The 57,455-nt window shown below is 69.4% G+C and carries 49 protein-coding genes (1 of these 49 running past the window's edge); 28 read left to right on the top strand and 21 right to left on the bottom strand.

What is annotated here, in order from left to right:
- The 9 genes from TFC3_RS19365 to TFC3_RS19325 all read left to right on the top strand — a co-directional run.
- A protein-coding gene (locus TFC3_RS19365; RefSeq protein WP_067501799.1) for a hypothetical protein crosses the window boundary here: on the top strand, nt 1-2,018 show its 3' portion. Its footprint begins 118 nt before the window's first position; only the last 2,018 of its 2,136 coding nucleotides appear in the window; its start codon lies off the left edge, out of view; the stop codon is at nt 2,016-2,018.
- 30 nt (nt 2,019-2,048) lie between these two features.
- Nucleotides 2,049-3,575: a GT4 family glycosyltransferase PelF gene (gene pelF, locus TFC3_RS19360; protein WP_067501796.1), complete on the top strand. Its 1,527-nt coding sequence runs from the start codon at nt 2,049-2,051 to the stop codon at nt 3,573-3,575.
- Nucleotides 3,572-5,263, top strand: coding sequence for a hypothetical protein (locus TFC3_RS19355; RefSeq protein ID WP_067501792.1), 1,692 nt, complete (start codon nt 3,572-3,574; stop codon nt 5,261-5,263). Before pelF ends, TFC3_RS19355 begins: the two co-directional genes overlap by 4 nt.
- A gap of 27 nt (nt 5,264-5,290) precedes the next feature.
- Nucleotides 5,291-6,019 carry a sugar phosphate nucleotidyltransferase gene (locus TFC3_RS19350; protein WP_067501789.1) on the top strand — a complete coding sequence of 243 codons (729 nt, stop codon included), beginning with the start codon at nt 5,291-5,293 and terminating at the stop codon, nt 6,017-6,019.
- The gene (locus tag TFC3_RS19345) at nt 6,016-6,891 is read left to right on the top strand and encodes an NAD(P)-dependent oxidoreductase (RefSeq protein WP_067501786.1); all 876 of its coding nucleotides are present in this window, start codon (nt 6,016-6,018) and stop codon (nt 6,889-6,891) included. The genes TFC3_RS19350 and TFC3_RS19345 overlap by 4 nt, the downstream gene beginning before the upstream one ends.
- A gap of 107 nt (nt 6,892-6,998) precedes the next feature.
- Entirely contained in the window at nt 6,999-7,805 is an 807-nt protein-coding gene (locus TFC3_RS19340; protein ID WP_067507079.1) for an endo alpha-1,4 polygalactosaminidase, read from the top strand.
- A gap of 32 nt (nt 7,806-7,837) precedes the next feature.
- Nucleotides 7,838-9,151, top strand: a complete 1,314-nt coding sequence (locus tag TFC3_RS19335) for a nucleotide sugar dehydrogenase (protein WP_236718205.1) — start codon at nt 7,838-7,840, stop codon at nt 9,149-9,151.
- Nucleotides 9,148-10,104, top strand: coding sequence for an NAD(P)-dependent oxidoreductase (locus tag TFC3_RS19330; protein ID WP_067501777.1), 957 nt, complete (start codon nt 9,148-9,150; stop codon nt 10,102-10,104). Before TFC3_RS19335 ends, TFC3_RS19330 begins: the two co-directional genes overlap by 4 nt.
- Nucleotides 10,101-10,793 (top strand): endo alpha-1,4 polygalactosaminidase, encoded by a 693-nt coding sequence (locus TFC3_RS19325; RefSeq protein ID WP_067501774.1) that lies wholly within the window; start codon nt 10,101-10,103, stop codon nt 10,791-10,793. The genes TFC3_RS19330 and TFC3_RS19325 overlap by 4 nt, the downstream gene beginning before the upstream one ends.
- Here the strand turns inward: TFC3_RS19325 and TFC3_RS19320 are convergent.
- Entirely contained in the window at nt 10,790-11,473 is a 684-nt protein-coding gene (locus TFC3_RS19320) for a Clp protease N-terminal domain-containing protein (protein WP_067501771.1), read from the bottom strand. The genes TFC3_RS19325 and TFC3_RS19320 overlap by 4 nt on opposite strands.
- Nucleotides 11,474-11,622: 149 nt before the next feature.
- On the opposite strand from TFC3_RS19320, the gene TFC3_RS19315 reads away from it, so the two are divergent.
- The gene (locus tag TFC3_RS19315) at nt 11,623-12,750 is read left to right on the top strand and encodes a hypothetical protein (protein WP_153040300.1); all 1,128 of its coding nucleotides are present in this window, start codon (nt 11,623-11,625) and stop codon (nt 12,748-12,750) included.
- An 81-nt stretch (nt 12,751-12,831) separates the two neighbouring features.
- Nucleotides 12,832-14,382 carry an HNH endonuclease signature motif containing protein gene (locus tag TFC3_RS19310; protein WP_067501767.1) on the top strand — a complete coding sequence of 517 codons (1,551 nt, stop codon included), beginning with the start codon at nt 12,832-12,834 and terminating at the stop codon, nt 14,380-14,382.
- Between the two features lie 222 nt (nt 14,383-14,604).
- Here the strand turns inward: TFC3_RS19310 and TFC3_RS19305 are convergent, their stop codons facing one another.
- Nucleotides 14,605-14,967: a hypothetical protein gene (locus tag TFC3_RS19305; protein ID WP_067501764.1), complete on the bottom strand. Its 363-nt coding sequence runs from the start codon at nt 14,965-14,967 to the stop codon at nt 14,605-14,607.
- A 304-nt stretch (nt 14,968-15,271) separates the two neighbouring features.
- Between TFC3_RS19305 and TFC3_RS19300 the strand changes: the two genes are divergently transcribed.
- Both TFC3_RS19300 and TFC3_RS19295 read left to right on the top strand, forming a co-directional pair.
- The gene (locus TFC3_RS19300; protein ID WP_067501760.1) at nt 15,272-15,568 is read left to right on the top strand and encodes a hypothetical protein; all 297 of its coding nucleotides are present in this window, start codon (nt 15,272-15,274) and stop codon (nt 15,566-15,568) included.
- A gap of 104 nt (nt 15,569-15,672) precedes the next feature.
- The gene (locus TFC3_RS19295; protein ID WP_067501756.1) at nt 15,673-16,020 is read left to right on the top strand and encodes a hypothetical protein; all 348 of its coding nucleotides are present in this window, start codon (nt 15,673-15,675) and stop codon (nt 16,018-16,020) included.
- Nucleotides 16,021-17,534: 1,514 nt separating this feature from the next.
- Here TFC3_RS19295 and TFC3_RS19290 read toward each other — a convergent pair.
- The 6 genes from TFC3_RS19290 to TFC3_RS19270 form a co-directional block, all read right to left on the bottom strand.
- Nucleotides 17,535-18,170 (bottom strand): arginase family protein, encoded by a 636-nt coding sequence (locus tag TFC3_RS19290; RefSeq protein WP_067501752.1) that lies wholly within the window; start codon nt 18,168-18,170, stop codon nt 17,535-17,537.
- 164 nt (nt 18,171-18,334) lie between these two features.
- On the bottom strand, nt 18,335-18,817 hold the full coding sequence (locus tag TFC3_RS19285) for a GNAT family N-acetyltransferase (RefSeq protein WP_067501748.1): 483 nt from the start codon (nt 18,815-18,817) through the stop codon (nt 18,335-18,337).
- Nucleotides 18,750-20,372, bottom strand: coding sequence for a fibronectin type III domain-containing protein (locus tag TFC3_RS19280; RefSeq protein WP_067501745.1), 1,623 nt, complete (start codon nt 20,370-20,372; stop codon nt 18,750-18,752). The genes TFC3_RS19285 and TFC3_RS19280 overlap by 68 nt, the downstream gene beginning before the upstream one ends.
- A gap of 193 nt (nt 20,373-20,565) precedes the next feature.
- A complete protein-coding gene (locus tag TFC3_RS40030; protein ID WP_255363776.1) occupies nt 20,566-20,688 on the bottom strand; it encodes a hypothetical protein in 123 nt (40 codons plus the stop codon).
- Complete coding sequence (locus TFC3_RS19275) at nt 20,685-22,076, bottom strand: OFA family MFS transporter (RefSeq protein WP_067501741.1); 1,392 nt, start codon at nt 22,074-22,076, stop codon at nt 20,685-20,687. The genes TFC3_RS40030 and TFC3_RS19275 overlap by 4 nt, the downstream gene beginning before the upstream one ends.
- A gap of 165 nt (nt 22,077-22,241) precedes the next feature.
- Entirely contained in the window at nt 22,242-24,731 is a 2,490-nt protein-coding gene (locus TFC3_RS19270) for a LamG-like jellyroll fold domain-containing protein (protein ID WP_082772163.1), read from the bottom strand.
- A gap of 267 nt (nt 24,732-24,998) precedes the next feature.
- On the opposite strand from TFC3_RS19270, the gene TFC3_RS19265 reads away from it, so the two are divergent.
- A complete protein-coding gene (locus tag TFC3_RS19265) occupies nt 24,999-25,667 on the top strand; it encodes a copper homeostasis protein CutC (RefSeq protein ID WP_236718204.1) in 669 nt (222 codons plus the stop codon).
- Here TFC3_RS19265 and TFC3_RS19260 read toward each other — a convergent pair.
- Both TFC3_RS19260 and TFC3_RS19255 read right to left on the bottom strand, forming a co-directional pair.
- Complete coding sequence (locus TFC3_RS19260) at nt 25,659-27,029, bottom strand: UDP-glucose/GDP-mannose dehydrogenase family protein (protein ID WP_067501735.1); 1,371 nt, start codon at nt 27,027-27,029, stop codon at nt 25,659-25,661. The two genes, TFC3_RS19265 and TFC3_RS19260, sit on opposite strands and share 9 nt — an antisense overlap.
- Before the next feature lie 369 nt (nt 27,030-27,398).
- Nucleotides 27,399-27,935: a 2'-5' RNA ligase family protein gene (locus TFC3_RS19255; protein ID WP_369819632.1), complete on the bottom strand. Its 537-nt coding sequence runs from the start codon at nt 27,933-27,935 to the stop codon at nt 27,399-27,401.
- Nucleotides 27,936-28,220: 285 nt separating this feature from the next.
- On the opposite strand from TFC3_RS19255, the gene TFC3_RS19250 reads away from it, so the two are divergent.
- Complete coding sequence (locus TFC3_RS19250) at nt 28,221-31,415, top strand: glycoside hydrolase family 2 (protein ID WP_067501732.1); 3,195 nt, start codon at nt 28,221-28,223, stop codon at nt 31,413-31,415.
- Between the two features lie 280 nt (nt 31,416-31,695).
- On the opposite strand, the gene TFC3_RS19245 is transcribed toward TFC3_RS19250, so the two are convergent.
- Nucleotides 31,696-32,442, bottom strand: a complete 747-nt coding sequence (locus TFC3_RS19245; RefSeq protein WP_255363775.1) for a triacylglycerol lipase — start codon at nt 32,440-32,442, stop codon at nt 31,696-31,698.
- A gap of 41 nt (nt 32,443-32,483) precedes the next feature.
- Between TFC3_RS19245 and TFC3_RS19240 the strand changes: the two genes are divergently transcribed.
- A complete protein-coding gene (locus TFC3_RS19240; protein WP_153040299.1) occupies nt 32,484-34,307 on the top strand; it encodes a helix-turn-helix transcriptional regulator in 1,824 nt (607 codons plus the stop codon).
- On the opposite strand, the gene TFC3_RS19235 is transcribed toward TFC3_RS19240, so the two are convergent.
- Nucleotides 34,304-35,413, bottom strand: coding sequence for a glycerophosphodiester phosphodiesterase (locus tag TFC3_RS19235; RefSeq protein WP_067507072.1), 1,110 nt, complete (start codon nt 35,411-35,413; stop codon nt 34,304-34,306). The two genes, TFC3_RS19240 and TFC3_RS19235, sit on opposite strands and share 4 nt — an antisense overlap.
- Nucleotides 35,414-35,582: 169 nt before the next feature.
- On the opposite strand from TFC3_RS19235, the gene TFC3_RS19230 reads away from it, so the two are divergent.
- Nucleotides 35,583-36,158, top strand: coding sequence for a hypothetical protein (locus tag TFC3_RS19230; protein WP_067501726.1), 576 nt, complete (start codon nt 35,583-35,585; stop codon nt 36,156-36,158).
- A gap of 3 nt (nt 36,159-36,161) precedes the next feature.
- Here the strand turns inward: TFC3_RS19230 and TFC3_RS19225 are convergent, their stop codons facing one another.
- Nucleotides 36,162-38,315, bottom strand: coding sequence for a chromosome condensation regulator RCC1 (locus TFC3_RS19225; protein ID WP_161952635.1), 2,154 nt, complete (start codon nt 38,313-38,315; stop codon nt 36,162-36,164).
- Nucleotides 38,316-38,423: 108 nt separating this feature from the next.
- On the opposite strand from TFC3_RS19225, the gene TFC3_RS19220 reads away from it, so the two are divergent.
- Genes TFC3_RS19220 through TFC3_RS19205 form a run of 4 tightly spaced genes read left to right on the top strand, consistent with a single transcriptional unit; the run spans nt 38,424 to nt 42,164 of the window.
- Nucleotides 38,424-39,071, top strand: coding sequence for a hypothetical protein (locus TFC3_RS19220; protein ID WP_067501720.1), 648 nt, complete (start codon nt 38,424-38,426; stop codon nt 39,069-39,071).
- The gene (locus TFC3_RS19215; protein WP_067501717.1) at nt 39,068-39,574 is read left to right on the top strand and encodes a signal peptidase I; all 507 of its coding nucleotides are present in this window, start codon (nt 39,068-39,070) and stop codon (nt 39,572-39,574) included. The genes TFC3_RS19220 and TFC3_RS19215 overlap by 4 nt, the downstream gene beginning before the upstream one ends.
- Nucleotides 39,571-40,578: a hypothetical protein gene (locus tag TFC3_RS38125; protein ID WP_067501714.1), complete on the top strand. Its 1,008-nt coding sequence runs from the start codon at nt 39,571-39,573 to the stop codon at nt 40,576-40,578. The genes TFC3_RS19215 and TFC3_RS38125 overlap by 4 nt, the downstream gene beginning before the upstream one ends.
- Nucleotides 40,575-42,164: a diguanylate cyclase gene (locus tag TFC3_RS19205; protein ID WP_067501711.1), complete on the top strand. Its 1,590-nt coding sequence runs from the start codon at nt 40,575-40,577 to the stop codon at nt 42,162-42,164. Before TFC3_RS38125 ends, TFC3_RS19205 begins: the two co-directional genes overlap by 4 nt.
- Here TFC3_RS19205 and TFC3_RS19200 read toward each other — a convergent pair.
- Nucleotides 42,121-43,299, bottom strand: coding sequence for an ankyrin repeat domain-containing protein (locus TFC3_RS19200; protein ID WP_067501708.1), 1,179 nt, complete (start codon nt 43,297-43,299; stop codon nt 42,121-42,123). The two genes, TFC3_RS19205 and TFC3_RS19200, sit on opposite strands and share 44 nt — an antisense overlap.
- A gap of 269 nt (nt 43,300-43,568) precedes the next feature.
- Between TFC3_RS19200 and TFC3_RS39445 the strand changes: the two genes are divergently transcribed.
- Nucleotides 43,569-43,748, top strand: a complete 180-nt coding sequence (locus TFC3_RS39445) for an amidase family protein (RefSeq protein ID WP_067501705.1) — start codon at nt 43,569-43,571, stop codon at nt 43,746-43,748.
- A 69-nt stretch (nt 43,749-43,817) separates the two neighbouring features.
- Here TFC3_RS39445 and TFC3_RS19190 read toward each other — a convergent pair whose 3' ends face one another.
- Complete coding sequence (locus tag TFC3_RS19190) at nt 43,818-46,775, bottom strand: glycine--tRNA ligase (RefSeq protein ID WP_067501702.1); 2,958 nt, start codon at nt 46,773-46,775, stop codon at nt 43,818-43,820.
- On the opposite strand from TFC3_RS19190, the gene TFC3_RS19185 reads away from it, so the two are divergent.
- Complete coding sequence (locus TFC3_RS19185; RefSeq protein ID WP_236718203.1) at nt 46,774-47,961, top strand: acyl-CoA dehydrogenase family protein; 1,188 nt, start codon at nt 46,774-46,776, stop codon at nt 47,959-47,961. The genes TFC3_RS19190 and TFC3_RS19185 overlap by 2 nt on opposite strands.
- Nucleotides 47,962-47,965: 4 nt before the next feature.
- On the opposite strand, the gene TFC3_RS19180 is transcribed toward TFC3_RS19185, so the two are convergent.
- Both TFC3_RS19180 and TFC3_RS38120 read right to left on the bottom strand, forming a co-directional pair.
- Nucleotides 47,966-48,181, bottom strand: coding sequence for a hypothetical protein (locus tag TFC3_RS19180; RefSeq protein WP_201787183.1), 216 nt, complete (start codon nt 48,179-48,181; stop codon nt 47,966-47,968).
- Nucleotides 48,178-48,321, bottom strand: a complete 144-nt coding sequence (locus TFC3_RS38120; protein WP_161952634.1) for a hypothetical protein — start codon at nt 48,319-48,321, stop codon at nt 48,178-48,180. The genes TFC3_RS19180 and TFC3_RS38120 overlap by 4 nt, the downstream gene beginning before the upstream one ends.
- Before the next feature lie 517 nt (nt 48,322-48,838).
- Between TFC3_RS38120 and TFC3_RS19175 the strand changes: the two genes are divergently transcribed.
- Nucleotides 48,839-49,084, top strand: coding sequence for a hypothetical protein (locus TFC3_RS19175; protein WP_067501699.1), 246 nt, complete (start codon nt 48,839-48,841; stop codon nt 49,082-49,084).
- 35 nt (nt 49,085-49,119) lie between these two features.
- Here TFC3_RS19175 and glpK (TFC3_RS19170) read toward each other — a convergent pair whose 3' ends face one another.
- Both glpK (TFC3_RS19170) and TFC3_RS19165 read right to left on the bottom strand, forming a co-directional pair.
- Nucleotides 49,120-50,628, bottom strand: a complete 1,509-nt coding sequence (gene glpK, locus TFC3_RS19170; RefSeq protein ID WP_236718202.1) for a glycerol kinase GlpK — start codon at nt 50,626-50,628, stop codon at nt 49,120-49,122.
- The gene (locus tag TFC3_RS19165) at nt 50,625-51,377 is read right to left on the bottom strand and encodes an IclR family transcriptional regulator (RefSeq protein ID WP_067501696.1); all 753 of its coding nucleotides are present in this window, start codon (nt 51,375-51,377) and stop codon (nt 50,625-50,627) included. Before TFC3_RS19165 ends, glpK (TFC3_RS19170) begins: the two co-directional genes overlap by 4 nt.
- A gap of 105 nt (nt 51,378-51,482) precedes the next feature.
- Here TFC3_RS19165 and TFC3_RS19160 point away from each other — a divergent pair, with 105 nt between their 5' ends.
- The 3 genes from TFC3_RS19160 to TFC3_RS19150 are packed head-to-tail and all read left to right on the top strand — an operon-like array spanning nt 51,483 to nt 55,534.
- Nucleotides 51,483-52,325, top strand: coding sequence for an MIP/aquaporin family protein (locus TFC3_RS19160; protein ID WP_067501693.1), 843 nt, complete (start codon nt 51,483-51,485; stop codon nt 52,323-52,325).
- Complete coding sequence (gene glpK, locus TFC3_RS19155) at nt 52,318-53,835, top strand: glycerol kinase GlpK (protein WP_067501690.1); 1,518 nt, start codon at nt 52,318-52,320, stop codon at nt 53,833-53,835. Before TFC3_RS19160 ends, glpK (TFC3_RS19155) begins: the two co-directional genes overlap by 8 nt.
- On the top strand, nt 53,828-55,534 hold the full coding sequence (locus tag TFC3_RS19150) for a glycerol-3-phosphate dehydrogenase/oxidase (RefSeq protein ID WP_067501687.1): 1,707 nt from the start codon (nt 53,828-53,830) through the stop codon (nt 55,532-55,534). The genes glpK (TFC3_RS19155) and TFC3_RS19150 overlap by 8 nt, the downstream gene beginning before the upstream one ends.
- Nucleotides 55,535-55,543: 9 nt before the next feature.
- Here the strand turns inward: TFC3_RS19150 and TFC3_RS19145 are convergent, their stop codons facing one another.
- Nucleotides 55,544-56,299: a PDZ domain-containing protein gene (locus tag TFC3_RS19145; protein ID WP_067501684.1), complete on the bottom strand. Its 756-nt coding sequence runs from the start codon at nt 56,297-56,299 to the stop codon at nt 55,544-55,546.
- A gap of 5 nt (nt 56,300-56,304) precedes the next feature.
- On the bottom strand, nt 56,305-56,826 hold the full coding sequence (locus TFC3_RS19140; protein WP_067501682.1) for a TetR/AcrR family transcriptional regulator: 522 nt from the start codon (nt 56,824-56,826) through the stop codon (nt 56,305-56,307).
- Nucleotides 56,827-56,914: 88 nt separating this feature from the next.
- On the opposite strand from TFC3_RS19140, the gene TFC3_RS19135 reads away from it, so the two are divergent.
- Complete coding sequence (locus TFC3_RS19135; RefSeq protein ID WP_067501679.1) at nt 56,915-57,310, top strand: nuclear transport factor 2 family protein; 396 nt, start codon at nt 56,915-56,917, stop codon at nt 57,308-57,310.
- Nucleotides 57,311-57,455 lie beyond the last annotated feature (145 nt).

The raw sequence follows: 57,455 nt of genomic DNA, 5'->3' as shown, positions 1-57,455 counted from the left end.
CCCCCGCGCCGCAGGTGCCCGGCTACGGCCAGGTCGCACCGCCCAAGGTGACGCCGCCCGCCGCGCTGCCCAAGCGCACCGGCAAGGTGGCTCTGACTGCGCCCAGGACAGCCACGCCGAAAGCGCCCGCGAAGGCCGCGGCGGCCGGTCTCAACGACCAGGTCGGCCTGCGCGCGCTGGTCATCGCCACCGATACCAGCGACTTCGGCGTGCCCACGTACAAGACCACGCTCGACCGGCTCGGTGCCTCCTACGACGTGCTCTACAGCGCCGACACCGCGCTGACCACGAACACGCTGGTACGCGGCGACGGTGTCGGCAAGTACAACGCGATCCTGCTGACCAACAGCATGCTCGTCTACTCCTCCGGCGGCGCGTTCCTCAACGGCCTCGACAGCGGCGAGTGGAACATCCTCTGGGCGTACGAGCGCAACTTCGGCGTCCGCCAAGCCGCGCTCTACACCAGCTACGGCACCTGGCCCGAGGACTACTGCCTGACCTCCAACAGCGAGACCTCCGTCGGCGACACCCCGCTGAACGTGAACTTCACCGCGGCCGGAGCCGGCGTCTTCGACTACCTCAAGGCCGGCGCCACCATCCCGGTGGTGCAGTCCTACGTCTACAAGACCGCCATCAAGCCCGGCTGCAACGCCCAGTCCACGCTCACCGACGGCACCAACGTGCTCGGGGTTCGTACCACCAGCACCGACGGCCGGGAGCGGCTGGCCCTGACCTTCACCCTCAACCAGTACCTGTTGCAGTCCGATCTGCTCGTCTACGGCGTCGTGCGGTGGGCCACCAAGGGCATGTTCCTCGGCGAGCAGCGCCACTTCCTCAACGTCGACATCGACGACTGGTTCAACACCTCCGACCACTACTACGCCGACGGCCACGTTGAGTACGACCCCGGCTTCCAGGTCTCCGCGCACGACATGGTGAACCTGGACAACCACCAGACCGCGCTGCGCACCACGCACCCGCAGGCGAGTTCGTTCACCTACAACCTCGCGTTCAACGGCGCCGACATCGACCCGTTCGCCGGCAACCAGTGCAGCCCGAACGGCGACGCCACCCAGCTGACCGCGACGAGCAAGTGCCTGGCCACGCACTTCCGGTGGATCAACCACACGCTCAACCACTACGAGCTCAACTCGACCACGTACGCCACCACCTACGCCGAGATCAACGACAACCGGGCCGCTGCGAACTCCGCCGGTCTCAGCGTGCCCAACGATGTGCTGAAGACCCCGGAATACTCGGGTCTGGGCGTGTACACCGATGACCCCGACGACGACACGGGTGTGCCGGTCGATCACGGGTTGCAGGGCTCGAACCCGAACCTGCTGCAGGCCGCCAAGAACCTGGGTGTGAAGTACCTGCACGGCAACATGTCCTTCGCCAGCCACGTGCCGGCGAACTTCAACACCAGCATCGTGCACCCGCTGGAGCCGAGCCTGCAGGTGGTCCCGGACTGGCCGACAAACATCGCGTACCACACCACCACGCCGGATGAGGAAACCGCTTTCTACAACTCCTTCTACGGCCCGGACGGCAAGTTCCCGTACTGGCCGACCAACCGTACGTACGCCCAGATCCTGGACTACGAGGCGGGTATCGGCCTGCAGCACGTGGCGGCCGGCTCGGTCAACACGCACACGTTCCACATCGCCAACGTGCGTGACTACAACGCCGGTAAGAGCCTGGTCGGCGACTGGGTGGAGAACGTCGTCACCAAGTACGACTCGCTGTACGCCACGCCGCTGGTCAACCTCGACTGGTCGGCGCTGGGGGCCTACACCTCGCTGCGCAACGCGCACTTCGCGCAGCGCGCCGCCGGGGCCGATCCGGTCTACGACCGCTCGACCGGCACCGTCACGGTGACCTCGCCGCTGACCGGCACCATCCAGCTCAGCGGGGTGCAGAGCGCGGCGGCCACGGCGTACGGCAGCGACGTCTCGGGTCCGGTGGCCCTGACAGCGAACACGGCAGTGACTCTCTCCGCGGCTCCGCGGCTCTGAGTCACCGTGGACGGGGGAGGCGGGTTTCACGTGCGGATCGCACTGGTGTCGGAGGGGACGTACCCCTACGCGATGGGCGGGGTGAGCATTTGGTGCGAACAGCTCATCCGCGGCATCCCGGATTACCGCTGGGAAGTCGTCGCGCTCACCGTGGACGGCAAGGAGAAACCCGTCTTCGCCCCGCCCGCCAACCTGGACCAGGTGCACTCCATCCCGCTGTGGGGGGCGCGCCCGGGACGCCTCGGCGCGGGGGACCGGCCGGGCGCAGCGTTCACCGAGTCGTACGAGGTGTTCCTGCGCGCGCTGGTCACCCCGCTCGAGACCACCGCCTCGGACCAGGGTGCGGTCAGCCGCAGCCTGTTCCTGCTCGCCCTGCGCGGGCTGTACGAGTACGCCGCCGACGGTGGTGACCTGAGCGCCGCGCTGGTCTCCAATCAGGCACTGGGCATGATGCTCGACGCGTGGCGGGACCTGCGCGTCGAGCAGACCGCCCCGGCGCCGACCGTGGCCGATGCCATCCAGGCGGCCTGGCTGATCGAGCACATGCTGCGCCCGCTGAGCGCCCCGGTGGTCGAGGCCGACATCGTGCACTCCTCCATGAACGGGCTGTCAACGCTGGTCGGGATGGCCGCCAAGTGGCGCAACGGCACCCCGCTGGTGATGAGCGAGCACGGCATCTACCTGCGCGAACGCTACATCTCCTACCTGCATGACGACGCGTCGCACGCGGTGCGGGTGCTGGCGCTGAGCTTCTTCCGCTCGCTGGCCGGCGCGGCTTACCTGATCACCGACGTGCTGGCCCCGCACTCGGCGTACAACCGGCGCTGGCAGTTGCACAACGGCGCCGACCCGGAACGCATGTGGACCATGTACAACGGCGTCGAGCCGGCCGAGTTCCCGCAGGCATCCTCGGAGCCCGAGGTGCCGACGATCTCGTTCATGGGCCGCATCGACCCGCTGAAGGACCTGCACACGCTGATCCGGGCTTTCGCTCTGGTGCGCAAGCAGATCCCGGCGGCCCGCTTGCGCATCTTCGGGGGTACGCCCGCAGTCAACCGGATCTACCACGAATCCTGCGAGCGGTTGATCAAGGAACTCGGGCTCGACGGCGCGGCCGTGCTGGAGGGCCGCATCGGCAACGCTGTCGACGCCTACCACGCCGGCAGCATCGTGGCGCTCACCAGCATCTCCGAAGGCTTTCCGTACACGGTCGTGGAGGCGATGGCGTGCGGGCGCCCGACGGTGTGCACCAACGTCGGCGGGGTGGCGGAGGCGGTCGGCGAGACCGGCATCGTGGTGGCCCCGCGCGACCACGCCGCGGTGGCCGAGGCGTGCATCAAGCTGTTGAGGGACAACGACTTGCGGTTCAACCTGGGGTACGCCGCCCGCCAGCGCGTGCTTGAGCACTTCACGCTCAAGCAGTCGCTGGAGATGTACCGCAACGTGTACGAGGGCCTGGCCACGCCGCTGGATGCGCCCGAGGCGCCGCGGCACCTGCGCGAGCCCGCCCAGGGCCGCGTGCCCGCGCCCAGCACCCTGTTCCGGGGGCCCCGATGACCGAGGTCACCGACCCCAACGAAACCCAGCGCATCGACCTCGCCGACCCCGATGAGACCCGCCGCATCAACGTCGGCGAGCAGACCGTGCGCCTGGAGCCCGGCACCCTCGATGTGGGGGGCCGGACCATCCGGATCGAGGTCGGCGAGCGCACCGAGCGGCTGCCCATCCCGAAGCAGGGACGCCGTCGCGCCCCGGCCGGTCCCGCGCGCCCGGACGGCACGGCACCACCGCCACCGCCACCTGCACCCGCGGACGGCCCGCAGACCCACACCGTGGTGCTGCCCAGGGTTTCCACCGACCCGCTCGACGAGCTGGTCGACCGGATCCGCCCGTCACTGACCCGCGCGGTCGATGCTCTGCAGGTGGCCGCCGCGCTGGAGGCCGACGGGTTCACCGACCGCATCGCCCGCGTCGAGTACGGCTTCGCCGACGTGTTCGCGCTCGCCGTCGAGGTGTACAAGCGGATGGGCCCGCCCGCCGAGGCGCTGGCCGAACCGCAGGAACCCGTGCGCGACTGGCGCTACAGCCTGCGAGTTCTGGCGCACGGACCGCTGTACGCATTGCCTGCGGCCGTGTTCCCGGCGGTGCTCGGGGTGCTCGGGCAGCGCAACGTGGTGCTGGCGCTGACGTTTGCCAGCGCGGTCGGCTGGATGTACGCGGGCACCGTGTCCTTCGGCGCGTACAAGCTGCTCGGGGCGTACCGGCCGCGGGCGTCGGCGCGCTTGCTGTTGTGGTCGACGCTGGCTGCGCCCCTGGCCGGTGCCCTGGCCGGGCTGATCGTGGTGCTCACGTTCGGCGGCGGCTGGGGGCTGGTCGTGCTCGCCGTCGGCCAGCTCGGCTATCAACTGGCCGGCACGGTCCTGGTCTTCTACCGCCGCGAGGGACTGCAGGTTGCGACGATGCTGCCGGCCGTCATCGGCGGGGCTGCCTACCTCTGGTACGGCACCGCGGCGCGCCCGGTCGCGATCGGCACCGCGATCGGCGGGGTCGCCGCCGCCTGCACCGCGGCCCTGCTGCTCACCCGCAACCGCGGTGCGAAAACCGAACTGCCCGGCCGGCCCGTGCTGCGCGCGCAACGACGTGGCCTGACCGGCGTCACCCTGTACGGCGCCTGCTCGGCGGCCCTGCTGCTGCACGCCGAAGCCCCGTACCTGTTGAACCGCCTCGACGTGGCCATCTCGGCCGCGCCTCTGATCGCGGCGATGGGCTTCGTGGAATGGCGGGCCGAGGGTTTCCGCGCCGCCGCCGTTGCCTTGACCCGGCGCAGCCACCGGCCCGAAGAGTTCCAGCGCTCCATCCGCTGGCTGATCGGCCGGGAAACGCTGTTCTGCCTCGGTTTCCCGGCGCTGCTCGGGATCATCCTGGTGGCCGTGCTGCACACAGGCGGCTGGCTCACCGCCCCGGGCGCGGTGATGATCGGAGCGCACGTCGCGCTGGCCGCCGCCTACTACTCGGCGTTCCTGCTCGCCGGCTTCGAACGCTTCGCCTGGCTGTGCTGGTCGATGCTGGCCGCGCTGGCCATCCATGTCGGAGCCGGTGCCGCTCTCGGCGCCGCACCGCTACTGGGCCAGACGGGGGCACCGCTGACCGACACGGCGCTCTACCTCGGCAGCGTTGTCGCGCTGCAGGGCCTGTTTCTGCTCGGCCTGGCTCCCATCGTGGGCCAGGTCCGCCACTACCGGTAGATCACGACTCGGGGAGGAAGATCTGCTATGCACGCGGTGATCCTGGCCGGCGGCAAGGGGGTGCGGCTGCGGCCGTACACCACCACGCTCCCGAAGCCGCTCATGCCCATCGGCGACAAGCACGCCATCCTGGAAATCGTTCTGGAGCAGCTGGCGAGCAGCGGCTTCATGTCGGTCACCCTGGCGATCAACCATCTCGGCCCGCTGATCAAGGCGTTCGTCGGCGACGGCAGCCGCTGGGGCCTCGAGGTCGACTACATCGAGGAGGACCGGCCGCTGTCCACGGTCGGGCCGCTGTTCGCGCTCAAGGAGTCGCTGCCGGACCAGTTCCTGGTGATGAACGGCGACATCCTGACCGACCTGGACTACGCCGAGCTGCTGCAGCACCACCAGATGGCCGGCAACGGGCTCACCGTGGCCATCGCCGAGCGCACCCACCGCGTGGAGTTCGGGGTGCTCGACATCGAGAAGTCGCAGATCGTGGGCTTCCGGGAGAAGCCCAGTCTGCACTACCAGGTCAGCATGGGCGTGTACGGGATGTCGCGGCGCACGCTCAATCCGTACCCCCCGGGCCTGGCCTTCGGTTTCGACCAGCTCGTGCTCGACCTGCTGGCGCGCGGCGACAACCCCGGCTCGTTCCCGTTCGACGGCTTCTGGCTCGACATCGGCCGCCCCGAGGACTACGACGAGGCCAACCGCACCTTCGAAACGATCCGGCCCAAGATCCTGCGCGAGCGCCTGGAGGAGCCGGTATGAAAATTCTGCTTTTCGGGTCGTCGGGGTTCATTGGGTCGCATGTGAAGGCGGCGCTGGCTCCGGAGGGGGAACTTGTCTGTCCCGGGCGGGACCGGTTCGACCTCATCGCCGGGGACACGGCTGGGCTGACCGCGTTGCTGCGGGCCGAGGCGCCGGATGCGGTGGTGTGCTGCGTAGGGGCGCTCGGCGGGTCGTACGAGGACCTGGTGCGGGCCAACACGGCGGTGGCGGCCAAGTTGGTGGAGGCCGTCGAAGCCGCGGTGCCGGGGGCGCGGTTGGTGCGGCTCGGGTCGGCGGGGGAGTACGGCGTCGTCGAGCAGGGCCGGGCCGTGGCCGAGGGCGACCGCACCGAACCCGTTGGCGCGTACGGGATCAGCCACCTCGCCGGCACCCGGCTGTTCGCGCTGGCCGGGGCCACCGGGCGCGCCGACGCTGTCTCGTTGCGCGTGTTCAACCCGATCGGTGCGGGGCAACCGGGCGAGAACGTGCTGGGCCGGGCCGCGGATCGGATACGGGCGGCCCAGTTGTCGGGCGCTTGCGAGATCACCCTCGGTCCGCTGGGCGCGTACCGCGATTTCGTCGATGTGCAGGATGTCGCCTCGCTGATCCGGGCCGCGGTGGTGGCACCCCGGTTGCCGAGCCGCATCTACAACGCGGGAAGCGGGCGGGCTGTGACCGTACGCGAAGCCGTGCATTTGCTTGTGGAAAGAGCGGGCTGGACCGGAACCGTTCGTGAGGAAGGGAGCGGTCCGCAACGGTCGGCGGCAGTCAATTGGATTCAGGCTGACATCCGGCGCGCCGCCGCCGAATTGGGATGGACGCCCGCGCACGACCTGAGCACGTCCATCAAGAACATCTGGGCGGCCGGATGAGAATGCCGCGCCTGGCCACAGCATCGGCACTTGTGCTGGTGCTGCTGGCGGCGTGCACGCATTCACCGTCGCCCATACCTTCGCCTTTGCCCCGACCGTCGGGGGCCTTGCATTCCTGGGCCTACCAATTGCAGGACTACGCCGGCGGCAAACTCGATCAGTTGGCGGCGGGGCCCTATCAGCTGGTGGTCATCGACCTGGCACGAGATGCCCACGAGGACTACTTCACCCGCTCGGAGATCGCGGCGGTGAGGGCCACTGGAAAGCGGGTGCTGGCGTACTTCGAGATCGGCAGCATCGAGGATTTCCGGCCGGAATACCCGGACCTGCGGCGCGATGCGGCCGACCTGATCGCCAACGAATGGAAGGACTGGCCCGGCGAGTATTTCGTGCGCTACTACGACGAACGGTGGTGGCAGCGCGTCGTGCAACCCCGCGTCGACCGGGCGACAGCGGCAGGCTACGACGGCGTGTACCTCGACACGCCTCTGGCCTACGAGGAAATAGCTCTGCAAGCGGTGCAGGGCCGCGACCGGGACGCTCTCGCCAAGGACATGGCCGAGCTGATCGTCAGAATCAGCCGGTACGCCAAGAAGCGCGCACCCGGTTTCCTGATCGTTCCTCAGAACTCACCGGAGCTGCGCCACCAGAACGGCTACACCACAGCGATCGACGGGATCGGCATGGAGGAATTGTTCTTCCAGGCCACCGACGAGCGCTGCACCGAGGACTACTGCACGGAGAACCTCAGCGAGACGCGGGCGCTGCGCGATGCCGGCAAGTTCGTGCTCAGCGTCGACTATGCCAGCCGAGCTGCGGACGTACGGGCAGCCTGCAGTTCGTACCGCAAGGAACGCTTCGCCGGCACCGTCACCGTGCTCGGCCTGGACCGACCAAGCCCGCCGTGTCCCTGAGCGGGTCCACCCACCACCTGGAGGAAACAGACATGCCTATGACAGTCGGGGTCGTCGGGCTCGGCTACGTCGGGCTCACCCTGACCGCGGCGCTGGCCGGCAAGGGGTTCGTCGTGCACGGCGCGGACGTGTCGCCCACCGTGATCGGCACCCTTTCGCAGGGCCGGTCGCACATCTTCGAACCAGGCGTCGAGCAGATCTTCGCGGACAAGGTGGGCACCAGCGTGTTCGTCGCCGCGGAGCTGCCGCGCGACACCGTCGACGTCGCGGTCATCAGCGTGTCCACGCCGGTCGACGAGAGCACCCGCCGGCCCAACCTGGCCAACCTCGCGGCGGCCGCACGCAGCGTCGCAGCCACCTGCCGGCCCGGCACGCTGGTCGTGGTCCGCAGCACCGTACCGATCGGCACCAGCCGCAAGGTTGTGCTGCCCGAGCTGCAAGCCGCGTGGGGCGACGATGTCAAGCTGGTGATGGCCCCCGAACGCACGATCCAGGGTCAGGCGCTGCGCGAGCTGGTCGAGCTGCCCCAGGTGATCGGCGGGCTGGACGACGTCTCGTTGCGCACCGCTGTCGAGTTCTTCAGCGGGCTCGCGCACACCGTGGTCGAGGTGTCCAGCCTGGAAGCCGCCGAGATGGTGAAGCTGAGCAACAACTGCCACACCGACCTGATCTACTCCTTCGGCAACGAGCTGGCGCTGATCGCCGAGCAGCACGGGCTCGACCCGCTCGAGGTCATCCGCGCGGCGAACGTGGACTATCCGCGCCCCGACCTGGCCAAGCCGGGCTACGTGGGCGGTGGCTGCCTGTCCAAGGATCCGTACATCATGCTGGACAGCGCCGGATCGTACGAGCCGTTCCTGGTGGGCCGGGCGCGCTCGCTCAACGAGTTCCTGCCCAAGCATGTGGCCGAGACAGTGGTACGGCTGCTGAGCTCGCAGTTCGAGGAGACGCGCGGGCTGCGGCTGGCGGTGCTCGGCTGGGCGTACAAGGGCTGGCCCCCCACCGATGACATGCGCGGCACCCCCATCGCCGACATGATGCCGATCTTCTCCGCCGCGGGCATCACCGTCACCGGCCACGACCCGATGGTCTCCGGCGACGTCATCCGCCAGTACGGCGGCGACCCGGTCAGCCTGGACAAGGCGTTCACCGACGCCGACGCGATCCTGGTCATCAACGACCACCCGGACTACCGCTCGATCGAGGTGACCGAGCTGCTCGGCGGCACCCGCCCGGCGCTCATCTTCGACTCCTGGCGCATCCTCGACGCCGCCGCCGTCACGTCGCTCGGCATTCGCTACGCGGGTCTCGGCTACGTACCTGTTGCTCAGGGGGTTGAGGCATGAGGGCGCTCCTGCTCGGCGGGGCCGGCTTCATCGGCCTGCACCTGGCCCGCCGCCTGGTGAACGACGGCTACGAGGTCACTGTCGTCGACGACTTCTCCCGGGGCCGCCAGGACGCCGACCTCTCCTCGTCCTCGGTGAAGATCATCTCCGCGGATCTGACCGACCCGGCTTCCTACGCCGGTCTGTCGCACGGCTGGGACCAGATCTACCTGCTCGCGGCCGTCGTCGGCGTGCGCAACGTGGAGAAGGACCCGGCGCGAGTGGTACGGGTCAACACGCTCGCCGCCATGCACCTGCTCGACTGGGTGGCGCCCGGCGAACGGGTCTTCTTCGCCTCCACCAGTGAGGTGTATGCCGGGGGAGTGGACGCCGGCGTGGCCGGGGTACCCACCGCCGAGGACGTACCCGCAATGATTTCCGACATCACGGCACCACGGTTCGCGTACGCGGTCAGCAAGCTTCTCGGCGAAGCCGCGTTCTTGCACACCGCGCGGGCCAAGGGCTTCGACGCTGTGGTCGGGCGGTTCCACAACGTGTACGGCCCGCGGATGGGCGCCGACCACGTGATCCCGGAGATGTCGCTGCGCGCGCAGGCCGGGGAGGATCCGTTCCTGGTGCCCGGGGCTGATCAGTTCCGGGCATTCTGCCACGTGGATGACGCCGTGGAGGCGATGGTGCGGCTGATGGGCACGCCCGAGGCGGCCGGGCAGATCGTGCACATCGGCAACGACCGCGAGGAGACCAACATCGGTGACCTGGCCGCGCTGGTGCTGCGGGCGGCCGGTGCGTCTCCCGTGGTGTCGGCAACTGCGGCGCCGCCCGGTTCGGTGCACCGGCGCTGCCCGGATCTGAGCAAGCTGCGATCGCTGACCGGCTATGAGCCCAAGGTGTCGCTGGAAGAGGGCGTGGCGTCGACGTTCGCCTGGTACGCCGAGCACGGGAGGCCGTCATGACCGGCTCTCCCATCTGTTTCTACTACGGCAACGGCAGGCTGACCGAGCTGGCCGGGTACCCGCGGGTGGTGTTGCAGCCGGACTTCTACTCCAGCGAGGAGTTGAAGTTCCTCAAGGAGCGCGGTGTGCAGACGCTGGGCTACTTGACGTTGTCGGAGGACCAGGGTCCGCCGGCGGTGTGGCAACGCGCGGAGAAGAACCCCGACTGGGGCGGCCACTTCGTGCACGTCGGCCACCCGCAGTGGGTCGAGCACGTGGTCGGGCAGGCCCGCGATGCCATGGCGGCCGGGTTCGACGGGCTGTTCCTGGACACGTTGAACGTGGAGCTGACGTTCCCCGAGGACGTGCCGCACCTGCTGACCCTGGTCGCGGCGATCCGGGCCGAGGCGAAACCGGCGTACATGCTGGCCAACCGCGGCTTCGGGATGCTGCCCCGGCTGGCCGAGCTGGTCGACGGCGTGGTGTTCGAGTCCTTCTCGGCTCGCTGGACCGACGACGGCTACGCCCCGTGGCCGCCCGACGTGCTGGAATTCCACGCCCAGATCGCCGAGCAACTCTTGCGCCTGCAACTCGACCTGTACGCCCTCGACTACGCCGACACGCCGGGCCTGACGGACTTCGCGATCCGCCGGGCCCACCAGTTCGGCATGCAGTGCGTGGTGAGCGATCGGGCGCTGTCCCGGGTTTAGCGGTCTTGGCTGATGGCCTCCGCCGCCCTTTCGGCGGAGGCCTTGGTCACCCCGAGCCGGGTCAGGATCCCGTCGCCGTCCTCCTGCTCCAGCAGCGCGAGCAGGATGTGCTGGGTGCCGATCTGCTCGTCGCCCTGGCGCAGCGCCTCCCGGCCGGTCAACTCGATCGCCTTCTTCGCGTCCCCGTCGAACGGCACGGTCATCGGCGACCCCTCGACCGCCTCCGGCAACGTGGCGCTCGCGGCGTCCCGTACCGCATCGAGCGTCACGCCCTGTGCCACGATGATCCGCGAACCGGACTCGCCGGGATCCTTGACCAGCGCGAGCAGGAGATGCACCGTCTTGATCTCGGTGTTCCGCGCGATGCGCGCCTCCTCCTGCGCCTGCACGATCACCGCGCGGGCACCCGGCGTGAACCGGGCGAAAATCTGGGCACCGGACTCATTCTTGGGTACGAACCGCTTCTGTGCGGCCTGTTTCGAGACGCCCATGCTGCGCCCGATGTCCGTCCACGAAGCACCGGACCGCCGGGCCTGGTCCACGAAGTGCCCGATGAGGTGGTCGGCCAGCTCGCCGAGGTGGTCGGCGGCCAGCACCGCGCCTTCGAGCTGGCCGAGCGCGTCGTCGTTGCTCCTCCTGATGTCCTCGATCAAGTCGTCGAGGCGTACGTGTGTCGTCATTCGTCAACCATAGGTTGACGATTTCGTTGTCGTCAACTTCAGGTTGACGTTCTTTAAGGTTCTTTTAAGCTCACCCTGGCGCTGATCCGTTGCTGGAAGCGCTCCCGTATTGCTCGCCGAGGTCCTTTGACAGGAAGGCTTTGGCGAACATGCACATCACCCGTAGTTCCGCGCGTCGCTGGCAGATCGCCGGTGTCGGCGCGGTCGCCGTGGCTCTGGTCGGCGTCGGCCTCGGAGTCGCCTCGGCCGCCGAAAGCTCCGTGCCGACGGTGAACTGCCCTTCCGTGGCCGGTGCCCTGGGCCCCGTCCCGGCGCAGTCGCAAGCTGAGATCGAGCGGAACCTGGCCCTGCTCAACACCCAGATCGGCGAGGCCAACAAGCGGCTGAGCGCCAGCTCCGGCAAGAGCGGTTTCAGCGCCCAGAACTCGGTGCTCGGCCCGCTGAAGGACAAGCGGGTGTCCACCATCGACCGCATGGTCATCTCGATCGGCCGGCACGCTACCGCGCCCAAGCTGGACGAGAACGCGCTCGCGACCTGCTCACTGAACTCCGGCGGCGGTGGCGTAGCGGCGCCCGAGCCCACCGCGGTTGGCCCTGCCGCTCCCGAGGCCGCCGCCGGTGCATCGGCCATCAGCTGTCCCGAAGTGGCCGATCGGCTCGGTACGATCCCGGCGCAGGCCCAGGCCGAGATCGAGCGGAACCTGGCCCTGCTCGACACTCAGATCGCCGAGGCCAACAAGCGCCTGTCCACCAGCGCCAACGAGGGTGGGCCGAACTTCGTCAACAACGCCATCCTCGGGCCGCTGAAGGACAAGCGTGTCGCCACCATTAACCGGATGGCCACTGCGATCGGGCGCAACGCCGCCAAGCCGGTCCTCGACGTCGACACCCTGGCCACTTGCGCCCTGGGCGACGCCGCTCCAGCCGCTCCTGCTGCTCCGGCTACCTCCGCTCCTGCTCCTGGATCGGAAGCGCCGGCCGCTGGCGTCTTGACCGTCAACTGCCCGGACATCGCGGGGCTGCCGTCGATCCCGGTGCAGGCGCAGGACGAAGTGGCGCGCAACCTCACGCTGTTGCAGACGCAGATCGACGAGGCCAACAAGCGCCTGTCGACCAGCGCCAACGAGGGCGGGCCGAACTTCATCAACAATGCCATCCTCGGGCCGCTGGAGGACAAGCGGGTCGCCACCCTGAACCGCATCGAGACGGCGATCGGCCGGCACGCCGCCAAGCCCGAGGGTCTGGAGAAGTTCGCCGCCTGCACGCTGAACGACTGACCAATTCCGGGATGCGCCTCGATTGGTTGGGGGCGCATCCCGGATTTGCGACCTGTCGAACGTCTGTGCCAATGTGGCCCCATGTTCGCGATGCTGCAGCAGATACAGGAGGACTTCGCCAAGGCGGCCGAGGCTCCACTGTGGTCGCTGCGCGATGACGAGCTGATCTCCTGCCTGGAGGAGATTCATCGCTGCGAGCAAGTCCAGGCACTCCTGACCATGCGACTGACCCGCCAGATCGCCGCCCTGGGCATTCCCGCCGCGCACGGGCACCGCACCACCACCAGCTGGCTTCGTTCCCGCCTGCAGATCGACCCCTGTCCCGCGCGGACGCTGGCCAAGCGATCCGAACGGCTGTCCCACTGGCCCGCGGTGGAGAAGGCCCTGCTGCACGGTCACGTGGACGTCCGCCAAGCCGACGTGATCGCCGCTGCGGTCGACCAGATCCCCGAAACCCTCAAAGGAATTGAATACGAGGGTACGTCCACAGCTCGGATAGCCGACGACGCCGAGCGCACCCTGATCGGCATGGCAGCCGGCTTCCCGGCCCACCAACTACGCCGTCTGGGCGCCCGCATCCTCGACCACGTAGCGCCCGAACTAGCCGACCGCGCCGACGAACTGGCACTGCAACGCGAAGAAGAACGGTCACGGGCCAGGCGAGGCCTCTCCTTGTCGATGCCCGTCGAGGGATTGGTGCGCGTACGCGGTGCCCTGTCCAAGGAAGACGCCGAAGTAGTCAGCACCGCCCTCCAAAGCCTGAGCAAGCCCCACCCCGGCGACGACCGCACAGCCGAACAACGCCGAGCCGACGCCCTGGTAGAGGTATGCGACCGAACCATGCGAGCCGGCGACCTACCCATCCACGGCGGAGAGCCGCCCCAACTGGCGGTCACAGTGTCTTATGACCTGCTGACCTCTTCCCTGGGCGCCGCCTTCCTTGGCGCCGGTTCGCTGAGCGCCGCGTCCCGGGGCTTGGGCTCCGGAACGCTGGGCGCCGGTTCGCTGGGCGCTGCGTCCCGGGGAGCGGGCTCGTTGGGCTCCGGCTCGCTGGGCGCGGGCTCGCTGAGCGCTGGTTCGCTGGGCGCTGCGTCCCTGGGCTCCGGCTCGCTGGGCTCCGGCTCGCTGGGCGCGGGCTCGCTGAGCGCCGGCTCCCTTGGCATCGGCTCACTGGGAATTGGCACCCTCGACAGTGGCGAACGCCTGTCAGCCGGAGCCGTACGCCGCCTGGCCTGTGACGCCCGCATAGTCCCCGTCATCCTTGGCAGCAAGAGCGAGGTTCTCGACGTCGGACGCCTCTCCCGCACCGCTCCCGGCCCCCTGCGCCGCGCTTTGGTCGCCCGGGACGGCGGCTGCGCCTTCCCCGGCTGCGATCGCCCGCCGAGGTGGACAGACGCGCATCACATTCTGTTCTGGGCCCTGGGCGGCCTCACCGAGCTGGACAACCTGGTTCTGCTCTGCCGCCACCACCACAACGTCATCCACGACGAGAAAAGCGGCTGGGAAGTCCGCCTATCCGCCGACCGCCACCCTGAGTTCTTGCCCCCGGCATGGCTCGACCCCGAACGAATCCCCCAGCGCAACAAGTTCAGACCCTTAAGGTTCCGCGAACCAGCGAACTCATGCGCCTGACCGACGGCGTGCTGGCGCAACGCTTGTGGACCTGGGGGGCGGAGCGCTGGCGGTGGACCTGACTGGCGGCGGCTTGGTCGTTGGCGTGCCGGCACCGGACTCGTGAGGTTTGGCCAACGGCGTGCGGTCAGCGGGCTGGTGGGCTTGGCCGGCGGCGTGCGGGCAGCGGGCTGGTGGGCTGGGCTGGCGGCGTGCGGGCGCCGGGTTAGTGGGCTTAGTGCTTCAGTTCGTAAGTCCGCCGGGGGTTGACGGCTCGCGGTTGGGCTGCGGCCAGTCGGTGACGGGGCTGATGAGGACGTCGCAGACGAAGTCGAGGGCTTCTTCGGTGGTGCCGCTGAACCAGTGCTGGTCTTCGTAGCTGTTGTTGCTGGCCCGGTAGGTGGCGAGGTGCCAGCGATGGGCGGATCCGCTGTAACGCAGCCGCATCACCGGCTGCTGTTGTCCGCTGGTCAACTCGACGGCGACGTAGGCGAGCTGGCCGCGATAGCGGACATCGACTCCGGCCAGCTGCGGCCAGTTCGTCTTGGCGCGGGCCCGTAGCCGCTGCGGCAGGGACGTCTTGGTGGAAGCGGGAATGACCGGCATAGGACCACATCCTGCCGCCTCCGGCGTGTCCTGCCCGCTCGCGGCACGCCTGCACGGCATTCCCGACGGTCCTCAGCAAGATCGTCTTCGATGGAAGCTGGCCGGTGCCCGCCCCGCACGCACGCCCGATCGCTCTGACCGCCGCCGAACGACGTCGGCTGCCGTTCATGACCCCGGTCGAACAGGTCATGACCCAAGAACCCTACGCGTCGGCGAAGCGGGTGTTCTGGGTGGTCGACAACGGCTCGTCACATCGTGGTCGGGCCGCGGCCGACCGCCTCACGGCACGATTCCGAACGCGGTCATGGTCCACACCCCGACCCATGCCTCCTGGCTGAATCAGATCGAGATCTACTTCTCGATCGTCCAGCGCAAAGTCCTCACACCGAACGACTTCACCAGCCTTGACCAGGTCGAGGACCGGCTCACCGCCTTCGAGCAGCGCTACAACCAGGCCGCCCGGCCGTTCCGATGGAAGTTCACCCCGGCCGACCTCGAGGACCTGATGGCCCGGATCGAGCGACACGAACAGAAGGAGCGCAACCTCCAGCAACCCGCCGGCTGCGATCACCAGCCTGCCGCACTCGCCCTGGCCGCATAACCCCCGAAGGATTTACGGCTCGGACCACTTAGCCGACGGCTTGCTTGCACCGGGTTGTGCGTTTGGCCGGAGGAGCGCTGGCGCTGGCTTCGTACTGTGGCGGGGTGGACCAAGATCGCCCGCGTGCGTCGCCGCTTCGAGGTTTGTGGTCGTTCTGCATTGGTGGCCTGCTTCTGGTGGGCCTCGTGGTGGCGCTGGATCCGGTGACTTCGGTGACGGATTGCCCCAACTACGGCGGCAGCGGCAACGCGAGCGCCTTCAACAACGAGGCTTGGGACCTGTATCTACCGCTGCTGGCATTAGCTTGGATCGCAGCCGTCATCGTCGAGCAATTCTTGCCGTACACCCGCCGCAGCCCCATCGACACAACCCTGCGTGCAACAGCCGCCATCAGTATTTCCATAGTGGCGTCATGCTGCGGAGTCGGCCAGTTCCTCGTCGTGTGCCACTAACCTTCGTCGTGTGCCGTTGACGTCTTGTCATGTGCTACTGGTCGTGATTGCCGCGGTCGCGGTCTTTATCGAATGGCCCTGATCGCGGCGAGGCGCTGGTGCGGCCTTCAAGCTGCCTGGTGTTTCGCTCCGAAATGGTTGGCTAGGTCGACCGCAATCACCAGCGCGCTGCGATATCCGTCAGAAGGTAGCGGGCCTGGCGGCTGTCGCGCGGGAGGTTGACCTCCCTTGGCGACGTGTTCGCCTCGTCCCCATGCGGCCGTACTGCGTCGCCGTGGGCGCTACCGCAACGACCGCGGCTCAGACAGCCCGCACCAGGGAAGGCGCCGGCCGCGAGTACTTACGGATCTGTTCAAGGCATCCTTGACGCTGCGCTCGGCTGCCAGCTTCGACGGTCGGCTTCCAGCTTCGACGGTCGGCTCATCACCACGGCAGTGCCGCATGAGCAGCGATGCCGAGCACGGGTTCGGTGCCTGCTTCGGCAAAGCCGCTGACGAAATTGCCTCTGCGAGGGTGAGCCGCTTCCCAGAAGCAGTGCGTGATCGGCTGGGCCGCCCAAAGAGCGTTTGAGAGGCTGGGCCGCCCGAAGCGGGCTTGGGGGCTGGGCCGCCCGCAGCGGGCTTGAGCTGGGCTGGGCCGCCCGGAGTAAGCGTCGGCAGCGCTGCTCAAGGGCCGGGCTGCTTGCGGTGGTGCTTGAGGGGTTTGGTCGCTTGCCTGATGCATGCCAGGCTGAGCTCTGAGGCAGTACTTGGTCGGCTGAGCGGTTCGCGGCGGCGCTCGGTCCGCACAGCCGCATGCAACGGTGGGTTGCGCTGGGCCGCTTGTAGTGGTTCATGTTCGGCTGCCGATAACCGGCAGGCCGTCTGCGGTAGCACCTGATCGGCTGCCCCGCCGTGCTGCGGCACTTGATCGGTTGAACGGCTACTGACAGCGCTTGACGGGCTGAACAGCCCACCGCAAGACTGCCCCCCTGAGCCCCGCCACAGCATCCAAGGCCGGAGGCTGCGCAGCAGAACCGACCCCCTCTGGCCGCCCCGCCACTCCAGCCGCCCCGCCACTCCGGCCGACACTTCTGATCGACGCGGTCAGCTGGGGTCCACTTCGCTTTGGCCCTGCTCAGGACCGTTCCGCTGTGTCTGTGAGCGGACGCGCAACCCCCACATAGCGATTGCTGTCGATCTTCCTCCACATTTACCTATGACAAACCTGTGAAAGTCTTGAGGTTTTGTTAAGGGTCCGTCGCGGACGGTAGCCCTATGGTTGGTCGCGCGCTACCGGAGGCGGCGCTGCCGGGGTGGCGGTGTGGGTCTCTTGCCGTGCGCTGTGTCTTTACCGAGGGGCCGGATGCCGGTGCCTTCACCTACGGGTGGAGGCACCGGCATCTATCAAAGCCGCATCCATCAAAGCCGCATCCACCCAAGCCGCATCCACCCAAGCCAAGAACAGCCAAGCCAACAACAGCCAGAGCCGGCATCCATCAAAGCGACGGCCACCCAGAGCCGGCGGCGCACAATTCAGCGCGGCCCAGCGGCCACCAGCGCGGCCACAAACTCATCCCGGCCCGGCAGAGCAGCGCCAGGCAGAGCAGCGGACGACACAGCAGGCGAAGCAACCCCGCCCTTCCACGTGCAAGCAACACTCAGAGCCACAACCCGCCCGGTACCAGTCAACCGCCGAACCGCGGCAACCACTTCCGACGTGGCCACCCCGCCCGGAGCCGGGTAGCGCAGCCCGGCCACCTCGCCCGGGTCGGCCACATCCACATCTACGTGGACGATGAAGGGCCCTGCCGGTGCCTGGACAGCGGCAACGGCTACCTGTTTCACCGGGGACTCGGCCAGGTAGGCGGCTTCGGCGGGGTCCAGGTCGCGGGCTCCTACCAGGGTGACGCGATGCGGGGGTACGGGGCGCAGCGCCAGCGGGGTGGCCAGCAGCTCAGGGTTGGCACCCATGGCCAGGCGCAGGGCCAGGCCGCCGGGGTAGCCGGACGTTGACGTTGCCAGGGTGTGGACGTCGCCATGGGCGTCGAACCAGACCAGGGCCGGGTCGGCTCCGGTTCGCTGGGCTCCGGCCAGGACTGCCGGGCCGATCAGGCAGTCGCCGGACACCACGGTCACCGGCAGTTGGGTGCACGCGATCTGGGCAGCCACCGCGGCACCAACGGCGGCAACCCTCGGCCACAGTGAACCGGCCGGCGGAGAAGCCGAAGAAGATGTCGGGGAAAGGGCCGAAAACGAGGCGGGAGCGGGCGCTACTGAAACATCCCCCTCAACAGGCAGAGCGATCTGTTCGTCCTGGTGGTACGGCACCGTGATCAGCATGGGGTGTCCAGGCGGAGGACGGTTTCCTCGATCTCCTTGCCGCGCTGGTTGGCGTACGCGATCTCGGTCCCGGTCTTGGTGAACCCCGTTTTGCGCAGAACCGCGAGCGAACCGGCGTTGTCGCTGGCGGCCCGAGCGATGACCGGCCGCACCGGAATCGTGGTCAGGAACGCCCGTACGGCGGCAGTGGCGATTCCCTGTCCCCAGTAGGCGCGGTCCAGCCAGTACGTGATCTCGATGTCGGCGCCCACGGGGAAGCTGGCGATCGTTCCGGCCAGCACGCCGTTGACGGTGATGGCCAGCAGGGTGATGTCCGGGGAGGTGCGCAGGCGGTGCAGGTGCGCGTCGAACTCGGCCCGGTCGTCGGGATCCTCAGCGGTGAAGGCGGTCATGTGGACGGCGACCGGGTCACGCATCTGGTCGAAGATCGCGTCGAGGTCCTCGTCCACCACGTCCCGCAAGCCGACTGTTGCCATTCCGGCAGCCTAGCGAAGCGGCCGAACGCACAGCCGACCCCATGATGAGCAGCACAACTGCCAGCGCAGCGGCGGAGCCGGGGCCGGTGATGGGAAGCCCGGCACCCTGGCCACCGGCGGCGGCCGCGGCAGTGACAGCGGGGGTGCCGGCGGCGGGCGCGCTGTAGCTGATGCCGGCGCGGCTGATTGCGGCTACCAGGACGGTGTAGCGGCGGTTGGCGGTCAGGCCGGTGATCATGCAGGTGTGCTTGGTTGCGGCGTAGCAGGTGCGCCCGGCGTCGAGGTCGGTGCCGGTGAACGCGATGGCGGCGTAGCGCACGGCGGGGTCGGCACCGGGGTTGCGCGGCGGGTGCCAGGTGACGCGCAGGGCTCCTCGGCGGGCGGTGGCCTTGACCTGCCTGGGGTTGCCCGGGGCCAGGCGGACGGCGCTGAACAGGTCATCGCGGGTGCAGTAGAACGTCTCGGTGAGGTCGACGGCGCAGGCGCGGGTGCCTCCCAGGGACAGGTCACCGAGGCGAGCCCCGGCCGGGCCGAGCACCAGGCGGGCCAGCGACGAGCTGTGCAACCGGCGCCGGTCCACGAGCGCCGGGGTGGCCCGGTCCGCCTTGTCACCGATGCCGAGCTGGCCGTGCTCGTTGGCACCCCAGCAGTACGCCTGTCCGGCCGCGGTCAGCGCGCACGTCGAGTCACCACCGGCCCGGATCACCGAGTACGCCCGCGCCCCCAGCCGCCGCGGCTTCTCCTGATCCCCGGTCCCCACGCCGAGCTGCCCGCGCGCGTTGCTGCCCCAGCAGTACGCAGCACCGTACGGCCCCAGCGCACAAACATGGCGCCGCCCCGCGGTGACCTCGCTGAACGGCCCGCCCGGCAGCTTGCGCGGCTCGAACTCCCCGGCCCCCCAGCACCACACCTCGCCGTTCTCCTTCACCGCGCAGGTGCGGTCGTCGCCGACGGCCACGTCGAGCACGTCGCTGAGCCCGGGCACCGGCTGCGGGTTGGCGTCGCTGGTGCCGGGGGTGGGCGAGCCGAGCTGGCCGTCGTCGTTGGCGCCCCAGCAGCTCACGGTCAGCTCGACGGTCAGCACGCAGGTGTGGTCACGCCCGGTGACCACCTGCACCGCATCGGTGCTGACCAGTTCGGGCCGGGTGCGCCGCTCGAAGCTGCCGTCGCCGAGCTGGCCGTCTTCGTTGGCCCCCCAGCAGAAGACGGCCAGCCCACCCGCCCCGGTGCTCAGGGCGCAGGTATGTGCCCGGCCTGCGTCGACGCCGAGCAGCTGGGCGGCCTGACCGAGGCGGCCGGTGATGCGCACCGGGGCCGGCGCGGCTGTGGTCGTACCGTTGCCGATTTGGCCTTGGTCATTGGTTCCCCAGCACCACAGATCCTGATAGTTGACCAGCGCGCAGGCGTGCCCGTCGCCGACCGCGGTGAGCCCCTGCTGCGGCCCGGACTCCGCAGCCCGGACCCGGTTCACGTCGAACGGCGAGTCGTCGGCGTGCGCGGGAGTGGCCGTGAGCAGCAGTGCCGCCATCACCAGGGCCCGAACCAAGATCCGCATGGCGTCAGCGAAACATGATCAACCTGCTTCCGGCAGAAAAAGGGTAAAAGTCGCTCAAGGGCATTTCGCGCTCAGGTCGCCGCTCGCCGAGGTGCGCCGCGACGGCTGCTGCGCGGCGCAGGCGTTCAGCTCCATACCCTCACCGTGAGACCGACAGCCCCCGCCGAGGCAGGGGCTGTCCACACAGCGTTCGTCAGAACAGCTTGGCGGCGGTGATGCCGGTTTCGATGACGCCGTAGCCCAGCAGCACCGTGACCAGCGCCCACGACACGATCAGGCGCACGGATGCGGGCGATGTCGAAGAGGTGTCACTCATGCCACTGCCTCCTTGGGCTTGCCGGTGGTCTTCTCGTGGTAGCGCTCGGGCACCGGCTGCACCAGCAGGTTGGCGATGAAGCCGACCGCCAGCACGCCGACCATGGTGAACAGCGCCGGCTGGTACGCCGAGGCGGTCAGCGTGCCCGGCTTGCCCTGCGCGTCGAGGAAGCCGTTGACGATCAGCGGTCCGGCCACGCCCGCCGCCGACCAGGCGGTGAGCAGCCGGCCGTGGATCGCGCCGACCTGGAAGGTGCCGAACATGTCGCGCAGGTACGCCGGGGCGGTGGCGAACCCGCCGCCGTAGAACGACAGGATGATGCCGGCCAGCAGCACGAACAGGGCCACCACGGAGTCGCCGATCGAGGCGAGCAGGGCGTACAGGATCATGCCGACGCCCAGGTACACCATGTAGATACGCTTGCGCCCGATCGCGTCGGAGGCGGTCGACCAGGCGAAACGGCCGGCCATGTTGAACAGCGACAGCACGCCGACGAACCCGGCTGCCGTGGCCACCGCGACCTCGGACTTGCCGTCGCCGCCGCGGAAGAAGTCCTGGATCATGGGGCTGGCCTGCTCCAGGATGCCGATGCCCGCGGTGACGTTGCAGAACAGCACGATCCAGAGCAGCCAGAAGGTACGGGTCTTGATCGCGTTCGCCGCGGACACGCTGGCCGTGGTGACCAGCGGCTTGCTCTTGATCGACGCGGGGTCGAAGCCGGCGGGCCGCCAGTCGTCGGCGGGCACCCGCATGTTGGCCACGCCGAACATCATGATGACGAAGTAGCCGATGCCCAGCGTCAGGAACAGCGCCACGAGCGCGCCGCCGGAGGCTGTTGAGGTCGCCACGTCGGGGTCGTAGCCCGAGTCGTACGCCGAGAGCAGTTGGCGTGACAGCGGGCTGGCGATCAGCGCGCCGCCGCCGAAGCCCATGATCGCCAGGCCGGTGGCCAGCCCGGGGCGGTCCGGGAACCATTTGATCAGCGTGGAGACCGGGGAGATGTAGCCGATGCCCAGCCCGATGCCGCCGACCACGCCGTAGCCGAGGTAGACCAGCCAGAGCTGCTTGGTGCTGATGCCGAGCGCGCCGATCAGGAAGCCGGCCGCCCAGAAGCAGGCGGAGACGAACATGGCCTTGCGAGGGCCGTTGCGCTCGACCCAGGTGCCGCCGACCGCGGCGGACAGGCCCAGCATCACGATCGCGATGCTGAAGATGACGCCGACAGCGGTGGCCGAGGAGTCGAAGTGGGCGACGAAGGAGTTCTTGTACACGCTGGTGGCGTACACCTGGCCGATGCACAGGTGCACCGAGAGCGCGGCCGGCGGGATCAGCCAGCGGCTGAAGCCGGGCGGGGCCACCGAGCGGCTGCGGTCGAGCGCTGTCAACATGGGCGCCTCCAGACGATCACCGGTGCTTGCAGCCACATCATCGACCTGCGGTAAATTCCCCGCAACAAATAGCCGCCGAACGTTGTTCGCGGTAACAAGCCGGTCGGAACGACGGCCGGGCCGCTCCCTCGTGAGAACGACCCGGCCTGACGATCGTGCCGTGACTCAGCGACCCGAGGTGTACAGGTCCTTGATCTCGGTCGCGGACAGCGCCCGGTCGTACAGGTGCACCTGGTCGACGGCGCCGTCCAGGTAGTCGACCGGGTTGCCGCCGTACTTGCCGCGACCAATCACGGTGTTGCCCGTCGGACCGCTCTGGGGCAGGCAGGCGCCCGCCGAACCGGCCAGCTCGCCGTCGACGTACAGGCGCAGCTCGCCCTTCACCGAGTCACGCACGCCGGTGAGGTGGTACCACTGGCCCACCACGGGCTTGGCCGGGGCCAGCGCGCGCACCCCGGCGAAGCTCATCGCGAAGCGCTGGTCAGCCCCGGAGTACTGCAGGAAGAAGTCACTGTTGCTGGCCCCGTCCTGGCTGACCACGGTCTGGAACGCGCCGTCTGCCTTGTCGAGCTTGACCCACGCCGAGGCGGAGTAGTCCGAGGCCGTGTTGAGCACCGGCGCGCCGGTGTCGGCGTACTGGGTCGAGCCGTCGAGTACCAGGGCCTGGCCGTTCTTGCCCTCGCCGTACGAGGGGTTGCCGACCAGCGTAGCGTCGTGGTTACCAGCCGTGTCCTCGGTGCTGCCGTTGAACGGGTACGCCGCGACTCCCTCGAGACCGGGCGTGCCGGCCGGGGGCTGCGGTACGTTGCTCGCGCTGCCGTCGGCCTTCTTGATGATCTCCTTGTTGACCTTCTTGACCTGCTTGAGATCCATCTTGGCGACCTGGCGGTCATAGGTCCAGAAGCCGTTGAGCTCGCCCTCGACATCGGTGATCTGGGTGTAGATCGCCGCGCTGATGCCGCACTGCTGGGCCGAGGTGATGACCGCCTTCTGGTTGGCCACGTACTTCGCGGTCAGCGTCTCGGAGTCCGGCTCCATCTCGTACGCCTGGCCGTCGCCGAACCACATGTGGTTGGAGATCTTGAGGCCGAAGCCGCCGTGCTCGCCGTCGATGGCCACCCGGTTCGCGTCCGGCGACGGGCTGGCCGGGCCGAGGTACTGGTGGTGGTCGATGACGTCGCCGTGCCCGGAGTCACCGTGGGAGTTGCAGCAGTTCACGCCGCTGTGCGCGTTGACCAGCCGGCTTGGGTCCTGGGCCTTCACCTCGTCGGCGATGCGCCCGGTGGCCGCGCGGTCCCATTCGCCCCAGCCCTCGTTGAACGGCACCCAGGCGATGATCGAGGTCCAGCTCTGGTGCTCGCGGACCATCTCGTGCAGCTCGGACTCGAACTGTCCGCGCCATGCCTCGGGGATCGGCCCGGTGTTGCTGGCCGGCATGTCCTGCCACACCATCAGGCCCAGCTTGTCGGCCCAGTAGTACCAGCGGTCCGGCTCGACCTTGATGTGCTTGCGCACCGCGTTGAAGCCCATGTCCTTGTGCTGCTCGAGGTCGAACTTCAGGCCCTCGTCGGTGGGCGCGGTGTTCAGCCCGTCGGGCCAGAAACCCTGATCGAGGGTGGCCATGTTGAACAGGATCTTGTCGTTGAGCGCGATCCGCAGCTTGCCGTCGGCGCCCTTCTTGGTGCCGATCGAGCGCATGCCGAAGTAGGACGTGACCGAGTCGACGGTCTTGGTGCCCTCCAGCAGGGTGACCTCGAGGTCGTACAGGAAGGGGTCGTCGGGGCTCCACAGCTTCGGCTTCTTGATCGGCAGGGTGAGCTGCGCGCCGGCGGCTCCGGTGACCTCGCCGACCACTTTGCCCTTGCTCGTGGCCACGGCCTTGACCGTCAGGCCGGATCCGCCCGAGACGTCAGCGGTGAGCTTGAGCGCCTTGCCGGGCACGTCCGGGGTCTGCTTGAGCTCGGTGATAGCGGCGGCCGCGACCGGTTCCATCCACACCGTGCGCCAGATGCCCGAGCTGCCCTGGTAGAAGATGCCGCGGTCGCTCTGGCGGCGCTGCTTACCGATCGGCTGGCCGGTGGCGTCGGTGAGGTCCTCGGCCCAGACGATGAGTTCCTGCGGGCCGGTGCCCTTGAGCGCGTCGGTGACGTCGACGTCGAAGCCGTCGTAGCCGCCGCGGTGGGTGGCCACCTGGGTGCCGTTGAGGTAGACCTTGGCGTCGTAGTCGACCGCGCCGAAGTGCAGTTGCAGGCGCTGGCCGGAGCCGACCTTCCAGCTTGAGGGCACGGTGAAGGTGCGGCGGTACCACATCCGGTCCTCATGGCGCTGGATCCCGGACAGAGCAGATTCGATGGGGTACGGCACCAGCACGCGTTCGCCCAGCGACTGCCCGGCCGGCACCGCCTGGTTGACGTCGGCTTTCGCGAACTCCCACACGCCGTTGAGGTTCTGCCACTTGCTGCGAACCAGTTGCGGGCGCGGGTATTCCGGCAGGGCGTTGGCCGGTCCGACCTGGTCCGTCCAGGGCGTCGCGATCGGCGGGATGCCCTTGTGCCAGGCCGGGGCGGCCTGCGCGGGTGTGGACACACCGGCGGCTATCAGCGAGAAGGCGGCCGCCGCAGCCAGATGCCTGCGACCGGCTCGAACTCTGATCATGCGCGAGGTCCCTTTCCTCGGGGGTGACCCGGGTAGCGCGCACGGCACTCGGACGCCGTCCATGCTGGACGGCTCGAGCGCGGCAGACGCCGCCCAGGGAGCTCACACATTTCAACAACGTTGCTCAGGTAACGTCAAGATTACGAGCGAAAGTTGTCGATGGATCAACACAATTGAACATGCAAGTTCACCGATTCGGGTAATCTCCCACCGATTCGCTCCTGTGCGGTCCGGCGTTTGTTCAGGCTCATGTGCGACGATGCGGCGGTGCCCCACTCGATCTTGGAAGTCATCGCGCTGAACGCCCTCGACGCCCGCGCCGCCCGTGACGGCGGCGCCGACCGGATCGAACTGGTGGCGGACATGCGCGCACAAGGCCTCACACCACCCGTCGAGACCTACGCGGCGGTCCGGGCCGCCGTTGAACTCCCGGTGCGCGTCATGCTCAGAGCCGATGACGGGTACGCCCTCAGCGACGCCGCCACCCTGACCCGCTGCGCCCGCGAGCTGCGCGCAGCCGGGGCCGACGAGTTCGTGCTGGGTTTCCTGGACGCCGACGGCAAGGTCGACATCGCAGCGGTCGAGACCGTGCTGGCAGCCATCGACGGCTGCCGCTGGACCTTCCACCGCGCCTTCGACCACGCCGGCGACCGGCTGGCCGCCTGGGATGCCATAGCCGAGCTACCCGGGCTCGACGGCGTGCTGACCGCGGGCAGCCCGCACGGCGTCGAGGCCGGGCTGGGCACGCTGCTCAGCGAGGCCACCCGCACCCCGCCCGTACTCGTCGGCGGCAGCCTGCGCCAGCAGCACCTCGCTCCCCTGCTGGACGTCGGCGTGCGCGCCTTCCACACCGGCGGTGCGGTGCGCCCCGCGGGAGCCTGGGATGCCCCCGTTGACGCGCACCTCGTCCGGCTGTGGCGCGGATTACTACCGTGAGCGGGCGACCGACAGGTAGCGGTAGCCCATCTTGACCAGGCGCTCGGGGTCCAGGCAGTGCCGGCCGTCCAGGATCACCGGCGTGCGCATCAGCGTGGACAGCTTCGCCCAGTCCAGGTCGAGGTACTGCGACCATTCGGTGACCAGCACCACAGCGTCGCTGTCGTCGAACACCGCCTCGACGTCGTCGGCCAGGTACGGCGCCAGGTCGGGCTGCTCACGGCGGAACCGCTCGGCGGCCACCGGGTCGTGCAGGCTGATCCGGGCTCCCCGGTCGATGAGCATGCGGGCGATGTCCAACGCCGGCGCGTCGCGCATGTCATCGGTGTCCGGCTTGAACGCCAGGCCGAGCAGGCCGATCTTGCGGCCCTTGACGATGCGCAGCTCCTCCAGCAGCCGGTCCACCACCAGGCGCCGCTGAAGCTGGTTGACCGAGCGGGCGGCGGTGACGATCGGCATCTCGTGGTGGTAGTCGGCAGCCGTGGCGATCAGCGCCGCGGTGTCCTTGCCGAAGCACGAGCCACCCCAGCCGATGCCGGGCTGCAGGAAGCGCGGCCCGATCCGGGTATCCAGCCCGATGCCCCGGGTGACCTGGCGGATGTCGGCGCCGACCCGCCCGGCGAGCTGGCCGATCTCGTTGGCGAAGCTGATCTTGAGGGCCAGGAACGCGTTGGCCGCATACTTGATCAGCTCGGCCGAGGCCAGGTCGGTGGAGACCATCGGCACCGCGCCGAGTTCGGCCGGGCGCGGCAGGTAGGTCGGCGGGGTGAACGTCTGGTTGAGCAGCGTGCGGTAGAGCCGGTTGAGCACGTCGAGGCTGCGCGGGTTGTCCGAGCCGACCACGACCCGGTCGGGGTACAGCGTGTCCTGGATTGCCGCGCCCTGGCGCAGGAACTCCGGGTTCGAGGCGACCGAGAACTCGCCGTCGCTGCGCCGCTCGTGGGTGCGCTCGAAAGACTCGCGCAGGATCGAGTCGACCCAGTTGCTGCTGCCGATGGGAACTGTCGACTTGTTGACGACCACGGTGAAGTCGCCGCCGATGTGCCGGCCCACGCTCTCCGCAGCCGAGCGCAGGTACTTCAGGTCGGGGTTGCCGTCGGGCAGCGACGGCGTCTGCACGGCAATGAACACGACCTCGGCGCCGGGCACCGCGCTGCCGTAGTCGGTGGTGAAGCTGAGCTTGTCAGCGGCGTCGGCGAGCAGCGCGTCCATGTGCGGCTCGTAGATCGGCGACTTGCCCGAGCTGAGCAGGTCAACCTTGGCCTGGTCGAGGTCGACGCAGGTGACGTCGTGACCGAGGAACGCCAGGCAGACACCGGTGGTCAAACCCACGTACCCGGTTCCGACGACACACACCTTCATGCCATTCTCCCTCTCGAAGCGATCTTGGCCCGCGATTACCCGGTCGCTGGAACGGTAATCCGTCCCGTCACGCATCCTCACACCGCCCGCACGTTCCCCGCACCCCGGTGACGCTCCGAGATCATCAAGCTACTTTTAGTGGCCGGCTCACCGCCCCGGCCTGCGGTGTTGCGGCCAGCAGGCAGGCGCGCCGTCCCGGGTACCCGGCCGGGTCGAGGGGCCTGCGGATCAGTTCGGCCGGCATCGTGAACCCGGCGGCCGCCAGATCCGCCCGAACGGCTGAGGGATCGAGAAAATGCACGCCCACGTCCACCCCAGACCCGGACCACTGGGTGAGATGAGAGCTGCTGTCACCGACGTGAAAGGCGATCAAGAGCAGACCGCCCGGGTGATCAGCCCAAGGGGTGGGCGATGTCGTTGGCGTGATCGGTGACGGCGGGCTCCCGTCACGTGGGCGCGCAGCGGCAGGATCTCCAGGCAGCGCCGGACCGCCGGGGCCATGAGCGGGTTGGGCACCCGCAGCGACACGGTGCAGTGCGGCACCCAGCGGCCGGGGCGGTACTGCTCCCACACGTCCACTCCCCCGGCCGTCAACCGGTCGTGCACCTCGCGATGGTGGTCGAGCAGTTCGCCGGTGGGCACGACGCCGAGCCAGAGCACGCGCCCGACGAACTGGCCGGCGAAGTCCATGTCCAGGCTCAGCCCGCGCCCCACCGGCACACCCTGCAACGCTTGAGCCACCACGTCCGGGGCGAGCGTGCGCGACGCGGCGAGGGAGACGTGCGGGCGGTGCCGCTGGTTGAGCGAGGCCATTGTCGGGATGCCGTCCGCCTCCAGGGTGCGCCACAGCGTGCGCAACCTCCGGTTCGCGTCGGTGTCCAGATACAACTCAAGCGCAGCGACCACATGATCACGGTAGCCAGCCGAGCGCAGCGGGCCGCTGGGCGGGTGCCGCAGCGCTGATCTTTATCGGACGCCTCCGCCATCGAGGACATCGATCGGCAACGAACTCCACTTTGTCCGCATCGCGGCCGTAGCGCGGGCATCCGGATAGGAATGAGTCCCTGCGACGGCATACCGGAACCCTGGCGGGCTAGCGAAAATGTCCGAGCCTGTTTCAATCTGTTGACATCATGAATGGTCATGCATGACTGTGGTCGCAACGCGCTGTTGATCGGAAGGAAACACTTGATGCGGCGACCTCCCGTCCGTCCAATACTCCTGGCCGTCCTGCTTGCTCTGTCCGTTCTCGCGGCGCCCGCCGGCGCCGCCCAGGCCCGCGCCCCCGAAGCCGCCGCCACCGTGCACGGCCTCAAGGGCGAGTACTACCGGATGTCCGCCCCCGGGGCCCGCGACTTCGCCCAGCTCGGCGGCATCGTGCTCGACCCGAACATCGACCTGGCCGGGCTGGCCGGCACGTTCGAGTCGCTGACCGGGCGCACCGAGCACACCACCGCCCGCTGGACCGGCAAGCTCACGGCCCCGGCCACCGGGGACTACACGTTCTCGATGATCGGCGACAACGGGTTCCGCTTCCTGCTCGACGAGAAGCCGGTCATCGACCACTGGGTCCCGGACTGGGACGTCGAGCAGACCTCGCAGCCGGTGCACCTCGTGGCCGGTGAGGCGCACACCGTACGCATCGAGATGTTCCAGGATGTCGGTGGCGCCAACCTGTTCCTGCGCTGGGCCGGCGCCGGCCTGGCCAAGCAGATCGTGCCCGAGTCGGCGTTCACCCCGCCGGACGGCTTCCAGGTGTTCCCGGCCGACTTCACCGTGCAGGCCGACGGCGAGACGCTGATCGCCACCTTCGACGCCGAGGTCACCGCGCTGGGCCAGTTCGCCGCGAAGACCACGGTGGAGGTCGACACCACGCCCTTCCCGATCAAGAAGGCGAAGATCGACAAGCGCAACCCGAACAAGGTCGAGCTCACCCTCGACGCGACCGTGCAGAAGAACCAGAAGGTACGGGTCAACTACGACGGCACCGGTGGCCTGATCGTGGGCGGCCAGAGCGTCCCGCAGGTGATCCGCTCGGCCACCAACAATTCCACGCACCGCCTGACCACGCCGTTCGGCGACAAGGTGGACAAGCAGCACCCGCTGCCGGAGTACCCGCGGCCGCAGCTGATCCGCAAGGACTGGGTCAACCTCAACGGCCCGTGGGAGTTCGCCGGGGCCGAGGCGGGCGAGCAGCCGGTGTTCGGCAAGAAGCTCGGTGAGCAGATCACCGTGCCCTACCCGGTGGAGTCGCAGCTGTCGGGCATCGAGCGGCGCGAGGACCACATGTTCTACCGCAAGCTCGTCACCGTGCCGGCCGGCTGGAACGGCAAGCGCGTCAAGCTCAACTTCGGCGCCGTGGACTACCAGGCCTCGGTGTGGGTCAACGGCAAGCTGGTCACCGAGCACACCGGTGGCTACAACGCCTTCACCGCCGACATCACCGACGCCCTGACCGTGGGCGGCCAGCAGGAGATCATCGTCGGCGTCACCGACGTGACCGGGCCGGACCAGCCCAAGGGCAAGCAGTCGCTCAACCCGGGCGGCATCGTGTACGAACCCTCCTCCGGCATCTGGCAGACCGTGTGGCTGGAGCCGGTGGCCGCGGCCTCGGTCGACCAGATCGTCTCCACCCCGGACCTGGCCACCGGCTCGGTGGTGGTCAACATCGCCTCGGCCGCCACTGAGCAGGTCAGCATCACCGCGCTGGACAAGGCCGGCAAGAGCGTGGGCACGGTCAGCGGGGCGGCGAACACCGACCTGCGGATCAAGATCGCCAACCCGCACCTGTGGAGCCCGGACGACCCGTACCTGTACGACCTCGACGTCAAGCTGGGTAGCGACTCCGTTCGCGGTTACTTCGGTATGCGCTCTGTGGCCGTACAAAATGTGGGTGGTTTCCCGAAGCTCACCCTCAACGGCAAGCCGATCTTCTCGCTCGCCACGCTCGACCAGGGCTTCTGGCCCGACGGTCTGTACACCCAGCCCAGCGACGAGGCGCTGCGCTTCGACCTGGAGCAGACCAAGAAGCTCGGCTTCAACGCGGTCCGCAAGCACATCAAGGTCGAGCCGGCCCGCTGGTACCGCCACGCCGACGAGCTGGGCCTGCTGGTCTGGCAGGACTTCGTCTCCGCCGACATCAGCAGCACGGCCGGTCAGCAGGCGTTCCTCAGCCAGGGCCGCGAGATGATGAAGCAACTGCACAGCTTCCCGTCGATCATCGGCTGGATCGTGTTCAACGAGGGCTGGGGCGAGTGGAACCGCGAGGAGACCGGCCGCATCACCGAGCAGGTCAAGGCGGCCGACCCGTCACGCATCGTCAACGCCCACAGCGGTGTGAACTGCTGCGCCTCCAAGGGTGACTCCGGCAAGGGCGATGTGATCGACCACCACGACTACAACAACACCGACCCGGCGTACCCCGACGCCACCCGCATCGCCATGGACGGCGAGCACGGCGGCTTCACGCTGCGCACTCCCGGGCACATGTACCCCGGCCCGCCGGCGGTCATCTACAGCGGGGTCGCCGACACCGACGCGCTGACCGCGAAGTACGTCGACAACACCGAGCGGTTCTACCTCGAGGGCGCAGGTGCCGAGCTGTCCGGCTCGGTCTACACCCAGATCACCGACGTGGAGACCGAGCTCAACGGCCTGTGGACCTACGACCGCCGCGAGATCAAGGTCAAGGCCAACAAGGTCCGCAAGATCAACGAAGCGGTCATCGAAGCCGGCGCGCAAGCCGGCGACGACGCCACGTTCCCGGGCAAGGGCGACTGGAAGCTGGACGAGGGCAAGGGCACCACCGCCAACGATTCCAGTGGCACCCGCTCGCATCTCAAGCTCGCCGGGGACACCGCGTGGACAGCCGGCGTGTCGGGTTCGGCGCTCAAGTTCGACGGTGACGGCGACTCGGCCGCCACCAAGGCGCCGGTGCTCGACACCACCAAGGACTACACGGTCTCGGCGTGGGTCACCCTGGACAAGCTGCCCGGCAACTACGCCTCGGCGGTCAGCCAGGACGGCCGTGCCACCGCCAACCCGTTCTACCTGCAGTACGGTCAGGGCTCCTTCGCCTTCAGCACCCCCGGCGAGAACCGGGCCAAGCTGGCGATCACGCCCGAGCTGAACCGCTGGTACCAGTTGGTCGGCGTCCGCGACCACGCCAGCGGCGAGATCCGGCTGTACGTTGACGGCAAGCGGGTCGCCGCCGCCAAGGCCGGCCCGGACGTGATCAGCACCGGCCCGCTGACCCTGGGCCGCGCCAAGTACGCGGGCAACCCGACCGACTACTGGTCCGGCAACATCGACCAGGTGCACGCCTACAACCGCACCTTGTCGGACGCCGATGTCGCAGCGCTGTACACCGCTGAGGCACCCAAGTAACAGGCAGCCGAAAAGAGAGGGCCTGCCTCGCGTCATTGCGAGGCGGGCCCTCTTTCGATCAAGCGCCCATCAGGCATCACTCTGACGTTGGCGCGCCGGGCGACATCGTGAAGCGCCTGGTACAACACGTGGGAAGACGGATCCTGGCGCTGGAGCTGAGCCAGAACGCCGACCGAATCCTGATCGTCCGCAACGGCGGCAACGGCAGGTCGACACCCCAATACGTGCGTCGCTCAAAATGATGAAGTCGACACGGCCGCGCGAGATCATCAACTCGCGGTCATGACAGGAAGCTGCGTACCTGCGTGAGGATGGACGTGTCGGTCAGGTAGGTGATGTGGTTCTCGCAGGGCACGTAGGTGTTTGTGGCGCCGCTGATGGTGGTGCTGGTGTACGGGATGATGACGCCGTCGCAGGGTGAGTACCAGGTTCGGTACACGGTGGGGCCTGGGGTTTCGTCGCCGGTGCTCAGGGTGCGGATGAACGACGAGCCCGGGTACATCTGCTGGCAGGTGGTGTAGATCAGGCAGGCGCCCGCGGAGGTGGTCCCGTGGTTGGCGCCGGCCAGCGAGGCCACGTGGGCCACGTACTGGGTGCCGCCGAGCTGCTTGACGTACCACTGGGTGACCAGGCCGCCCATCGAGTGGTTGACGATGTCGACCTTGGCGGCGCCGGTGCGGCTGCGAACCTGGCTCACATAGGTGGCCAGGCCCTGGGCGTTCTGCACGTTGTTGCCGTAGGAGTTGTACTCGTAGGCGTACAACTGGTTGCTGGGGTAGCCGCCGGCGCGGAACAGGGCGATGGCGGCGGTCCAGTTGGCGGCGCTGCCGGTGTAGCCGTGCACGAACACGACCGGGGTGCCGGGGGCTGCGGCGGCGGGAGCGGCCCCGGGGCGGCGGCGAGCGCGGCGAGGGTGGCGGCCACGGCGGCGGCGAGAGTTGCGAACATCCTGCGCATGGAACCTCCTGCGGTTCGGGTTCCTCGCAGCCTGGGCGCGCTGGGGGAAATGACACATCGGTGAAATCACCGGCCTTCTCCTGAGCGCCGCAACCATCGACACTTGTCGACATGACTGCACTCCCGGTGCAAGATGTGCCGCCGGAGGTGGCGAGCGCTCTGCACGACCTTGCGGGTGAGGACGCGGACGTGCTGTCGGAGCTGCTGGCCGCGCTCACCCCCGCCCACCTGCGCGGCGATATCCCGCTTCCGGTCACCCTGCCCGGCACAGGTCCCCGAAGCCACCACTACCGAGCTTTGCTCAGGAGCCTGTCATCCGGTACGACCAAAGCCCTGCTGCTGGCCGCCACCGACCCCCGCCACGTCACCCCGGAGCTGGCCGGAGCCGAGGCCGCCGGGCTGATCCGGATCACCGTGGACGGTGCCGTGTTCGTACCCCCGATCCTGCAGAACGTGATCTATTACGGGGCGTCGGCGGCGCAACGTCAAGCGGCGCACACCTTCCTGGCCGCCCGGTACGCAGACCTCCTGCACCGCGCCGCCGCGACCCCGGCACCCGACGACGCGCTGGCCGCCGAACTGACCGCTTATGCCCAGCGAGCACCGGCCGGTACCGCAGCCGCAGCCCTGCACCACGCCGCGCGCCTGCTACTCGACGCCGCCCGGCACCTGAGCGCACCGGACGCGCTGGAAGCCATGCTGCTCGCCGCCGAAGCCCCCCAGCGCGCCCAGGACCAGCAACGCTTCGCCGTCGCCGCGCGGCACGTCCTCGCCCGGGCCCCGCAGGGAATCAGCACAACGCTCCTGTCCGGCCTGGTGGCCCTGTCCACAGGTCACCAGGCCGACGGCTTCCGCGCGCTGCGCACCGTACAGAAGCAAGCCTTGGACCTTGCCGATCCGGCCTTGCTCCTGCGAGCCGCGGGTGCCGGCGTGCTGACCGGAAACGACCACATCGCACACGCTCTCGCATCGCGGGCCGCCCACCTTGCCCGGCGGCGTGGCGAGACCACGCTGGTCCCGCAGGCGCTCGAAACCGTCGCCACCGCGTGCCTGGCGCTGGGCCGGCACCCCGACGCGACGGCCGCCGCCATCGAGGGAGCCGCCCTGGCCACCGCGACCGGTCAGCAGGTCCGCACCCACCTCGGCATGCTCGCCGTGCTGGCGGCCCTGGCCGGCGACCGCGACACCACCCTGGCTCGCGCCCGCCAGGCCGGCACCACCGGCGGGCCGATCGCGTGGGCGCTGTCCCTGCTGGACCTGGTCGAGGGCCGGCCGGGCCGAGGCGCCGAGCGGCTGATCCGGGTCATGGCCGCGGCGCCACCGCACGCCGTGCTGCCGATCGCCGCGACCCCGCACCTGATCGAGGCGGCCCGGCGCTGCGATCCCACCACGCTGGGCGCCTTCGAACGCTGGACCCGCGCCACCGGGCAACCGTGCTGGCTGGCGCTGCGGGCCCGCTGCCAGGCGCTGCTCGCCGCCGACCCCGACGACGCCGAGGACCTGTTCCGTGAGGCGCTGGGCCAGCACGAACGCGAGGACGGCGGCTATGCCCAGGCCCACACGCAGCTGCTCTACGGCCGTCACCTGCGTCATCACCGCCGTCCCGGGGCGGCGCGCGAGCCTCTGCGCCGGGCCGCCGAGACCTTCACGATCCTGGGCGCCGACCCGTGGGCGGTCCAGGCGGGCGTCGAGTTGCGGGCTTCAGGTGCTGCCCCGGTACGTCCGGAGCAGCCCCTGATCGCCGGTCGGCTGACCGCCCAGCAGGACCGGATAGCGCGCCTGGTGGCCGACGGTGCGACGAACCGCGAGATAGCCCAGCAGCTGTTCCTCAGCCCGCGAACCGTCGACCACCATCTGCGCAACGTGTACGCGCTCCTCGGTGTCCGATCACGAACCGAACTCGCCCGCCACCTGCTGAGCAGCCAGGGAACCTAGACGCGGGCGTAGGCCACGCTGCGGGCCAGCACCCCGATGTCGGCCTGGTCGGTGAACAGCCCGTCCAGCCCGGTTTTGAGGAAGGTGACCTGCTCGTCGATCGCGCGGCCGTACCCGGCCAGGTCGGTGCCCACGCGGTAGTCGGCCGGCAGGAACTGGTTCTCGGCGCGGAACGTGTACGGCATGACCTTCAGGTTCGCCGCGTGCGCGTCGGCGACCAGGCTGGTCGGCGTGCCCAGGGTGTCGTCGGCGTTGCGCGGGATGACCTGGTTCTTGTCCGGCCCGATACCGTCGATGAACCGGGCGATGCGGCGCAGCCCGGCCGGGGTGAGGTACTCGGCGTACGTCTTCGCGTCGTTGAACGGGGTTCCCGCCGCGCTGGTCAGCAACACCAGCGGCGCGCGCAGCCGGTAGTCCTCGCGCAGGGCCTGCAGGTTGGTGTACTCGAAGGACTGGACGAACACCTTGGCGTCGCGGCGGTCCAGGCCGTTGCGGCGCAGCGCCTGCACGAGCGGGGTTTCCAGGTCCAGCTTGAGAGCGCGGAAGTACGTCGGGTGCTTGGTCTCCGGGTAGACGCCGATGTCGCGGTCCAGCTCCTTGGACAGACGCTTGCGCAGGTCGAGGACTTCCTGCAACGTCGGGATCTCGAAGCGCCCGTCGTAGAGCGTGTTGTGCTGACGTACCGCCGGAATGCGCTCCTTGGCCCGCAGGGTTTTGAGCTCGGCGAGCGTGAAGTCATGGGTGAACCAGCCGGTTGTGGACACCCCGTCGAGCACCACCGTGCGCTTGCGGGCGGCGAACTCCGGGTGCGCGGCGACGTCGGTGGTGCCGCCGATCTCCGGTTCGTGGCGGCAGACCAGCACGTGGTCCTTGGTGGACACCAGGTCGGGTTCCATGAAGTCGGCCCCCAGCCGGGCGGCCAGCTCGTATGAGGACAGCGTGTGCTCCGGGCGGTAGCCGGAGGCACCGCGGTGCCCGATCACCAGCGACGGCGGCCGGTGCTGGTGTTTCTCCCCGGCCAGGGCGGGTGCCGCGGTGGCTCCCAGCACGGCGGGTGCTCCGGCGGCCAGGGCACTCAGCCGCAGAACCTGTCGGCGATCAGCCACGGTTTTCTCCACTCCTCAAACCCCCCGGCGACGCTCGCCGGATCTCCGCAGCCGAGTGCAGGCCACCAGCCCGACCGCCCGGCGAAGACGCCATGACCTCCAGGCAAACGAAGCCCGAAGCGTCGGTCCCGTCTTGAGGGAGCTGGCAGCCGGGGCCTACCGTGGACCCGTGGGATTCCGCGAACGGCACGCCACCCGCCCGGCCGACCGCTACAGCGCAAAACTCGGCTCGAACGAAGCGCTGTACGCCCCCGTCCGGCCCCCGGAAAGACCCCGCGCAGTGGGCCGCCCCGACCTGGCCCAGCTACTGGGCCGCACCGTGCTCGAAGCCCGCGTGCAACGCGCCTTCCAGGAGTACGGTCTGCTCCCCCGCACCGGAACAGCCGGCTCAGGGCTGTCCCGCTCCTACCGAGCCCCCCAGGCGGGCGTGGAGATAGCCGCCGACGCCCACGGCACGGTAACCACGGTGACGCTGCACTTCACGGGCACCGAGGGCTTCACCCCGTACCAGGGCACCATCCCCGCCGGCGCCGGCAGCATGCCACACCGCTCCCGCATCTGGGCCATGCTCGGCCGCCCCGACCAAACCGGCGCCCCCTACCGCGACCGCCACCTCGCCGCGGCTGGGCCCTGGGACCGGTGGCAGCTCCCGGAGGTGACGCTGCATGCCCGGTATGCAACCGACGCGGAACGTCTGGAGCGGCTGACGCTGTCGCTGCCGGACCATTTGCCCCGCGCAGCCTGAGCCTCATCCCAATGCGTACGTTGCATATCCGCCCAAGGCCACCTTGCGGCTGGTCAACCCCGCTACTAGTCCCGGCGTCACCCGCGACCCGGCACCGCCGTCGCCGAGCTGACCGTTGTCGCCGGCTCCCCAGCACCAGAGCGAGCCGTCCTCCCGAGCACCACACGTATGCTGCGACCCCACCTCCACCCGCCGCCACGGATCGGCGCTGACCAGGGTGGGAGCCGTGCGGGAGGTGGTGTCGCCGACACCCAGCTGGCCGGTGGTGTTGGCTCCCCAGCACCACAGCGAGCCGCTGGTACGGATGGCGCACGTGTGGTCGTACCCGGTGGCCAGTGCCTTGTAGGTGTTGGGTGTGTCCGTTGGTTGAGGGGTGGTCGCCGTGCCGGTGCCCCAGCAGGACAGGTAGGCGGTGGCGCGCTGGATGGCGCAGGTGTAAGCGGTGCCGGCCGATACCGACAGCCAGGCCGGGCCGACGACTTCGGGTGTGGTGCGGGCGGTGGTGTCGCCGAGGCCGAGTTGGCCCTGGTCATTGGCGCCCCAGCAGAGCAGGGTGTCGTTCTGGCGTACCGCGCAGGTGTGGTTCGCGCCGACCGTGACCGCGCGGTATCCCGTTCCGGCGACCTGGACCGGCGCGGCGCGGTCCGCGGTGTCGCCCAGGCCGAGCTGTCCGGAGGCGTTGGCACCCCAGCACCACAGCGACCCATCCGTGCGCACCGCGCAGGTGCTCGCGCCGCCGGCGGAGACGCTCAGCCAGTCGCCGTCGGTGCCCACCCTGGTCATCGCCGGATGGGAGAGGGTGGAGGCGAGGCCGAGCTGGCCGTTGTCGTTGAGACCCAGGCACCACAGCGTGCCGTCCGTCCCGATGGCGCACATGTGGTTGTCACCGGCGGTGATGACCGACCATGCGCGGTTGGCGTCGGTGAGCCGCGGCGTGGTGATCGCGGCGGTCAGCTGGCCGGGATTGCCCGTGCCCCAGCACCAGGCCGAGCCGTCGCTCTGGATGCCGCACGTGCCGCGGTAGCTCACGCTGACGCTGAGCCAGATGGCCATGCCGACCTGCTGAGGGCTCGAACGCATGGTGTCATCGCCCGTGCCGAGCTCATAGTCGCCGTTCAAACCCCAGCAGAACAGTGATCCATCGGTACGCACACCGCACGTGTTCTCGTCGACAGCGGTCACCGACGTCCAGGTCGTGGCCGTGCCGACCTGCTCAGGTAGCTGCCGCGGGGTGGTGTCGCCGAGCCCGAGCTGACCGTTGCCGTTGCGGCCCCAGCACCACAGCGTGCCATCGGTGCGGGTCGCGCAGCTGTGCGCCGGGCCGGTGGCGGTCTGCACCCAGCCGTTCGCCGAGCCCACCTGCACCGGGGCGTTGTACTGGGTGGTGTTGCCCTGTCCGAGCTGGCCCTCGCCACCCCAGCCCCAGCACCACAGCGTGCCATCGGTGCGGGTCGCGCAGGTGGTCCCCCAGGTCAACGCCGCGTACGCCCACGAGCCGGGCACCTGCGCCGGGGTGATGCGCGAGGTGTAGTCACCCTGGCCGAGCTGGCCGTTGCCGTTGCCGCCCCAGCACCACAGCTCGTCCGAGGTGTTGATCGCGCAGGTGTCGACCGTGCCGACGGTGACCATGCTCCAGTTGGTGGCCGTGCCGATCTGCACCGGAGCCGCCCGGTCGGTGGTGTCGCCGACGCCCAGCTCGGCGGAGTCGTTGCTGCCCCAGCACCACAGCGAGTTGTCGGTCTGCAGCGCGCAGGTGTGCTCCCGCCCGGTGACCACCGTCCGCCAGGAGGCCGAGCCGACCCGGGTGGCCTGGTGAGCGAGCCCGTCTGCGGCGCCGAGGCCGAGCTGGCCCTCGTCGTTCAGGCCCCAGCACCACAGCGAGCCGCCGGAGCGTACGCCGCAGGTGTGCCGGCCGCCGGTCGCCAGCGCGGTCCAGTCGCTTGCCGCACCGTAGCGGGCCGGCGTGGTGGCCGGGGCGGCGTCGATCCCCCAGCGGTACACCGAACCGGGGAAGAAGTACGGGGTGGCCGACACATCGGCCCGCGAGCTTGTCGTGGCGGTGAACGCGGCCAGGACCACACCGGGCATCCCGGCAACCAGGGCCAGGACCGCGAACAGGGCAGCGGGCACGTACCAGCGCGCTTGGTTCCCCCTCACGTCAGGTCCCATCGGCGCGGGGCGGGCCTGGTTGAGCACTCATCCTCAACTCGGGCCTGCCGCGGCCGAACAAGTGCGTCGACCGTCCCCCGATCAGAGGAGTCCCCCATGCCCAGTCACCGGCTGCACCGCCGTCGCTTGGCGCCCGTTGCCGCTGCGGTGCTGGCGGGGTTGCTCGGCAGCGGGGCCATGATGCTGGGGGCTTCGTACGCGACGTTCACCAGCACCACTGACAACACGGGCAACACCGTGTCCGCGGGCACCGTCGTGCTCGGCGACGACGACTCCGGCACCAGCATGTTCACCACCGGTACGCCGGGCAGCGGGCAGACCGCCGCCGCCGACCTCGCCCCGGGGGCCAGCGTCAGCAACTGCGTACGGGTCAGCTACACCGGCTCGGTCGGCTCGCAGGTCCGGCTGTACTCCGACGTGCCGGTCGAGGTAAGCCCGAACGGCACCGGGCTGGCGTCGTACCTGCACGTCAAGGTCGAGGAAGGCACCGCCGGCGGCTTCGGCTGCGGCGGCTTCACCGCCACCGGGGTCGTGTACGACACCACGCGCCCGGCCGCCCGCTCGGACCTGCTCGACTCGTTCCCGGAGACCTACGCCGACGCCGCCACTGTCGGACCGGCGGCCTGGGGCAACGGCGACTCACGCGTCTACAAGTTCACCATCAGCGTCGACTCGGCGATCCCGGACACCTCGCAGGGTGCCTCGCTGACCGTCGCGTTCCGCTGGCAGGCGCGCAGCCAGTGAACCGTTTCGACCGGATGATCGCCGCGGCGCGGGTTGCGGCGTGCGCCGTGCTGGCGTTCGTCGCGGCCACCGCGCTGTGGTCACTGGCGCCGCTGGCCGCCGGGCTGCGCAGCGATGTGGTCATGTCCGGTTCGATGGCTCCCGCGCTGCGTCCCGGCGACGTCGTGGTCGCGGTTCCGGTCGACGCGCGCACGCTGCGTCCCGGCCAGATCATCGTCTTCCGTGACCCCGCGGCGGCCGGTCGCCTGGTCGTGCATCGTTTCATCCGGTACGCCCCCAGCGGCGCCCTGATCACCAAGGGTGATGCGAACACCGCCGAGGACGGCACGCCGGTCCCGAGGTCCGCCGTCGCCGGGCTGGCCCGCGTACGCATCCCTGGCGCCGGTCTGGCCCGCTACTGGTTCGTCACCTCGCACACCGGTTATCTCGCCGTGGCCGCGCTCGCCCTGCTGGGCTTGGTCGTGGTGGCCACCCGTCCCGGCGTCGCGGTGAGGCCGGCATGACTCGCGCCCGTCAGGTGTTCACCGCGGCGCTGGTGGCCGCCGGGCTCGTGCTGGTCGGCCTGCTCAGCGCCGGCCCCGCGGTCACGCTCAACCGCAGCGCCGCGGTCATCACCACCGTCCCGCTGTTCGACGACGACAACGGCCGCGCGCTGTTCACCGGCGTCAAGCTCACCCCGGGCACCCCGGCGGCCCGCTGCATCACCATCACCTGGTCCGGCACGACAACCGGTTCGGTGCTGCTCGCCGCGACCAATGTCGACGGTTCCCTCGCGCCCGACCTCACGGTCAGTGTCGACCGCGGCTCCGGCGGGCAGTTCGGTGACTGCACCGGCTTCGCCGGGACAACAATCTTCACCGGTACGCTCAAAGCGCTCGCAGTCACCGCCGGGGATGGCGTAGCCACGGGTTGGGCTCCCAGTGGCCCGGGCACGGCAACGTTCCGCATCCCCGTGTCGCTGGCCGCAACCGCCGTGCCGGGCGCTACCGCGCGCACCTCCTTCCAGTGGCGGATGGTCACCGCCCCCACGACCCCGCCCACCACCAAGCCGGCCCCGCTGGCCCCACCGGCGCCTACCTCTGCCGGCTCGGAACCACCTGCTCCGACGGCGCCTTCCTCATCGCCCGCCACCTCGCCGCCCTCCTCGTCGCCGCCGCCCTCCTCGTCGCCGGCTTCCTCCGCCGCGCCCTCCAGTACCACGCCTGCCCCCGCGGCGGCCACGGCACCGCGGGACGGCACCGGCGGCGAGTCGTCGGGCGTCCTCGCCGGGGTGAAGCACGCGTTCAAGAAAGCGACGCAGGCGTTGCGCAACGTCCTCGGCCCGGCGCTGGACCTCGCCTCGGAAACCGCGCGCAATCCGGGCGTACCCATCGCCTTGATCGTGCTTGCCGTTGCCTTCCTGGCCTTGCAGAGCAGGGCCGACCGCAAGGACCCCAAGCTTGCCCAGGCGCCCATGTGGCAGAGCCGCTACGTCTGGATCCCGTTGCCCGAGGAGGATGAGCAATGACGCGCCCCGCCGCGCAGGACCTGCTCCCGGTCGCCGACCGGGTCCGGTGGCTGCAGATCTTCCGCGTGTTCATGCTCGCCGCACTGCCCGCCCTGGCCATCGCCACCGGAGCACCGGCCGCAGCCGTGCACCGCATCAGCGTGATCAGCGCGGTGTGGCTGGCGCTCGCCCTGAGCTCATGGGTGCTCACCCGGGTCGGCCGGCAGACCGCGCTCACCGCGCTGACGGTCACGCTGCTCGGCGACGGCCTGGTGCTGGCCGCCGGCTGGCTCGAACTCGGTGACCTGCACGGACCGGTGGGCACGCTGATCATGTTGCACGCGATCGCCGTCACGCTGGCCGCCAGCTTCCGGACCGGCGTCAAGATCGCTTTGTGGCACTCGATCCTGGCTCTGCTGGTGCTCAACGCCGGGGCCATCGGGCTGCTCGGCGACGTCCGCCCGTACGCCATCCGCGACGCCATCATCTCCTTCGCCGGGCTGTGGGTCGCCGTCCTGTCGACCGCCGCCCTGGCCGCCGCGAACGAACGTGAGCTACGCCGGCGACGGCTGGACGAGAAGGCACTGCGGGAACTAGCGCTGCGCCTGGGCGAGGAGACCGGCCCCGGAGCCGCCGCCCTGCAGTTGGCCCGCTTCGCGATCGACGAGTTCGGCGCCCGCCGCGCCGCCGTCGTGGTGGCCACCGACGGCACCACCGACGACCACCTCGGCGAGTACGGCTTGGCCGCCGTCACCGACGCCGAGGGCCGCGGCGAGCTGAGGCACCTCAGCGTGGCCGGCCAGCCCCCGCGGCTCACCCCCGACGAGGCCGTGCTGCTGCACCGCAGCGACCCGGCCACCGACGGCTGGCTCACCGAGATCCTGCCCCGCGGGCTCAACATGGTGATCGTCCCGTTCGCCGTCGGCGACACCGCCGGCGCGCTGGTCTTCGAACTCCCCCGCCGCCGCTCGGCCCGCGTCTCCCGCCGGGTCGAGCGCCGCACGGTGGCCACCGCCCGCCAAGCCGCCGCCCAGAGCGCCGCCGCCATCAGCCGGGCCATCGCCGCCGCCCGCCTGGCCGACGCCGCCGCCACCGACGGCCTCACCGGCCTGGCCAACCGTGGCCGCTTCGACGCCCGCCTGCAGGAACGTCTGCGCTCCGGCGAGCCGTTCGGTCTTGTCCTGGTCGACCTGGACCACTTCAAGGCGGTGAACGACCATCACGGCCACCAGGTCGGCGACGCTGTTCTGGTGGGCGTCGCCCAGGCCCTGCGGCGCGCGGTCGGCAGCTCCGGCCTGGTAGCCCGGTACGGCGGTGAGGAACTGGTCGCGATCGTCGACGGCCCGGCGCACGAAGCAGCGCAAACGGCTGAGCTGCTGCGCCGCGCGGTGGCCCAGGCCGGCACGCCGGTAGCGGTGACGGCCAGCCTGGGTGTGGCCGCGTACCCGGTCGAGGCTCGGACCGGCGATGCGCTGATCGCCCTGGCCGACCAGCGCCTGTACGTGGCTAAGCACCGCGGCCGCGACCAGGTGGTGTCGGCCGCCGACGACCCCCTCGCCGGTCTCACCGGCCCAGTTGGCGGTCCAGTTCATCCAGTGCATCCCTGAGCTGCAGCCTGCTCGTGCCGGCCGGCAGCACGCGGCTCGTGCCGTAGGCCAGTTCGACCAGGGCCGAGCGGACGACAGCGAGTTCCTCGGCGGTCGCGGTCACCTCGTGCCACGACGCGTGTGCCGCCGGGGTGCTCCCGTCGCGCAGCCGCTCGGCCATCACGCGGGCCACCCCGGCGTCCCTCCCGGTCCGGGTCTGCCATTCCTCGTCACCCAGATCGTCCAAGCACACGTCGATGACGTCGGCCAGCCGGCGCAGCATCGGCGGATCCCCGGCCAGTCCCACCGCTGCCGGCGCGATCCGGACCACCGTACGAACAATGGCTACGTCGTCCATCCCGGCCTGATGCTCACCCAGCATGAACTCGACGTTCTGCCGCTGCCACCCGCGGGCGAGGTGCAGGGCCGTCATCCCGTCAGCACTGACCGTACCGATGGATGCACCGGCAGTTAAGAGCGTGGCGAGGACCGGCCTTTCGTTGCGTTCGACCGCGTGCATCAAAGCCGTACGCCCCAACCGGTCGGCCGCGTCCACCTCGGCCCCGCCCCGCAGAAGTACGTCCACCGCCGCGTGATCCCCGCGCCGCGCAGCCACCACAATCGCCGGCGTGCCGTCGGATCGCCGCTGACCGGCGTCGGCACCACTGTCCAGCAGGAGCCGCAACACCGCCGGGGCGACCGGCGCCATGATGGCGCTGATCAGCGGCGCCTCCTCGCCCCGATGCGGCGTAGCACCGGCTTGCAGCAGCGCCCGCAGCGTCGCCAACGCCCCCGGATGCGGCCTGAACGCCAGGTGGGAGAACGACTCGGTCAGCACGCTGGTCCTCGAAGCCGGCTCCCCCTCCAGCGCCCCGCGCTCAACCAGGTAGCGAACCACGTCCGCATGTCCGCTGATCACGGCGCAACGCAACGGCGTCACCTTGAAATGGCCCACCGGTCCGATGTGGGCCCCCGCCTCCACCAGCAGCGAGACAACCCGAACCCACCCGCCATCAGCCGCTTCCACCATCGCCGACCGGTACGAGCGCCCCGGCACAAAGTCCGGTTCCGCCCCGCCGGCCAGGGCTTGGGCGACGGCGGCTTCGTCCCCGACCCGCGCCGCCTCGATCAACTGCTGGTTGACTGAAGCGGTCACCGCTGGTCACCTCCGGTCGAGTCGTCGGACGCCTTGCAGCCGGGCCGCTGTGATGCCGGCTCGCTGCGTACCCCTGCGCATTTCTGCGGGGTCTACGCCCACAAACCGAACGGCAACTGTTTGCCGAGTTCGACGCCGTGGTCTGCCCGATTACGCCGACGCCCGCGTTCCCGCACGACCACACGCCCGACCCGATGCAACGACGCATCACCATCGACGGCGTCGAGTAATCGTACTTCGATCAGCTCGTCTGAGCGCGCCTGCCCACCATGCCCGGCCTGCCCGCCACCGCCATCCCCGCGGGCCACTCCGCCGAGGGTCTGCCGGTCGGAGTGCAGCTCATCGGGCCGATGTTCGAGGACCGCACCCCGCTGCGGCCGGCCGAACTACTCGAACAGGAGATCGGCGGCTTCGAGGCACCCCCGCAAGGCGTACGGCGCGCGGGTTAGGGTTTCCGGAGTGGGCTGGCTCGCCGCACGGGCGCCGGCACCGATTGACAAATCCGGTGCCGGAAACCCTCAGAGGCGTAGCTGCGGCCAGTCCAGCAGCCCCTCCCCCAGGTCCCGCACCGCTGCCAGCAGTCCCAGCCGGGCCCCCCGCACCGCCGGGTCCTCGGCCATCACGAACACGCCCTCGAAGAACTGGTTCACCGGCCCGGTAACCGGCGCCACCGCAGCGGTGAACCGGCTCAGATCCCCGGTCCCGTCCCACGCCGCGCCCACCGCCACCACGGCGTCGTGCAGCGCCAACTCGGCCGGTTCCTTCAACACCACGGCGTCATAGGTCGCCGGGGTGCCGGCCGGGACGATGCGCCGGGCGCGTTGGATGGCTGCGGCCAGGTCGCGGAAGGTGGGGTCGGTGACGAGGCGGCCCAGTTGGGCGAGGAAGCGGTCGGCCACCGAGGGGCGACCGGCTTGCGGGAGGACGGCTCGGACCCGGTCGACGGGGTGGCCCTGCTCGGTGAGGACCTGTTCGAGGCGGCGGGTGAGGAAGTCGCGGATGGCGGCCAGGGTGTCCGGGCCGACCTCGACGGGTTGCAGGGCGGCCGCGGCGGACAGGGCTTCGAAGACGTCGACGGCGGCCAGGCCGGGGTGGGCGCGGTGCACGGCGAGCAGGCCGAGGACGGCCCGGCGCACGGCGAAGGGGTCGCTGCTGCCGGTGGGCAGGCCTACCGTGGCGGCCAGGCCGGCGATCAGGTCCAGGCGGTCGGCCAGGGACAACAACGCACCGGGTACGGACAAAGGCAGCACATCACCGGCATGGCGCGGCAACTCCGCCTCGTAGACGGCTTGCGCCACCAGCGGGGACTCCCCGGCGTTGGTGGCGTAGTCGCGGGCCATCACGCCGGCCAGGCTGGTCATCTCGGTGACCAACTGCGAGCCCAGGTCGAACTTGACCAGCTCGCCGGCCCGGCCGACGATCTCGTCGTCGTCCTCGGACACCCCGGCGGACGCGGCGAGCAGAGTGGCGAGCGAGTCGATGCGAGCGGCGCGGTCGGCCATCGAGCCGAGCTTGTCGGTGAAGGTGAGCCGGTGCAGGCGGTCGCGCAGGGCTGCGAGAGGCTGGGCACGATCGGCTCGGTAGAAGAAGGCCGCGTCCTCGTACCGGGCGCGCAGCACTGCTTCGTTGCCGGCGCGGACCACGTCGGTGTCGACCGGGCCGTTGGCGACGGTGACGAACAGGGGCAGCAGGTCGCCGTGCTCCGAGCGTACCGGAAGATATCGTTGATGTTTGCGCATCACCGTGGTCAGCACCTCGGCCGGCAGGTCCAGGTAGCGCTCGTCGAAGCGGCCCAGCAGCGGGGTCGGCTGCTCGACGAGGTAGGTCACCTGGTCGATCAGGGCGGTCTCGGCGAGCACGTCGACAGTGCCTTCGCCGTACGCCAGTTCCTGCGCTCCCGACACGATCAGCTCGCGCCGGTCGTCGGGGTCGGCGATGATCCCATTGATCGCAACGGTCTCCATGAAGGTCTCCGCCGAGGCGATCCGCAGGACCGGTTCGGCGGCCGTGCGCAGCACCCGGGTCGCGCGGCCGGCGCTGAGCGCACCCACCGCGACCGGCACGACGTCATCACCCCAGAGCGCCACCAACCAGCGGATCGGCCGGGTGAAGGCGAGCTTCGGATCGTTCCAGCGCATGTTCTTGGCCGCGCGCAGACCGGTCACCACGTTCGCCAGCACGGGCGCCAGCACGGCGAGTGCCGCGCTGCCAGCGACCTGCTTGTGCACGACAAGATGCGGTACGCCATTGAGCTCGGCGGTTTCCAGCGACTCCACCGGCACCCCCTGCGAGCGCGCGAACCCGGCTTTGGCCTGCTCCGGAGCCGTGGTGCGCGGCCCCTTCACGGTCTGCGTGTAGTCCTGCTCGCGGGCGGCCACCCCGCTCACCACGGCGATGATGCGCCTCGGCGTGGCGTGCACCCGCACGTCCCCGTGCCCGAGCCTGGTCCTGCCCAACTGCTCGATCAGAAGATTGCGCACCTGGGTACGGGCGGAGCGCGCCTCGCTCGGCGGCAGCTCCTCGGTGCCGATCTCGAGAACCAGACTCCGGGCCCGATCGCCGGTCTGCTCGCCGGTGGCACCCGCGATCGCTTCGTCCACCGGTTCGCTGAGCCCGAGCGAGAGGCCCTCCTCGTCGCGGCGGGCGACCCACAGCTTGGCCACGTCCCCGGCGAGGCGGCGCATCCGGGCGAACTCGGCCGCCCGCTCGGCCGTGGAGACGGCACCGCGCGCGTCGAGCACGTTGAACGCCTGCGAGCATTTGAGCACGTAGGTGTGCGCGGGCACCGGCAGTCCCAGGTCGATCAGGCGCTGCGCCTCGGCCGCGTACAACTCCAGCAGCCCGCGGTTGGCCGTCACGTCGGCGTCGTCGAGGTAGTAGCGCGACATCTCGTACTCGGCCTGGCCGAACACTTCGCCGTAGGTGACGCCCGGGGCGTACTCGATGTCCTTGAAGTGCGTGACGCCCTGCAGCGCCATGATGATGCGCTCGATGCCGTACGTGATCTCCACGCTCACCGGGTCGAGGTTGAGCCCGCCGGCCTGTTGCATGTAGGTGAACTGGGTGATCTCCAGCCCGTCGAGCCAGACCTCCCAGCCCAGCCCCCACGCCCCGAGCGCCGGCGCGGCCCAGTTGTCCTCCACGAAGCGCACGTCGTGGGCGGCCACATCGATGCCCAGCGCGGCCAGGCTGCCCAGGTAGAGCTCCTGGGAGTTGCCCGGGTCGGGTTTGAGGATCACCTGCAGCTGGGTGTGGGTCTGCAGCCGGTTCGGGTTCTCGCCGTAGCGCGAGTCGTCGGGGCGCACGGACGGTTCGGCGTACACCACGCGCCATGGCTCGGGGCCCAGCACCCGCAGGAACGTCGCGGGGTTGAGGGTGCCCGCGCCGACCTCGGTGTTCATCGGCTGGACGACCAGGCATCCCTGGGCGGTCCAGTACGCGGTGAGCCGAGCGAGCGCGTCCTGCATGGTGAGCATGGGAACAAAGTCTAATTACGCGATCACCGGGTATCTCGTCATGATGCTGACAGGTGACCTCTACCGCTTTCAGGACCTGCTGAGCCCCGGCGAGGCCGCGGTGGTGACCCGCGTCCGCGAGTTCCTGGCCACTCAGGTCGTACCCATTGCCAATGACTACTGGGCTCGCGCGGAGTTCCCGTTCCAGCTGATCAAGGGGTACGCCGAGCTGGAGATCGCCGGCACCGAACAGTCCACCTTACTCTCCGGCTGGCTGGCCCTGGAGATGGCGCACGCCGACGCCTCGATGGCCACGTTCTACGGTGTGCACTCGGGTCTGGCGATGGGCAGCATCCAGACCTGCGCGTCGCAGGAGCAGAAGGAGCGCTGGCTGCCCGGCATGCGCACGTTCGACAAGATCGGCGCGTTCGCCCTGACCGAGCCCACCGGCGGTTCGGACGTGGCCGCCGGTCTGCGCACCACGGCCCGGCGCGACGGCGATCACTGGGTGCTCAACGGCCAGAAGCGCTGGATCGGCAACGCCACCTTCGCCGACCTGATCGTGGTCTGGGCCCGTGACGAGCAGGACGACCAGGTCAAGGGGTTCGTCGTGCCCAAGGACACCCCGGGATTCACGGCCACGAAGATCGAGAACAAGATTGCCCTGCGTACGGTTCAGAACGCCGACATCACGTTCACCGGCTGCCGGGTGCCCGAGGCCGACCGGCTGCAGAACGCGCGCTCCTTCAAAGACACGTCCAAGGTGCTGCGGGCCACGCGCAGCGGCGTAGCCTGGGAAGCCGTCGGCGTGATGCTGGCCGCGTACGAGATCGCCCTCGAATACGCCAAGGAACGCGAGCAGTTCGGGCGTCCGATCGGCAAATTCCAGTTGGTGCAGGATCTGCTGGTACGAATGCTGGGCAACGTCACCGGTTCGCTGGGCATGTGCGTGCGGCTGGCGCAGTTGCAGGACGCCGGGGAGTTCAAGGACGAGCATTCGGCGCTGGCCAAGGCGTACACGACCACCCGGATGCGCGAGGTGGTCGGCTGGGCACGCGAGATCCTGGCCGGTAACGGAATCGTGCTCGACTACGACATCGGGCGCTTCGTGGCCGACGCCGAGGCGCTGTACTCCTACGAAGGCACCCGCGAGATCAACACGATGATCGTGGGCCGGGCGGTGACAGGGCTGAGCGCCTTCGTCTGAGCGCCTACCGGCAAGGGGGCTGGTAGCCGTCGATGCGCAGCCCCCGGAAGTCCAGCTCGTTCGCGGTCTTGCCGGCGAAGACCAGGCCGCGGGCTTCGGCGAGCGCCGGTCCGAACGGGTGCGCCGGTTCGCCCAGCTCCGGTAGCCACGTCCACCGCCCCGGGTCGAAGCTGAAGAACCTGGTCACCCTCCGGCCGCCGGTCGAGGGAACGAGGGTCACCGATCGATGGATGGCGTCGCGCACTCCCGGCGCTCGCCGGCATGCGCAGCCGACGAGCCGGCAGCGGGAACAGCCGCCGCGCCGAGCGCTACCACCAGGCAGGCGGCCAGGGCGGTCGAACCACCTCGCAGTCGCGGCATGCCGGATCTCCCATCAGTGGGGTTTGCTGAGAGCTTTCCCGACTTGGCATCGATCGTCAACGATGCCACGCTGGATGCCGGTTTGCCCGAGGCGCCGGGCTGAGTGACTTCGTCCGACGGTAAACTGCAAGCAGCGATTCGCCAGTACCGTTTGTTTGTACGCAATCTGCAATGTGGCAGATTGAGGTGTGGCGAACAGCGGTGTTGCGTGCTGTACTGCTCGCAGAGTTCGATCCTTGTGGACCGAGCTGAGAGAGCTTCCGGTGGCCTTCGGGCGGACAAGCGAAGGAAGCGTCTTTTCAAGGCATCCGGGTGCAGCCGGGTGCCTTTCTCTGTTCCGCGGCATAAACGCGTTGACGCGCCTATTGCGACGACGAAGATCCCTTGTCCACATTACGCAGGCCCAGGCACAAGATGTGGTTACCCGGTTACGGGCTGCACACCCCGCCCCGGGACTTGTCCGCCCGGCCATCGGCCGCCCATCCGGGGCCGATGGCGCCACCACCTGGGAGCACCGATGCACCCCCGTCGCTTCTGGCTAGCCGTCATCCTGATCACCGCCCTCGTCGCCGGCCTCGGAGCGGGCCTGCTCGCCGACGCCGGCGGCATGAACACCCCCACCGCCATCCTCACCGCAGCGGGCGCCTTCTCCGGCGCGGCAGTCCTGCTCGTGGAACTGGCAAAGTTGATGATCGACCTGCTCGACTTCGCCGGCTCAGCCATCGACCCCAGCAACCTCGACCCCGACGACCCCGGTCAATAGCCAGACCCCGGTCAACAGCCACGCAGGGGCCGACCTCAACCGGCGGGTTGGATCCAGTCGAAGGTTCGCTCCACCGCACGCCGCCAGTTCCCGTACTCAGCGGCTCTCAGCCCCGCGTCCATGGCCGGTAACCACTGCCCCGCCCGGTGCCAGTTGTGCCGTAAATCCTCCAGGTCCGGCCAGTACCCCACCGCCAAACCGGCCGCGTAAGCCGCACCCAGCGACACCGTCTCCGAGGCCAGCGGGCGCACCACGGGCACGTCGAGGACGTCGGCCACGTACTGCATGAGCAGGTTGTCCGCTGTCATGCCGCCGTCGACCTTGAGCGTCTTGAGGGTCAGGCCGGAGCTTTCGTTCATGGCGTCGACGACTTCGCGGGTTTGCCAGGCCGTGGCTTCCAGCACTGCACGGGCCAGGTGACCTTTGGTGATGTACGACGTCAGGCCCACGATCACCCCGCGCGCCTCGGATCGCCAGTGCGGGGCGTACAACCCGGAGAAGGCCGGCACTATGTAGCAGCCGCCGTTGTCCTTCACCGTGCGCGCCAGCGTTTCTATTTCCGGAGCACTGGCGATCAACTCCAATTGGTCGCGGAACCATTGGACCAGCGAGCCGGTGATCGCAATCGAGCCTTCCAGGGCGTATTGAGCCGGTGATCCGGCCACCTGATAGGCGACGGTGCTGAGCAGACCGTTTTGTGATCGTACGAGATCAGTTCCGGTGTTCAGAAGCAGGAAGCTGCCGGTTCCGTACGTACATTTCGCCTCTCCCGGCGTGAAACAGGTCTGTCCGAACAGCGCGGCTTGCTGGTCACCGAGCGCCGCGGCGATCTGCACCCCGGGAAAAGCCGCCGCCGCGGTGCCGAACACCGATACCGACGGCCGGACCTCGGGCAGCATGGCTCGCGGAATGCCGAAGAACGTCAGCGATTCCGGGGACCAGTCCAGGGTGTGCACGTCGAGCAGATTGGTGCGGCTGGCGTTCGTGACGTCGGTGACGTGCAGACCACCGGTCAGGTTCCAGATCAGCCAGGTCTCCATCGTGCCGAACAGGATCTCGCCGCGCTCGGCCCGCTGCTGCAGGCCGGGCGTGTGATCGAGCATCCAGCGCAGCCGGGGGCCGGAGAAGTACGTGGCCAGCGGCAGCGCTGAGCGTTCCTGCACCGCGGTGGCCCCGGGCTTGGCCAGCAGCGCCGTGACCAGCGCATCGGTGCGGGTGTCCTGCCACACCAGGGCCCGCCCGATCGGCACGCCGGTCCGCCGGTCCCACACCACGGTCGTCTCGCGCTGGTTGGCTATCCCGACCGCCGCGACCTGGTCGAGGGTGATCCCGGCCCGGCGCAGCGCCAGCGGGGCGAGGCGTTCGACGTTGCGCCAGATCTCCATGGCGTCGTGCTCGACCCAGCCGGGCCTGGGGTAGTACTGCTTGTGCTCCTGCTGGGCCAGCGACACCAACTGGCCCCGGCGGTCGAAAACGATGCACCGCGTCGAGGTGGTGCCCTGATCGATGGCGATCACATAACGGTCCCGGGATCCCAGCGTCACCGCGTCGCCCCCAGGTCACGGGACACCGCGCGGGCGGCATCGCGGACAATGCCGACAAGACGCGCGTGCGGGCGGTAGCGGCTGTCGCAGATGCGCTCGACCAGCCCGGAGATGCCCATTGCCCCGACCACCAGGCCGCCGTAGCCGCGGATGGGGGCCGCGATGGCCGCCTCGCCGACGGTGAATTCCTCGATGTCAGCGGCCCAGCCGGCGTCGCGCACATGGGTCAACTCGGCGCTGAGGTCGCGCTCACCGGTCAGCGTGCGGTGGGTGAAGGGATCACGGGCCGGGGGCAGAGCCGCCGACCGGTACGCCAGCAGCACCTTGCCCAGCGCCGTGGCGTGCAACGGCATCAGCGTGCCGATGTCGAGGGTCTGGAACGTGTCGTCGGGACGGAAAACGTGATGGACCACCAGAACCCTCCCCTCCAGCACCGTGCCGATCCGGACCGCCTCGCCCGAGCGGGCCGCCAGGGGGTCGGCCCAGTTGATGGAACGCGACCGCAGCTCGTTGATGTCCAGGTAGCTCGTGCCCAGGTGCAGCAGGGCCGCGCCGAGCTGGTAGTGGCCCGACACCCGATCCTGTTCGACGAAGCCGACGCCCTGCAGCGTGCGCAGGATGCCGTGCACCGTCGGCTTGGCCAGGTCCAGTGAGCGGGCGATCTCGGCCAGCGAAAGCTTGCCGGGTCCACCCGCGAGCATCCGCAAGATCGCTGCGGCTCGCTCGATCGACTGCACCGTTCCGGGCACGTTACGGACTCTATGCCGCTCGATTACGCAGGGGAACAGCCCAGCGTTCGACAATGTCGAATGCCGTTCATTGCCCCCGGCGCACGGCGTTCCTAGCTTCGGTGCATGGCAGCACGATTCAAGGTCCCGGGGCTGGCGGGCGAGCTGGCCGCGGAGTTCGCCGGGACGATGATCCTCATCCTCTTCGGCGTCGGTGTCGTCGCGCAGGTAGCAGGCGGCGGCATCGGCGACCACGACAGCATTGCCTGGGCCTGGGGCCTGGGCGTCATGCTCGGCGTGTACGTGGCCGGGCGGATCAGCGGCGCCCACCTCAATCCCGCGGTCACCATCGCGCTCGCGGCCTTCAAGGGCTTCTCGTGGCGCAAGGTGGCACCGTACTCGATCGCCCAGTTCCTCGGCGCGTTCGTGGCAGCTCTGATCGTACGGTGGAATTACACGGAGGTTCTGCACGCGGCCGACCCCGGCCTGACGATCAAGACCCAGGGCGTCTTTTCGACGCTGCCGGGCAACGGAACGCTTCCGGTGGGCGAGTGGGGCGCTTTCCGGGACCAGATCATCGGTACGGCCATTCTGCTCTTCCTGATCCTGGCCATCACCGACGCGGCCGGCACTCCCCCGGCGGCCAACCTCGCACCGTTCATCATCGGCCTGCTCATCGTGGGGATCGGCATGGCCTGGGGAACCGATGCCGGCTACGCGATCAACCCGGCGCGCGATTTCGGGCCGCGGCTGGCAAGCTACTTCACCGGGTACGGCGGGGCGTTCCGCGATCAGACCGGATACCTGTACTTCTGGATACCGATCGTGGCACCGGTGCTCGGCGGACTGCTCGGCGCGGGGCTGTACCAGGCGCTCATCGGGCGGTTCCTACCCGACGAGAGCCCTCAGGAGCCGGGTCAGCTCCCGGCTGAGGACACGCACGAGACTGTGGAGGCACGCCGTGGCTGACTTCGTCGGCGCCGTGGACCAGGGCACCACCAGCACCCGCTTCATGATCTTTGATCACGGCGGCAACGAGGTGGCCCGTCACCAGCTCGAACACGAGCAGATCCTGCCGCAGGCGGGCTGGGTCGAGCACAATCCGATCGAGATCACCGAGCGCACCACCGCGGTCATCCGGACCGCCATGCAGAAGGCGAACCTGCAGGCCAGCGATCTGGCCGCGCTCGGCATCACGAACCAGCGGGAGACCACCGTGGTGTGGGACCGCCGGACCGGGCGCCCCTACTACAACGCGATCGTGTGGCAGGACACCCGTACCGATCGGATTGCCTCGGCCCTGGATCGTGACGGGCGCGGCGATGTCATCCGGCGCAAGGCCGGGCTGCCCCCGGCCACCTACTTCTCCGGCGGCAAGATCCAGTGGATTCTGGACAACGTCGACGGGGTGCGCGAGGCGGCCGAGCGCGGCGACGCCATCTTCGGCAACACCGACAGCTGGCTGCTGTGGCACATGACCGGCGGTGTCGACGGCGGCAACCACATCACCGACGTCACCAACGCCAGCCGCACGATGTTGATGAACCTGGAGACCCTGGACTGGGACGACGAGCTGCTGGGGTTCTTCGGCATCCCGCGACAGATGCTGCCGGAGATCCGGCCGTCGTCGGACCCCAACACGTACGGGGTGGCGCGCTGGCCCGGACCGCTGGGCGGGGAGGTGCCGCTGACCGGTGACCTCGGCGACCAGCAGGCGGCCACCGTCGGGCAGGTCTGCTTCAACGTTGGCGAGGCCAAGAACACCTACGGCACCGGTAACTTCATGCTGCTCAACACCGGTAACGAGCTGGTGCGCTCGGAGAACGGGCTGCTCACCACGGTCTGCTACAAGTTCGGTGACGCGGCCCCGGTGTACGCCCTGGAAGGCTCGATCGCGGTGACCGGCTCGGCCGTGCAGTGGCTGCGCGACCAGTTGCACATCATCAAGTCGGCCGACGAGAGCGAGGTGCTGGCCAAGAAGGTCGACGACAGCGGCGGCGTGTACTTCGTACCCGCGTTCTCGGGTTTGTTCGCTCCTTATTGGCGCTCGGATGCGCGCGGGGCCATCGTCGGGCTGTCGCGTTTCAACACCGACGCGCACATCGCACGGGCCACCCTCGAGTCGATCTGCTACCAGACCCGTGACGTGGTCGAGGCGATGGCGCAGGACTCCGGGGTGACCCTCGACGTGCTCAAGGTGGACGGTGGCATCACCGTCAACAACCTGTGCATGCAGATCCAGGCGGACGTGCTCGGCGTTGCGGTCAGCCGCCCTGTGGTGGCCGAGACGACCGCGCTCGGGGCTGCGTACGCCGCCGGGCTGGCCGTCGGGTTCTGGAAGAACACCGACGAATTGCGCGAGAACTGGAACGAGTCGCAGCGCTGGCAACCGGCATGGTCGCGGGAACAGCGGGAAGACGGCTTCGGACGCTGGAAGAAAGCGGTCCAGCGCACTCTCGATTGGGTAGACGTTGACTGACGCAGAACTCTCCCCAGCCAGTCGTGCCGCCGCGCTCTCGGCGCTGGCCGGTAACGAGGTCGATGTGCTGGTCGTGGGCGGCGGCGTGGTGGGCGCGGGCTGCGCCCTCGACGCCGCCACCCGCGGTCTGTCGGTCGGCCTGGTCGAGGCCCGCGACTTCGCCTCCGGCACGTCCAGCCGCTCCAGCAAACTCATTCACGGTGGCCTGCGCTACCTGGAGATGCTGGACTTCGCCCTGGTCCGCGAGGCCCTGCGGGAACGCGGGCTGATCCTGCAGCGCCTCGCCCCGCACCTGGCCCGCCCGGTGCCGTTCCTCTACCCGCTCAAACACCGGGTGTGGGAGCGGCTGTACGCCGGCACCGGCGTGCAGCTCTACGACCTCATGGCCACCGCACACGGCGGCCTGCCCCGGCACCGCAACTTCTCCCGCCGCCAGGCCCTGCGGGTCTGCCCGGCGTTGAAGAAGGACGCCCTGGTCGGCGCGCTGCAGTACTACGACGCGCAGCTCGACGACGCCCGGCACACCATGTTCCTGGCCCGCACGGCGGCGGCGTACGGTGCGCACGTGGCCAACCGCACCGAGGTGGTCGGCTTCCTGCGGGAGGGCGAGCGTGTCACCGGTGTGCGGGTGCACGACCTGGAACTCGATCACACCTTTGAGATCCGCGCCCAGCAGGTGGTGAACGCAACGGGCGTGTGGACCGATGACACGCAGGGCCTGGTCGGCGAGCGCGGGCAGTTCCACGTCCGCGCGAGCAAGGGGATCCACCTGGTGGTGCCGCGCGACCGCATTCAGTCACACACCGGACTGATCCTTCGTACGCCCACAAGTGTCCTGTTCGTCATCCCGTGGGGCCGCCACTGGATCGTCGGGACCACCGACACCGATTGGAGTCTGGACAAGGCCCACCCCGCCGCGTCCAGCACCGACATCGACTACCTGCTGGAACAGGTCAACACCGTGCTGGCCACGCCCCTGACCCGCACCGACGTCCAAGGCGTGTACGCCGGCCTGCGCCCCTTGCTCAGCGGCGAGTCGGAATCCACCTCGCAGCTGTCACGCGAGCACACCGTCGGCAGCCCGGTCCCCGGCCTGGTAGTCGTGGCCGGCGGCAAGTACACCACGTACCGGGTGATGGCCCGCGACGCGATCGACGCCGCCGTGCACGGTCTCGGCCGCTCGGTGCCCCGCTCGTGCACCGAACGCGTCCCGCTGCTGGGCGCCGAGGGCTACACCGCCCTGTTCAACCGCCGCCGCGTTCTGGCCGAGCAGTCAGGCCTGCATGTGGCCCGCGTCGAGCACCTGCTGGGCCGCTACGGTTCCCTGGTGCACGAGGTGCTCGCGCTGGTCAAGGACGACCCCGACCTCGGCAAGCCCCTCGAAGGAGCCGAAGATCATCTGCGGGCCGAGATCACCTACGCGGCCGGCCACGAAGGCGCCCGGCATCTGGAGGACGTCCTCACCCGCCGTACCCGCATCTCGATCGAAACCTTCGACCGTGGCGTGGGCGCAGCCCCGATGGCCGCCGACCTGATGGGCGACGTCCTGGGCTGGTCGCAGGACCAACGCCACCGCGAGGTGGAGAACTACCGCCTTCGCGTAGAAGCCGAACGAGCATCTCAGGAACAACCCGACGACGAAACCGCCGACGCAGCCCGCCTGGGAGCCCCGGACGTCGTCCCGGTGCACGCAGCCTGAGCAACGCTGCTAGCAGGACGCCGGCTGGCCGCCCTTGGTGAACGTGTCCAGGGCGGCCAGCGCGTCGTCCACTGTCGCGACCTTGGCCATCGGCAGACCGGGCACCGCGTTCTGGGCCGCCTCCGCGCAGTTGCCCGCCGGCACCAGGAAGATCTGCGCGCCCGCTGCCTTGGCGCCGAGCAGCTTCTGGGGGATGCCGCCGATGCTTCCGACTGCGCCGCTGTCATCGATGGTGCCGGTGCCGGCGATGACTTTGCCACCGGTCAGGTCGGCCGGGGTGAGCTTGTCGATGATGCCGAGGGTGAACATCAGCCCGGCGCTGGGGCCGCCGATGCGATCGAGGTCGAACGACACCTCGAACGGTCTGCCGATTTTCTCGCGGGCAATTTTCTCGGCGCTGGTTTCGGACTCCTTGAAGTCCTGTGTGTTCTGCTGGTCGACCTGCTGGGTGGTTTTGCCCGGCGGGTAGACCACGTCGCGGGGCACGAGGGCGCGGTCCGGGTCGGTCCAGTTGCTGACGGCCCGGGACAGCGACACTTCTGTTCGTACCTGAACGGTCGTCAGACGCAGTTGACCCTTGGACTGTGAGACCGGGGCGCCGGTGACCGTGATGATCTGACGGCCCTGGTCGGTGCCGAGTGTGTCGACAGTCGGGCCCGGCTCGAGCACCACGTAGGGCAGCGGGACCGTGACGACACCGGCCCCGAGCAGGGCGGTGCCGAGGGCCCCGGCGAGCAGCACGATGCCGCGGCGCTTCGTAGCCATGCGAGTCAGCCCCTCGTACCTTTCATACCGGCGAAAACGACTGCCAGCGTACGGTGCTGCAGCGCGCTTCCCCAGCCACCCCGCAGGGCACCTGCGCACAAGCTGGTGAGCAGCGCCATCACCTCGCTCAGCCCGAGCTCCGCACGTACCGCATGAGCAGCCTGCGCCTCACCCAGCAGCCGGCCGACCGCCTCGTCGAGCGCCCCCATCGCCGCGCCGAGGTCCACGCCGGTCAGCGTGATCACCGTGCGCTGCTGGGCCGCCTGCGAAACCAGCTCGGTGAAGAAGGTGAACAGCCCGTCCGCCCCCGACAGCGCGCCGGCCTGCTCGATCAGCCGGGCCAGCAGCCGCTTCATGATGGCCGTGAGCAGGTCGTCCTTGGCCGGGAAGTGCCGGAACACGGTCCCGATCGCCACCCCGGCCAGCCGCGCCACCTCCTCGGTTGACGCCCCGGCGCCCTCGGCGGCGAACACCTGCTCGGCCGCATCCAGGATCCGCGCCCGGTTGCGCTGCGCGTCCGCCCGCACGCCAGCCCTCCTTTACAACCTGAGTCCCGGCTCATTATCGTCGCCTAAGTCGAGTTGTCACTCAGCTTACGCCGTCCAGGGAGGCACCATGACCCCGCACGCCATCTTCGAGCGCATCCGCAGCCGGTGGCTTGCGGGCTACCCCACGTTCGACGCCGCCCTGCTCACCGAGGACATCACGCTCGAAACCCCGTTCTCGAACCACAGCCTCACCGGCCGCGACCGGGTCCTCGCCTACATCACCGCAGGTCACGCCGCGATCCCGTTCCGTCTCACCGCCTGCCATACGCGGGCGATTCACGAAACCAGCAACCCCGGAACCATCATCATCGAGTACGAACTCAGCGGCGCAATGACAGCCACCGGCGCGACCGCCACGGCTCCGTTCGTCGTCGTGCTCACCACGCGCGACGGCAAGGTCGCCGGCTGGCGCGAGTACCAGCCGGACACGATCGCCGCGGCCATGCAGGGCAAACTCCCCTGACGCTCAGCCGCCCGGGAACGACACCTGCACTTGCAACCCGTCGTGCCCGCTCGACGAGGCAGCGATGGTCCCGTCATGTGCCGGCACGATCGACCGGGCGATCGCCAGCCCCAGCCCCGCCCCCCCGCTGTGGTCGATCCGGGCC

It is taken from the genome of Actinoplanes sp. TFC3, assembly GCF_001553785.1.
GTDB lineage: Bacteria > Actinomycetota > Actinomycetes > Mycobacteriales > Micromonosporaceae > Actinoplanes.
This window is presented reverse-complemented; position numbering and strand designations above follow the sequence as displayed.

Excerpts from the sequence above, each read along its gene's own strand:
- TFC3_RS19355 (WP_067501792.1), top strand. The coding sequence starts at position 3,572 with ATGACCGAGGTCACCGACCCCAACGAAACCCAGCGCATCGACCTCGCC.
- TFC3_RS19350 (WP_067501789.1), top strand. The coding sequence starts at position 5,291 with ATGCACGCGGTGATCCTGGCCGGCGGCAAGGGGGTGCGGCTGCGGCCG.
- TFC3_RS19345 (WP_067501786.1), top strand. The coding sequence starts at position 6,016 with ATGAAAATTCTGCTTTTCGGGTCGTCGGGGTTCATTGGGTCGCATGTG.
- TFC3_RS19335 (WP_236718205.1), top strand. The coding sequence starts at position 7,838 with ATGCCTATGACAGTCGGGGTCGTCGGGCTCGGCTACGTCGGGCTCACC.
- TFC3_RS19330 (WP_067501777.1), top strand. The coding sequence starts at position 9,148 with ATGAGGGCGCTCCTGCTCGGCGGGGCCGGCTTCATCGGCCTGCACCTG.
- TFC3_RS19325 (WP_067501774.1), top strand. The coding sequence starts at position 10,101 with ATGACCGGCTCTCCCATCTGTTTCTACTACGGCAACGGCAGGCTGACC.
- TFC3_RS19320 (WP_067501771.1), bottom strand. The coding sequence starts at position 11,473 with ATGACGACACACGTACGCCTCGACGACTTGATCGAGGACATCAGGAGG.
- TFC3_RS19315 (WP_153040300.1), top strand. The coding sequence starts at position 11,623 with ATGCACATCACCCGTAGTTCCGCGCGTCGCTGGCAGATCGCCGGTGTC.
- TFC3_RS19310 (WP_067501767.1), top strand. The coding sequence starts at position 12,832 with ATGTTCGCGATGCTGCAGCAGATACAGGAGGACTTCGCCAAGGCGGCC.
- TFC3_RS19305 (WP_067501764.1), bottom strand. The coding sequence starts at position 14,967 with ATGCCGGTCATTCCCGCTTCCACCAAGACGTCCCTGCCGCAGCGGCTA.
- TFC3_RS19300 (WP_067501760.1), top strand. The coding sequence starts at position 15,272 with ATGGTCCACACCCCGACCCATGCCTCCTGGCTGAATCAGATCGAGATC.
- TFC3_RS19285 (WP_067501748.1), bottom strand. The coding sequence starts at position 18,817 with ATGGCAACAGTCGGCTTGCGGGACGTGGTGGACGAGGACCTCGACGCG.
- TFC3_RS19280 (WP_067501745.1), bottom strand. The coding sequence starts at position 20,372 with ATGCGGATCTTGGTTCGGGCCCTGGTGATGGCGGCACTGCTGCTCACG.
- TFC3_RS40030 (WP_255363776.1), bottom strand. The coding sequence starts at position 20,688 with ATGAGTGACACCTCTTCGACATCGCCCGCATCCGTGCGCCTGATCGTG.
- TFC3_RS19275 (WP_067501741.1), bottom strand. The coding sequence starts at position 22,076 with ATGTTGACAGCGCTCGACCGCAGCCGCTCGGTGGCCCCGCCCGGCTTC.
- TFC3_RS19270 (WP_082772163.1), bottom strand. The coding sequence starts at position 24,731 with ATGATCAGAGTTCGAGCCGGTCGCAGGCATCTGGCTGCGGCGGCCGCC.
- TFC3_RS19260 (WP_067501735.1), bottom strand. The coding sequence starts at position 27,029 with ATGAAGGTGTGTGTCGTCGGAACCGGGTACGTGGGTTTGACCACCGGT.
- TFC3_RS19250 (WP_067501732.1), top strand. The coding sequence starts at position 28,221 with ATGCGGCGACCTCCCGTCCGTCCAATACTCCTGGCCGTCCTGCTTGCT.
- TFC3_RS19240 (WP_153040299.1), top strand. The coding sequence starts at position 32,484 with ATGACTGCACTCCCGGTGCAAGATGTGCCGCCGGAGGTGGCGAGCGCT.
- TFC3_RS19220 (WP_067501720.1), top strand. The coding sequence starts at position 38,424 with ATGCCCAGTCACCGGCTGCACCGCCGTCGCTTGGCGCCCGTTGCCGCT.
- TFC3_RS38125 (WP_067501714.1), top strand. The coding sequence starts at position 39,571 with ATGACTCGCGCCCGTCAGGTGTTCACCGCGGCGCTGGTGGCCGCCGGG.
- TFC3_RS19205 (WP_067501711.1), top strand. The coding sequence starts at position 40,575 with ATGACGCGCCCCGCCGCGCAGGACCTGCTCCCGGTCGCCGACCGGGTC.
- TFC3_RS39445 (WP_067501705.1), top strand. The coding sequence starts at position 43,569 with ATGCCCGGCCTGCCCGCCACCGCCATCCCCGCGGGCCACTCCGCCGAG.
- TFC3_RS19185 (WP_236718203.1), top strand. The coding sequence starts at position 46,774 with ATGGGAACAAAGTCTAATTACGCGATCACCGGGTATCTCGTCATGATG.
- TFC3_RS19190 (WP_067501702.1), bottom strand. The coding sequence starts at position 46,775 with ATGCTCACCATGCAGGACGCGCTCGCTCGGCTCACCGCGTACTGGACC.
- TFC3_RS38120 (WP_161952634.1), bottom strand. The coding sequence starts at position 48,321 with ATGCCGCGACTGCGAGGTGGTTCGACCGCCCTGGCCGCCTGCCTGGTG.
- TFC3_RS19175 (WP_067501699.1), top strand. The coding sequence starts at position 48,839 with ATGCACCCCCGTCGCTTCTGGCTAGCCGTCATCCTGATCACCGCCCTC.
- TFC3_RS19160 (WP_067501693.1), top strand. The coding sequence starts at position 51,483 with ATGGCAGCACGATTCAAGGTCCCGGGGCTGGCGGGCGAGCTGGCCGCG.
- TFC3_RS19145 (WP_067501684.1), bottom strand. The coding sequence starts at position 56,299 with ATGGCTACGAAGCGCCGCGGCATCGTGCTGCTCGCCGGGGCCCTCGGC.
- TFC3_RS19135 (WP_067501679.1), top strand. The coding sequence starts at position 56,915 with ATGACCCCGCACGCCATCTTCGAGCGCATCCGCAGCCGGTGGCTTGCG.